The sequence below is a fragment of the Streptomyces sp. NA04227 genome (assembly GCF_013364195.1).
Classification (GTDB): Bacteria; Actinomycetota; Actinomycetes; order Streptomycetales; family Streptomycetaceae; genus Streptomyces.
Map to the genome: position 1 here is coordinate 6611752 of NZ_CP054918.1, position 57671 is coordinate 6669422.

Annotated in this window: 46 protein-coding genes (2 of these 46 only partly in view); 14 read left to right on the top strand and 32 right to left on the bottom strand. The window is 71.4% G+C overall.

The window, feature by feature from the left end; genetic code table 11:
- The 7 genes from HUT18_RS28040 to HUT18_RS28070 form a co-directional block, all read right to left on the bottom strand.
- Nucleotides 1-151, bottom strand: the 5' portion of a protein-coding gene (locus tag HUT18_RS28040; RefSeq protein WP_176103314.1) for an enoyl-CoA hydratase/isomerase family protein. It extends 710 nt beyond the left edge of the window; 151 of the gene's 861 nt are visible here — the first part of the coding sequence; its start codon is at nucleotides 149-151; its stop codon lies beyond the left edge, outside the window.
- Nucleotides 141-2144, bottom strand: coding sequence for an acetoacetate--CoA ligase (locus HUT18_RS28045; RefSeq protein ID WP_176103315.1), 2004 nt, complete (start codon nucleotides 2142-2144; stop codon nucleotides 141-143). Before HUT18_RS28045 ends, HUT18_RS28040 begins: the two co-directional genes overlap by 11 nt.
- A complete protein-coding gene (locus HUT18_RS28050; protein ID WP_176103316.1) occupies nucleotides 2138-3436 on the bottom strand; it encodes an amidase in 1299 nt (432 codons plus the stop codon). Before HUT18_RS28050 ends, HUT18_RS28045 begins: the two co-directional genes overlap by 7 nt.
- Nucleotides 3437-3470: 34 nt before the next feature.
- Nucleotides 3471-4694, bottom strand: a complete 1224-nt coding sequence (locus HUT18_RS28055) for a DUF1116 domain-containing protein (protein ID WP_176103317.1) — start codon at nucleotides 4692-4694, stop codon at nucleotides 3471-3473.
- Between the two features lie 120 nt (nucleotides 4695-4814).
- Nucleotides 4815-5747 carry a VOC family protein gene (locus HUT18_RS28060; RefSeq protein WP_176103318.1) on the bottom strand — a complete coding sequence of 311 codons (933 nt, stop codon included), beginning with the start codon at nucleotides 5745-5747 and terminating at the stop codon, nucleotides 4815-4817.
- Nucleotides 5748-5805: 58 nt separating this feature from the next.
- Nucleotides 5806-7251 carry an NAD-dependent succinate-semialdehyde dehydrogenase gene (locus tag HUT18_RS28065; protein WP_176103319.1) on the bottom strand — a complete coding sequence of 482 codons (1446 nt, stop codon included), beginning with the start codon at nucleotides 7249-7251 and terminating at the stop codon, nucleotides 5806-5808.
- 41 nt (nucleotides 7252-7292) lie between these two features.
- Nucleotides 7293-8309, bottom strand: a complete 1017-nt coding sequence (locus tag HUT18_RS28070; protein ID WP_176103320.1) for a dihydrodipicolinate synthase family protein — start codon at nucleotides 8307-8309, stop codon at nucleotides 7293-7295.
- Between the two features lie 394 nt (nucleotides 8310-8703).
- On the opposite strand from HUT18_RS28070, the gene HUT18_RS28075 reads away from it, so the two are divergent.
- From HUT18_RS28075 to HUT18_RS28105, 7 genes are all read left to right on the top strand, one after another.
- A complete protein-coding gene (locus HUT18_RS28075; RefSeq protein WP_176103321.1) occupies nucleotides 8704-10017 on the top strand; it encodes a Rieske 2Fe-2S domain-containing protein in 1314 nt (437 codons plus the stop codon).
- Complete coding sequence (locus tag HUT18_RS28080) at nucleotides 10014-10559, top strand: aromatic-ring-hydroxylating dioxygenase subunit beta (RefSeq protein WP_176103322.1); 546 nt, start codon at nucleotides 10014-10016, stop codon at nucleotides 10557-10559. The genes HUT18_RS28075 and HUT18_RS28080 overlap by 4 nt, the downstream gene beginning before the upstream one ends.
- Nucleotides 10560-10835 (top strand): hypothetical protein, encoded by a 276-nt coding sequence (locus HUT18_RS28085; RefSeq protein WP_217710521.1) that lies wholly within the window; start codon nucleotides 10560-10562, stop codon nucleotides 10833-10835.
- 40 nt (nucleotides 10836-10875) lie between these two features.
- Complete coding sequence (locus HUT18_RS28090; protein WP_176103323.1) at nucleotides 10876-11859, top strand: ornithine cyclodeaminase family protein; 984 nt, start codon at nucleotides 10876-10878, stop codon at nucleotides 11857-11859.
- Nucleotides 11856-12647, top strand: a complete 792-nt coding sequence (locus HUT18_RS28095; protein ID WP_176103324.1) for an SDR family NAD(P)-dependent oxidoreductase — start codon at nucleotides 11856-11858, stop codon at nucleotides 12645-12647. The genes HUT18_RS28090 and HUT18_RS28095 overlap by 4 nt, the downstream gene beginning before the upstream one ends.
- Nucleotides 12648-12713: 66 nt before the next feature.
- A complete protein-coding gene (locus HUT18_RS28100) occupies nucleotides 12714-12908 on the top strand; it encodes a ferredoxin (RefSeq protein WP_176103325.1) in 195 nt (64 codons plus the stop codon).
- Nucleotides 12908-14128 (top strand): NAD(P)/FAD-dependent oxidoreductase, encoded by a 1221-nt coding sequence (locus HUT18_RS28105; RefSeq protein WP_176103326.1) that lies wholly within the window; start codon nucleotides 12908-12910, stop codon nucleotides 14126-14128. Before HUT18_RS28100 ends, HUT18_RS28105 begins: the two co-directional genes overlap by 1 nt.
- 109 nt (nucleotides 14129-14237) lie before the next feature.
- Here the strand turns inward: HUT18_RS28105 and HUT18_RS28110 are convergent, their stop codons facing one another.
- Entirely contained in the window at nucleotides 14238-14975 is a 738-nt protein-coding gene (locus HUT18_RS28110) for an IclR family transcriptional regulator (protein WP_176103327.1), read from the bottom strand.
- A 238-nt stretch (nucleotides 14976-15213) separates the two neighbouring features.
- On the opposite strand from HUT18_RS28110, the gene HUT18_RS28115 reads away from it, so the two are divergent.
- Together HUT18_RS28115 and HUT18_RS28120 are read left to right on the top strand one after the other, a co-directional pair.
- Entirely contained in the window at nucleotides 15214-18129 is a 2916-nt protein-coding gene (locus HUT18_RS28115; RefSeq protein ID WP_176103328.1) for a SpoIIE family protein phosphatase, read from the top strand.
- A 188-nt stretch (nucleotides 18130-18317) separates the two neighbouring features.
- The gene (locus HUT18_RS28120; protein WP_176103329.1) at nucleotides 18318-19019 is read left to right on the top strand and encodes a phosphatase PAP2 family protein; all 702 of its coding nucleotides are present in this window, start codon (nucleotides 18318-18320) and stop codon (nucleotides 19017-19019) included.
- Nucleotides 19020-19112: 93 nt separating this feature from the next.
- Here the strand turns inward: HUT18_RS28120 and HUT18_RS28125 are convergent, their stop codons facing one another.
- The 22 genes from HUT18_RS28125 to HUT18_RS28230 form a co-directional block, all read right to left on the bottom strand.
- Nucleotides 19113-20513 carry a glutamate-1-semialdehyde 2,1-aminomutase gene (locus HUT18_RS28125; protein WP_176103330.1) on the bottom strand — a complete coding sequence of 467 codons (1401 nt, stop codon included), beginning with the start codon at nucleotides 20511-20513 and terminating at the stop codon, nucleotides 19113-19115.
- A gap of 7 nt (nucleotides 20514-20520) precedes the next feature.
- The gene (gene rfbC, locus HUT18_RS28130; RefSeq protein WP_176103331.1) at nucleotides 20521-21132 is read right to left on the bottom strand and encodes a dTDP-4-dehydrorhamnose 3,5-epimerase; all 612 of its coding nucleotides are present in this window, start codon (nucleotides 21130-21132) and stop codon (nucleotides 20521-20523) included.
- Nucleotides 21129-22385 (bottom strand): polysaccharide pyruvyl transferase family protein, encoded by a 1257-nt coding sequence (locus HUT18_RS28135; protein WP_176103332.1) that lies wholly within the window; start codon nucleotides 22383-22385, stop codon nucleotides 21129-21131. Before HUT18_RS28135 ends, rfbC begins: the two co-directional genes overlap by 4 nt.
- On the bottom strand, nucleotides 22382-23329 hold the full coding sequence (locus HUT18_RS28140) for a glycosyltransferase family 2 protein (protein WP_176103333.1): 948 nt from the start codon (nucleotides 23327-23329) through the stop codon (nucleotides 22382-22384). The genes HUT18_RS28135 and HUT18_RS28140 overlap by 4 nt, the downstream gene beginning before the upstream one ends.
- The gene (locus HUT18_RS28145; RefSeq protein ID WP_176103334.1) at nucleotides 23326-24636 is read right to left on the bottom strand and encodes a hypothetical protein; all 1311 of its coding nucleotides are present in this window, start codon (nucleotides 24634-24636) and stop codon (nucleotides 23326-23328) included. The genes HUT18_RS28140 and HUT18_RS28145 overlap by 4 nt, the downstream gene beginning before the upstream one ends.
- A gap of 5 nt (nucleotides 24637-24641) precedes the next feature.
- Nucleotides 24642-25916: a DUF4910 domain-containing protein gene (locus tag HUT18_RS28150; protein ID WP_176103335.1), complete on the bottom strand. Its 1275-nt coding sequence runs from the start codon at nucleotides 25914-25916 to the stop codon at nucleotides 24642-24644.
- On the bottom strand, nucleotides 25913-26968 hold the full coding sequence (locus HUT18_RS28155; RefSeq protein ID WP_176103336.1) for an NAD(P)-dependent oxidoreductase: 1056 nt from the start codon (nucleotides 26966-26968) through the stop codon (nucleotides 25913-25915). Before HUT18_RS28155 ends, HUT18_RS28150 begins: the two co-directional genes overlap by 4 nt.
- 3 nt (nucleotides 26969-26971) lie before the next feature.
- The gene (locus HUT18_RS28160) at nucleotides 26972-27619 is read right to left on the bottom strand and encodes a PIG-L deacetylase family protein (RefSeq protein WP_176103337.1); all 648 of its coding nucleotides are present in this window, start codon (nucleotides 27617-27619) and stop codon (nucleotides 26972-26974) included.
- On the bottom strand, nucleotides 27613-28443 hold the full coding sequence (locus HUT18_RS28165; protein ID WP_176103338.1) for a glucose-1-phosphate cytidylyltransferase: 831 nt from the start codon (nucleotides 28441-28443) through the stop codon (nucleotides 27613-27615). The genes HUT18_RS28160 and HUT18_RS28165 overlap by 7 nt, the downstream gene beginning before the upstream one ends.
- Nucleotides 28440-29675: a class I SAM-dependent methyltransferase gene (locus HUT18_RS28170; RefSeq protein WP_176103339.1), complete on the bottom strand. Its 1236-nt coding sequence runs from the start codon at nucleotides 29673-29675 to the stop codon at nucleotides 28440-28442. Before HUT18_RS28170 ends, HUT18_RS28165 begins: the two co-directional genes overlap by 4 nt.
- Complete coding sequence (locus tag HUT18_RS28175) at nucleotides 29672-30949, bottom strand: glycosyltransferase family 4 protein (protein ID WP_176103340.1); 1278 nt, start codon at nucleotides 30947-30949, stop codon at nucleotides 29672-29674. The genes HUT18_RS28170 and HUT18_RS28175 overlap by 4 nt, the downstream gene beginning before the upstream one ends.
- 8 nt (nucleotides 30950-30957) lie before the next feature.
- Nucleotides 30958-32259: an O-antigen ligase domain-containing protein gene (locus tag HUT18_RS28180; protein ID WP_176103341.1), complete on the bottom strand. Its 1302-nt coding sequence runs from the start codon at nucleotides 32257-32259 to the stop codon at nucleotides 30958-30960.
- A gap of 1 nt (nucleotide 32260) precedes the next feature.
- Entirely contained in the window at nucleotides 32261-33781 is a 1521-nt protein-coding gene (locus HUT18_RS28185) for a right-handed parallel beta-helix repeat-containing protein (protein WP_176103342.1), read from the bottom strand.
- Nucleotides 33775-35766, bottom strand: coding sequence for an alginate lyase family protein (locus HUT18_RS28190; protein ID WP_176103343.1), 1992 nt, complete (start codon nucleotides 35764-35766; stop codon nucleotides 33775-33777). Before HUT18_RS28190 ends, HUT18_RS28185 begins: the two co-directional genes overlap by 7 nt.
- The gene (locus HUT18_RS28195; protein ID WP_176103344.1) at nucleotides 35763-37952 is read right to left on the bottom strand and encodes a bi-domain-containing oxidoreductase; all 2190 of its coding nucleotides are present in this window, start codon (nucleotides 37950-37952) and stop codon (nucleotides 35763-35765) included. Before HUT18_RS28195 ends, HUT18_RS28190 begins: the two co-directional genes overlap by 4 nt.
- A gap of 29 nt (nucleotides 37953-37981) precedes the next feature.
- Nucleotides 37982-39916, bottom strand: coding sequence for an asparagine synthase (glutamine-hydrolyzing) (asnB, locus tag HUT18_RS28200; RefSeq protein WP_176103345.1), 1935 nt, complete (start codon nucleotides 39914-39916; stop codon nucleotides 37982-37984).
- 2 nt (nucleotides 39917-39918) lie between these two features.
- Nucleotides 39919-41442 (bottom strand): Wzz/FepE/Etk N-terminal domain-containing protein, encoded by a 1524-nt coding sequence (locus HUT18_RS28205; RefSeq protein ID WP_176103346.1) that lies wholly within the window; start codon nucleotides 41440-41442, stop codon nucleotides 39919-39921.
- Nucleotides 41439-42821 carry a Wzz/FepE/Etk N-terminal domain-containing protein gene (locus tag HUT18_RS28210; protein ID WP_176103347.1) on the bottom strand — a complete coding sequence of 461 codons (1383 nt, stop codon included), beginning with the start codon at nucleotides 42819-42821 and terminating at the stop codon, nucleotides 41439-41441. The genes HUT18_RS28205 and HUT18_RS28210 overlap by 4 nt, the downstream gene beginning before the upstream one ends.
- Complete coding sequence (locus tag HUT18_RS28215; RefSeq protein WP_176103348.1) at nucleotides 42818-44083, bottom strand: glycosyltransferase family 4 protein; 1266 nt, start codon at nucleotides 44081-44083, stop codon at nucleotides 42818-42820. Before HUT18_RS28215 ends, HUT18_RS28210 begins: the two co-directional genes overlap by 4 nt.
- Entirely contained in the window at nucleotides 44073-45389 is a 1317-nt protein-coding gene (locus HUT18_RS28220) for a nucleotide sugar dehydrogenase (RefSeq protein ID WP_176103349.1), read from the bottom strand. The genes HUT18_RS28215 and HUT18_RS28220 overlap by 11 nt, the downstream gene beginning before the upstream one ends.
- Nucleotides 45390-45471: 82 nt before the next feature.
- Nucleotides 45472-46992 carry a sugar transferase gene (locus HUT18_RS28225; protein ID WP_176103350.1) on the bottom strand — a complete coding sequence of 507 codons (1521 nt, stop codon included), beginning with the start codon at nucleotides 46990-46992 and terminating at the stop codon, nucleotides 45472-45474.
- A gap of 584 nt (nucleotides 46993-47576) precedes the next feature.
- On the bottom strand, nucleotides 47577-47726 hold the full coding sequence (locus HUT18_RS28230) for a hypothetical protein (RefSeq protein ID WP_176103351.1): 150 nt from the start codon (nucleotides 47724-47726) through the stop codon (nucleotides 47577-47579).
- A 212-nt stretch (nucleotides 47727-47938) separates the two neighbouring features.
- On the opposite strand from HUT18_RS28230, the gene HUT18_RS28235 reads away from it, so the two are divergent.
- Together HUT18_RS28235 and HUT18_RS28240 are read left to right on the top strand one after the other, a co-directional pair.
- Nucleotides 47939-48658, top strand: a complete 720-nt coding sequence (locus HUT18_RS28235; protein ID WP_176103352.1) for a DUF4232 domain-containing protein — start codon at nucleotides 47939-47941, stop codon at nucleotides 48656-48658.
- 161 nt (nucleotides 48659-48819) lie between these two features.
- Nucleotides 48820-49578, top strand: coding sequence for a polysaccharide deacetylase family protein (locus HUT18_RS28240; RefSeq protein ID WP_176103353.1), 759 nt, complete (start codon nucleotides 48820-48822; stop codon nucleotides 49576-49578).
- A 62-nt stretch (nucleotides 49579-49640) separates the two neighbouring features.
- Here the strand turns inward: HUT18_RS28240 and HUT18_RS28245 are convergent, their stop codons facing one another.
- Nucleotides 49641-50375 (bottom strand): DUF4328 domain-containing protein, encoded by a 735-nt coding sequence (locus HUT18_RS28245; protein ID WP_176103354.1) that lies wholly within the window; start codon nucleotides 50373-50375, stop codon nucleotides 49641-49643.
- A 634-nt stretch (nucleotides 50376-51009) separates the two neighbouring features.
- On the opposite strand from HUT18_RS28245, the gene HUT18_RS28250 reads away from it, so the two are divergent.
- The gene (locus HUT18_RS28250) at nucleotides 51010-51864 is read left to right on the top strand and encodes a BTAD domain-containing putative transcriptional regulator (RefSeq protein ID WP_176103355.1); all 855 of its coding nucleotides are present in this window, start codon (nucleotides 51010-51012) and stop codon (nucleotides 51862-51864) included.
- 46 nt (nucleotides 51865-51910) lie between these two features.
- On the opposite strand, the gene HUT18_RS28255 is transcribed toward HUT18_RS28250, so the two are convergent.
- Nucleotides 51911-53428, bottom strand: a complete 1518-nt coding sequence (locus HUT18_RS28255) for a class I adenylate-forming enzyme family protein (protein ID WP_176103356.1) — start codon at nucleotides 53426-53428, stop codon at nucleotides 51911-51913.
- 429 nt (nucleotides 53429-53857) lie between these two features.
- Here HUT18_RS28255 and HUT18_RS28260 point away from each other — a divergent pair, with 429 nt between their 5' ends.
- Nucleotides 53858-54925, top strand: coding sequence for a 4-aminobenzoate N-oxygenase (locus tag HUT18_RS28260; RefSeq protein ID WP_176103357.1), 1068 nt, complete (start codon nucleotides 53858-53860; stop codon nucleotides 54923-54925).
- 168 nt (nucleotides 54926-55093) lie between these two features.
- Nucleotides 55094-57671: the 5' portion of a type I polyketide synthase gene (locus tag HUT18_RS28265; protein ID WP_176103358.1), read on the top strand. It continues 3431 nt past the right edge of the window; 2578 of the gene's 6009 nt are visible here — the first part of the coding sequence; the start codon lies at nucleotides 55094-55096; the stop codon falls past the right edge of the window.

Consider the following 57671-nt stretch of genomic DNA (forward strand, 5'->3'; position numbering starts at 1 on the left):
CATCCAACTCCGCGAAGACACGGCTCAGTTCGCCGAGGGTGTGGGCGTCGAGTGCGTTGCGCCGGGCGGGACGGTCCAGGGTCACGAGAGCGATGCCCGGTTCCGCCTCCTCGACGCGGACGGCCGGGCTCGCACCCGGCTCAGCGGGCACGTGCGTCCGCCCGCTGCCGCGCGAGCCGCCGGAAGGGTTCCAGCGCCTGCGGGTTGACCACGGCATCGCGGTCCACGACGCGCTCCAGCTCGGCGCCCATCAGGAGCCGTTTCATCGGGACCTCCAGGGGCTTGCCGGAGCGGGTGCGGGGCACCTCGTCGATGCGGTGGACGGCGTCCGGGACGTGGCGCGGGGAGCAGTCCGTGCGCAGCCGGGCGGCCAGCGCACGTTCGAGTTCCCCGTCGAGTTCGTGACCGGCGGCCAGGACGACGAACAGTTCGAGGCGTGAGGAGGCGTCGGGTTCGACGATGTCCAGGGCCAGGGCGTCGACCACCGCGTCCAGGGTGAGGACGGAGCGGTAGATCTCGCTGGTGCCCATCCGGATGCCGCCCCGGTTGATCGTCGAGTCCGAACGGCCGTAGATCACCACCCCTCCTTGCGGGGTGATCTCGATCCAGTCCCCGTGGCGCCACACCGGCGGTTCGACGCGGTAGTGGCCGAAGTAGGCGTCGCGGTAGCGGCTGCCGTCGGTGTCGCCCCAGAACTTCACCGGCATCGAGGGCATCGGCGCCGTGAGCACCAGTTCCCCCACCTCGCCGGTCAGCGGCCGTCCCTCGTCGTCCCAGGCGGCGATGGGCGCACCGAGCGAGCGGCGCTGCAACTCGCCCTGTACGACCGGCAGCGTGGGCACGCCGCCGATGAAGGAGGTGCACACATCGGTGCCACCACTGGACGAGAACAGCCAGAGGTCCGGGCCGAGTTCGTCGTACACCCAGTCGAAGACCTCCGGTGTGAGCGGCGAGCCCGTCGAGCCGACCGCGCGCAGGCGCCCGAGGTCCCTGCCCTCGCGCGGCCGCACCCCGTCGGCGCGGCACGCGGTGAGGAAGCCCGCGCTGGTGCCGAAGCAGGTGGTCCGTGTCGCCTCCACCACGTCCCACATCGCCGCGGTGTCCGGGTGGCGCGGGCTGCCGTCGTAGAGCACGACCGCCGCGTCGGTGAGCAGGCCGCCGACGAGGAAGTTCCACATCATCCAGCCCGTACTGGTGAACCACAGGATGCGGTCGTCACGCCGCGCGTCGACGTGGAAGTGCAGCTTCTTCAGGTGTTCGAGGACGATCCCGCCGTGCCCGTGCACGATCGGCTTGGGCGCCCCGGTGGTGCCGGAGGAGTAGAGGATCCACAGCGGGTGGTCGAAGGGGACCCGTGCGAACTCCAGAGGTGCCCGGTCGGCGCAGAAGTCGTCCCAGATGACCGCGTTCGTCAGTGCGGTGAGTGGCCTGCCGGGGCGCAACCGGTCGGCCACGACGACCTTGGTGAGCGTCGGGAGGCCGGCCACGATCTCGCGTACCTGGTCCAGGCGGTCGAACTCGCGCCCGGCGTAACGGTATCCGTCCACGGTGATCAGCACGGAGGGTTCGATCTGCCGGAAGCGGTCCAGCGCGCTCGCCGCCCCCGTCTCGGGGGCGATCACCGACCAGACGGCGCCGAGGCTCGTCGTGGCGAGGAGTGCGACCACCGCCTCCGGTGTGTTGGGGAGGTAGGCCGCGACCCGGTCGCCGGGGCCCACCCCGGCGGCCACGAGTCCGGCGCGGGCGCGCGTCACGCGGTCGGTGAGCTCCGCCCAGGTGACCTCCACCGGTGCCTGCGACTCGGAGGCGTGTACGAGCGCCACCCGCTCGGGGTCGCGTCCGACGAGTATCCGCTCGGCGTAGTTGAGCGCCACGTCGGGAAACCAGCGGGCGCCGGGCATGGTGCCGGTGAGCACCGTGGTGGGATCCCCGTCGGCCCGTACCTCGAAGTAGTCCCAGACCGCCCTCCAGAACCCTTCGGTGTTCTCGACCGACCAGCGCCAGAGTTCGTCGTAGCCGTCGAAGGCGAGCCCCCGTTCGTGGGCCAACCAGTCCTGGAAACGGGTGAGTTCGCCGGCGGCGATCCACTGTTCGGAAGGCGTCCACAGCACCGGCCGGGTGCTGTCGGCGGGGGCGTTCAGCATGCGAGTGCCCTCCACAGTTGCTCGGCGTGGTCCATGAGCTGGTGGTCCTTTCCGTGAGGCGCGATCAACTGAAGCGCGACGGGCGGGCTTTCGGGCCAGAGCGGTACGGAGATCGCCGGCCAGCCGTAGGCCCCGGCGGCGCGGGTGAAACGCGAGGCGTCGACGACCGCGGCGGGCTCGGTGGTGGGCGGCGGCGGGACCGGTGCGGTGGGGAGTACGACGACGTCGACCCCGGCGTACGCGGCCGCCGTGCGCTGAGCCGCCAACGCCACTGCCTCCCGGGCCTGCTCGACGGCGCCGCTTTCCATACGCGTACCGGTGCCGAGCGCGGACCGCACGTCCGGCTCGTCGGGCTCGACGCGGCCCGCCCACTGCGCGGCGAGCTCGTGGACGAGGACGCGGCCCATCCCTCGCGGACGCAGCTCGAACCCGACCTCGGCGACGCTGTGCCCGAGGTCCGCGATGCGTTCGAGGGCGGCCCGGAACGCGTCGGCGACCCGGGGATCCATGGGGCCGTCGGCCTCCAGGCCGGACGGAACCCCGATCCGCAGGTGCGCCGCGGTGTGCTCCCGTCCGCTCCCCCCGAGAACCCCGGGAACCCCGGGAACCCCGAGCACTTCGGCCGCCAGCCCGCAGTCGCGGACCGATGTGGCGAACACCCCGGCGCAGTCCATCGACGGGGCCAGTGGCGCGCAGCCGTCGAGTGCCACGCTGCCGTGCGAGAACTTCATGCCCACCACCTGGCACCAGGCGGCGGGCACCCGCACCGATCCGGCGGTGTCGCCGCCGATCGCCAGCGGGACGATCCCGGCCGCGACGGCGGCCGCCGAACCACCGGAGGAGCCTCCGGGCAGCGCGCCGGGCACGGCGGGGTTGGGGCACGGCGGTCTTCTTGGGGCCTGTCCTGTCATGCTCCAGGCCAACTGGTCCATCGCCGTCTTGCCGATGACGACGGCGTCGGCCGCGCGCAGTCGCGCGACCACCGCCGAGTCCGCGTCGGCCACTCGAACCGGCGTACGCAGTCCCACCGTTGTCGCCAGTCCGGCAACGTCGAAACTGTCCTTCACCGCGACAGGTACACCGGCCAGCGGCCCCAGCGGTTCGCCGCGCGCCGCACGCCGGTCGATGTCGCGCGCGCTCTCCAGCGCCGCCCGGTCGACCTCCCAGAACACGCCGTCGGCGTCGAGCGCGGCGGCAAGCGAGGCTCGGCACAGCTCCTGCGCCGACCGTGTCCCGGCCCGTACCGCCGCGGCCAGCGCCGTGGCGTCGTGCCCGGCTGCGTCCTGTCTCATCGGCCACCCCGAGGGTGCGCGGCGGGCGTCGCGGTCACCGGCCGTCCTCCGCGAGAGCGTCCCGTGCCGCGAGGAACGGCCGCATCGGCAGCCGGGTCAGGCCCGCGCCGACCTGGCCGATGCCCGGATCCCGGTGTGCGAAGCCGTTGTTGAGCACCGGGGCGATACCGGTCCGGCACACCAGATGGACGTCGATGCCCACCGGCGTACCGGCGAATCCGTCGGCGGGCAGGAGGAACCGCTCGCTGGTGCCGCGGCAGATCTGCCGCATCGCGCCGACGAGGGCGACGGCCTCCTCGTGGGTGCCGCCGATGAAGGAGCTGATGGCGGGCGCCGCGGTCAGTGCGAAGGCGCCGAGTCCGATGGTCTCCGTCATGAAGGAGTCGCCCATCGCGGGGCAGGCGTCCTCGGCGGTGAAGCCGGAGAACAGCTTGGGTTGTCCCAAGGGCGCGGGCGCGGTGATCCAGCCGTCGACGCCGGTCACCCGCAGGCCCATCCGACGGCCGTTCGCGCAGACGGCGGTGACCAGTCCGGGAGCGCCGCCCGCGGCGTGCGCGGCGTCGCCGATCACCTTCCCGGCCGCCATGGAGAAGGACAGGAAGCTGTGGGGGTTGCCGGAGAGGAACTCCAGGACGGCGGCGGCGGTTTCGGTGTCGGGGGCGACCCGTACGACGGCCGGGGCGAGCCTGGCCACCAGCGCCGCCGTACTGGCGACGTTGCGGTTGTGGCACTCGTCGCCGCGGCGCAGGCCCTCCGCCTGGGCCGCGGCGACATCGATCCCGTCCACGGCGGCCAGGGCGTCGTCGAGCACGGGGGCGAGCACCTCGCCCATCCACCGCAGGCGGTCAAGGACCCGGGGGCCACTCGCGCCGAAGCGCAGTGCTTCGCCGAGGCCCTCGTTGAGCGGGGCGAACGCCGTTTTGCCGTCGGCTCCTTCGACCTCGACGACGGGCATCCGGGGCGAGACGACCCCGGCCATGGCGCCCACCGCGCCCGCGGAGTGACAGGGCGCCAGGGTCACCTCACCGGAGTCGAGCAGTTCCGCCGCCTCCCGCAGGTCCCCGGCCTCGCCTTCCAGGACCAGTGCTCCGAGGACGGCACCGCGCATCGGGCCGACGAGGTCGTCCTGCCCCAGCGGGGGTCCCGCGTGCAGAAAGCGCCGGGGGCCGACGGCGTCGGTCACATCGCCCGCGCGCCGTACTCTCCTCGCCACGGCCGGAGCCGTGGCGAGTCGTGTCCAGCCGTCCATGTCACTCATACCTGCTGATACCTGCCTGTCTCTGGTGGCGGAACCTCTCGGCCCGGCCGAGGGGTCCGTGGGTTCGCCCGGCCCCGGGAGTACGTCACCGGGGCCGGACGGGACATGGGCAACGCGCCGTCAGACGCGCGGCGGTGTCCACAGGACGGGGTCGCTCGCGGGCGTCAGTTTCGCGAGTACCAGCTCGTCGAAGGCGTTGGCGGTACCCCACTGGTCCTGCTCTTCGGGGGTGGTGCCCCAGACCTTGGGCGTCCAGCCGTGCTCCTCGTCGATCTGGATCAGCTCCGTCGTGATCTCCATGACGAAGCCGCTCGACGGTTCCTGGTAGTACGAGTAGGTGTTGTCGCCGGCGCCGTGCCGCCCCGGGCCCCACAGCGGCTCGAGACCCGCCCGCTTCAGCCGTCCCGTGCCGCGCATGAACTCGTCGACTCCGTTGAGCTCGAAGGAGACGTGGTTGAGACTGGTGTGCCTGGACTGGGCGAACGCCACGATGTGGTGCCAGCCTCCGGTGCGCATGAAGCAGAAGAAGTTCTGCAGCCAGTCCGAGATCTTGAAGCCGAGGACCTCGCCGTACCAGGAGACCGCCCGGTTCACGTCGTTGGTGTTGAAGACGACGTGGCTGATGTACTTGGGCCTCGACTCGCCGCGCTCGACCGGGCGGTGGGCGCGCTGCTCGACCTCGGTGGCGAGTTCGATCGCCCGGCCGTCGCAGTCGAAGAAGGCGCACGAGTAGCCGCCGCCGAACTCCGGGCGTTCACCCGGCTCGCGGATGATCTTGGTACCGCTGCGGACCACGCGTTCGAACAACAGGTCCACGCCTGCCCGGTCCTGGACGTCGAAGGTGGTGAGTTCGATGCCGGCGACGTCGTTCTGGCGCAGCTTGACGATGTAGTTGCTCGGGCATCCGGACCCGAAATAGCTCCTGCCCTGCTCCTCGGTGACCAGGTCCAGTTGCCACAGGTCGCGGTAGAAGGCGCGCGCGACCGGCAGGTCCTCGACGGCTATCGCCACCGAGCGCACACTCGTGATCGGATGAGGGGTGGGAATGGACATGTGACTCTCGCTTTCTTGCCGGCCGGTCCTGCTGGTCGGTCCGCGCTCGCGGACGCGGTCACCAGGAGGTGGCGATGTACTTCGACTCCATGAACTCGAGCATTCCTTCGGCGCCGCCCTCGCGGCCGAGCCCGCTCTGTTTGACCCCGCCGAACGGCGCCGCCGGGTCGGAGAGCAGTCCGCGGTTGACGGCGACCATGCCGGCCTCCAGTTCGCCGGCGATGCGCAGACCGCGGCGGAGGTCGGAGGTGTACACGTACGCCGCGAGTCCGAGGTGGGTGTCGTTGGCGGCCCGGACCGCCTCCTCGTCCGTGTCGAAGGCGATGATGCTGGCGACCGGACCGAAGATCTCCTCGCGGACAATGTCCGCCCGCGGCGGGACGTCGACCAGGACGGTGGGCGTGTAGAACGCCCCCTTGCGCTCCGGCCGTTCGCCGCCGGTGAGGACCTTCGCCCCGGCCGCGACCGCCGAGTCCACCAGAGCGGCGACCTTGTCCACGGCACGGTCGTTGATCAGCGGCCCGCACTCGCTGGCCGGGTCGGTGCCCGGACCGACGGCCAGCGCGGCGAACCGGGCGGCCAGGCGCCGGGAGATCTCCCCGACGAGGGAGCGGTGCACGTAGATGCGGTTGGCGGCGGTGCACGCCTGTCCGCCGTTGCGCATCTTCGCGATCATCAGCCCCTCGACGACCTCGTCCGGTACGGCGTCGTCGAGGACGAGGAAGGGCGCGTTGCCGCCCAGTTCCATGCTGGACTTGAGGACCGTGTCCGCGGCCTCGCGCAGCAGGACGCGTCCGACCTCGGTCGAGCCGGTGAACGACAGCGCCCGTACCCGCGGGTCGTGGAGCATCGCGCGCACCACCTCGCCGGAACGGCTGGTGGTGACGACGTTGATGACGCCGTCCGGCACGCCCGCCTCCTTGCACAGGCGGGCGATGAGGTAGCTGGTGAGCGGGGTCTCGGCGGCGGGCTTGAGGACCACCGGGCAGCCGGCGGCCAGCGCCGGGGCGATCTTCCGGGTGGCCATGGCCGCGGGGAAGTTCCACGGGGTGACCAGCACGGCGACGCCGATGGGCTGGTAGGCGACCATGATGTTGTTGGCCCCGCCCGGCGAGCTGCCGAGCTGGCCCACCGCCCGTACGGCTTCCTCGGCGTACCAGCGGAAGAACTCCGCGGCGTAGGCGACCTCGCCCTGGGCGTCGGCGAGGGTCTTGCCGTTCTCCGCCGAGATGAGCGTGGCGATCTCGTTCTTCCGCTCCGTCATCAACTCCCAGCAGCGGCGCAGGATTTCGGCCCGCTCGCGAGGGCTGGTGGCCCGCCAGGGGCCGAATGCCTCCGCGGCCGCGCCGACCGCGGCCAGACCGTCCCCGACGGTCCCGTCCGGGACTCGGTGGAGCAGTTCGCCGGACGAGGGGTCGAGCACCTCGATGGTGTCGCGGCGGCGGTCCGGGGGTGCGGCGCCGATGATGAGGTCGGAGTACAGCAGTGGGGTGGACGTCGTCATCGAAGGTCCTTCGTTCGCTACGTCGAGTGGGATGCCGGGGGTCACGCCGGGTTGCGGCCGACGAAGAACTCGCTGTCGGGGGAGTCCGTGACGTCCAGGCCGGCGGCCACGGCCGCGGCTCGCAACTGAGCCATCTGCCCGTCGTTGAGACGTGACAGCGGCGCACGCATGGGGCCGCCGTTGAAGCCGTTCAGCCAGCCCTGGTACTTCCACAGATAGCGGTGGACCATGGCGGTGCCGGCGACGGCCTGTCCCACGACGGCGGAGTCGGCCTCGCGCACCGGGTGGATCTTCCAGTAGATCTCCATGGCGTCGTCGAACTTGCCCTCGCGCATGAGGGTGAAGTAGCGGGCGACCCAGGGGCCGTACGCCTCGTAGTTCGACGTCCCCATCCACTGCATCCCGTACATCGAGTGCCACGCCGGGGAGTTGGACTCGATCGGGTCCATCACGATGACCTCGTCGCGGTACTTGTGGAAGATCTCCGCGATGCCGCCGACGCCCGGTCCGCCGACCTCCGTCTTCACGGCGACCACGTTGGGGATCTCCTCGATCATCCGGCCGATCAGCCCGGGCGAGAAGTGACTGGGGTGCAGCCGGCGGAAGTTCCACAGGTGCATCGCGAAGACGATGACCCCGAGGTTCGTGCTGTCGGCGACGGCCTTGGTGTACTCGAAGACCTCCTGCTCGGTCGCCGGGTAGAAGGTCAGCGGGTACGACAGGAGCACATAGGTCGCGCCGAGCCGCTCCGACTCCCGCACCAGGCGGATGTTGTCCTCGAGGGTGGGCAGCGCGGCGTGGACCACGGTCTGCAGCTGGTCCCCGGCCTCGTCGACCGCGATCTCGGTGACCTGGAGCAGCTCGTCGAAGGTGGTCCCGCACTCGGAGACGATGAGCGCGCTGGACATGCCCATCTTCTTCTCGAGGTCGATGTCGTGCCGGACGGCACGCTCGTTGATCCGGCTCAGGTCGCCGGTGAAGGTCGGCAGCAGGCAGCCGCAGATGCCCTTCATGTTCGCCTTGGCCCAGGCGCGGGCCTCGAGACGCGAATAGCTCATGGGTGGGTGCTCCGTTCTACGGGACTGGGCGCGGACGCGAATCCGGTCGACGCGCAATATCCAGATAGTGGATACCGTAACCACTTAGTGGATGTGCGGAAGCTAGCAGCCGACTGCGGGCCGGTCAATGGCTCGCTCGCGGTTGCTGGGGGACGGGATGCGGCGACCTCGCCCGCGCGATCCGTGTGCGCCCCGGGAGTCCCGCTGGGCGCCGAAAATCCGGGCCGAATCGGATCTTTCCGAGGAACTCTCGGAGCGTTGACACCCGATAGTCGCGGCTGTACCTTCACCGCACCCACTAAGTGGATGTCGTATCCACTATATGGACACGCCCCCCGCTGTGCTGGACGACAGGAGGCTGCGGATGATCAGGGCAGAAGAAAACGAGACCCGGGTGAGCCGGCAATCGTATTGGGGTGACGACGAGTTCCGGCTGGAGCAGGAACGCATCTTCCGGCGCTGCTGGCTCTTCGTCGCCCACGAGAGCGAGATCGCCGCCCCCGGCGACTACGTGACGCGCAACCTCGGCGGTGAGGACGTCATCGTCACCCGCGACGAGAGCGGGCAGATCCGGGCCTTCCTCAACTCGTGCACCCACCGGGGAACCCAGCTCTGCCGGGCCGACCTCGGCAACTCCTCGCACTTCCGGTGCAGTTACCACGGCTGGACGTTCTCCAACTCCGGTGACCTCAAGGGTGTTCCGGAGCGCAAGCAGGTCTTCGGCGCCTCCTTCGACAAGTCGGCGTTCGGCCTGGTGCGGGTACCGCATGTCGAGAGCTTCCACGGGCTCGTGTTCGCGAGCTGGGACCCCGATGCGCCGCCCCTGACCGAGGAACTCGGCCCCGCCGCCTGGTACTTGCGGGGAATCCTCGACAAGGCGGGCGATCTGGTGGCCGTCGGCCCGCCGGCCCGGGCCCGGGTCCGGACCAACTGGAAGCTCGGCTCGGAGAACTTCGCCGGCGACGGATACCACCTCGCCACCACCCACAAGAGCCCCATCGACCTGGGCGCCTACCTCAACACCGACGCCTTCCCCCAGCTCGACGGGGTGTCGATGGCGGGCATGCGCGGCCGGTGCGTCGTCGCGGGCAACGGCCACACCTTCCGGGTGCAGCACTACGACCTGCCGGGCGACCGGCCGATGTTCTTCGGCTACCCGCCCGAGAAGTGGCAGGACATGGCGCGGAACCTGGACGCCGGGCAGGTCGACCTGATGTCACGCCTGTCGGTCTTCCACGGCAACATCTTCCCGAACCTCTCGTTCATCGACGCCGCCGCGCTCACCTCCGGTGACGACACCCCGGCCGTGTCGTACGTCCAGTTCCGCGTCTGGCAGCCGCTCGACGCGATGCACAGCGAGCTCATGCTCTGGGCCCTTGTGCCCTCCTGGTACGACGAGGAACAGCGCGCCCATTCCCAGCGGGCGAACCTGCGCATGGTCGGGCTGGCCGGGATCTTCGACACGGACGACCTGCAGAACTGGACGAGCGTCGCGGACATGAGCCGCGGAGCGGTCGCCAGGGGTACCGACTTCGTCTACGAGGGCGGCCTCTCGGCGGCCAAGGAGGCCGGGACGTCCTGGCCCGGGGACGTCTACGACATCGACCACTCCGAGACCAATCAGCGCGAACTGTACCGACGCTGGGCCGAGTTGATGAACGACGAGTCGTTCGTCGCCACCGGCGCGGGACGGAGGGCCGCACGATGAACGCACGTACGGACAGGCTTCTTGGCACCGCCGTGGACTTGGCGACGAGGGACGCGCTGCGCCACTTCTACGACGTGGAGGCGCGGCTGCTCGACGCCTACGACTACCCGAACTGGCTCCCCCTGCTCGAGGAGGAGTTCGTGTACCGGGTGCCCGTCACCGTCACCCGCGACGACCCCTCGCTGGCGCCGACCGTCCCCGGAGCGGACCTGGTGCACGAGTCGCGGGACTCGCTGGCCTCGCTGTGGGCCCGCCGCTTCGAACCGGACCACATCGACTTCGCCTGGGGGGAGGTGCCGCTGCACCGCATCCGCCGCTTCGTCACCAACGTCGTGGCCGAACCCGGCACGCGGGAGGGCGAGTACGTCGTCCACAGCAATGTGCTGATCAGCGTCGTGCATCAGTCGGACCCCGCTGTCCTCGCTCCCGCGGGGCGCCGGGACGTGGTGCGGCGCCGCCGGGACGGCTGGGGCCTGGTGAGCCGTACCGCCGTCCTCGACGAGAGCGTGATCCGGCTGCCGCATCTGCGGATGGTGATCTGAGTGCGGGGCGACGCCGAGCCCGCGGGTGGCGGTCCACCCGCCCAAGAGGACGTCGTCGAGGACGAGTTCACCGTGGTGAACGAGTTCACGGCGGTGCGGATCAGCAAGATCAGCACCCGCAACGGCCACCGCGTCGAGATCCGGTCGCTGCGGCTCGGGCACCACGTCCGCCTCGATCCGCTCGCCCTCGAAAGCATCAGCTGGCAGACACCGGACGTGTTCTCCCGGTTCCTCGACCAGCCCTTCGGCCCCGAGCCGGGCCCCAGTTCCCCGTAATCGGACCGCGGCACCGCCGCGCAGCAGAAAGTTGTCGAACATGCTTCTCCTGACGGACGAACAGGTCCGCGCCTCCCTCCGGATGGACCGGCTCGTCGCCGCGCTGCGCGACGGGTACCGCGTCGAGGCCGAGGGCGCCGTGCAACTGCCCGACCGCATCAACCTGGACACCCAGCCGGGGTTCTTCCGCCTCATGCCCGGGATCGTCGGCGGCGCCGGCGTCATGGGCTTCAAGGTGTTCAACCAGGTCGCCGCAGGCGGCGTGCAGTACCTCATCGGCCTGTACGACGAGGCCACGGGCGAGTTGCAGGCCCAGTTGGACGGTGCCTACCTCACCGCCGCACGGACCGGTGCCGCAACCGGCGTCGCGGCGGGACTGCTCGGCCCGGACGGCCCGGTCGAGGTCGGCCTGATCGGCTCGGGCCTGGAGGCCGAGACCAACCTCGAAGGGGTCTGTGCCGCTCTCGACGTCGCGAAAGTCTCGGTGTTCAGCCCGAATGCCGAGCGCCGTGGGCAGTTCGCGGACCGCATGGCCGAGCGCCTCGGGATCGCGGTCGAGCCGGTGGACGCGGCCGAGAAGGCCGCCTCGGCGCCGGTGGTGGTCGTCGCCACGAACACGGGGATGGGCACCGGACGGGTGGCCCTGCGCGGTGACTGGCTCAGCCCCGGCGCGACCGTCCTGTCGATCGGATCCACCATGCCCGCCCTGCGCGAGATCGACGTCGAGGTGATCACCCGCGCCGCCCTGGTCGTGAGCGACGCTCCTGCCCAGGCCCGCGGCGAGTCCGGTGACCTGATCGCCGCGGACGAGGCCGGTGTGCTCGACGGCAAGCTGAGGTCGCTCGCGGACCTCGCCACGGGCGGGGCGCCCCGCCAGAGTCAGGAGGACATCGCGGTCTACAAGTCCGTGGGCACCGCGCTGCAGGATCTCGTCGCCGCCCGCGTGGTGTACGAGAGCGCTCTCGCGGGCGGTGTCGGGAAGTCGATCGATCTGCTGCGCGTCAAGAAGCCGGCCGGATCATGAGCCCCGCCGCACCGGAGCGCAAAGCGGCGTTCGTCACGGGCGCGGGCAGCGGTATCGGGGCAGCGGCCGCCCGGGCGCTCGGCCGGGCAGGCTACGCGGTGGCGGTGTGCGACTTGTCCGCAACCGCCGCGCAGGAGACCGCCGAAGCCTTGCGCGCCTCGGGCGTGAGGACCGCCGTGTATACCGTCGACGTCACGAACGGGGTGGCCGTCGCGGACGCGGTCCGTGCCGCGGGGGACGAACTCGGTCCCCTGGAGGCTGTCGTGCACGCCGCGGGCATCTTCGACCAGAACCGGCCGTTCGCCGAACTCACCGCCGCCACCTGGGATCTGGTGCTCCGGGTCAACGTCCTGGGGACCGCCAACGTGCTGCGCGCGGTGCTTCCCGCCATGACCGAACGCCGCCACGGCAGCGTGATCACGGTGGCCTCCTCGGCGGGGCTCGTCCCGCGCGGTGGCGGCGCCGCGTACATCGCGTCGAAGCACGCCGTGGTGGGCCTGACCCTGAAGGTGGCCGCCGAGGTCGCCGACCGTGGGGTGCGGGTCAACGCCGTCGCCCCGGGCTGGATCCCGACCCGGCTCTTCGAGACCAGTGCGGCCGCGCTGCGTGCCGACGCCCCGTCCACGGACGTCCCGGACGAGCCGGTGCCGGTCGGCGGCGTGATCCCGATGCGGCGGCCCGGCACGGCCGACGAGGTCGCCGACGGGATCGTCTTCCTGGCCGGTGACAGCTCCCGGTACATCACCGGCACTGTGCTGCCCGTCGACGGCGGCTATCTCGTCGGCTGACCGGGCCGGTTCCCCTCCCCGTCGCAGCCGGTTGTCCGGCGCATTTCGAAACTCAGAGGTAAAGCCATGAAAGTGATCGCCCATCTCGACAAGTGCCGCGGGTACGGCAGTTGCATGCTCGAGGCCCCCGCCGTGTTCGACCTGGACGAGGACGAGAACCGTGTCGTCGTACTGAACGGCGAACCGGGGGACGAGCTGCGTGCCAGGACCGAACGCGCCGTGAGGTCCTGTCCCGCCCGTGCACTCGAGGTGACCGGCTGATGGCCGGGCCCGAGCACGTGGTGGTGGTTGGTGCCTCGCTCGGCGGGATGTCCCTCGTGCAGGAGCTGCGCCGGCTCGGTCACGACGGCCGGGTGACGGTGATCGGGGCGGAGAAGGTCCGCGCCCACTACGACCGCACCCAGCTCTCGAAGGACCTGCTCACCGGCCGCGCCGAACCCGAGTCGCTGTATCTGCTCTCCGAGGCCGAAGTGGCCGCGCTCTCGGCCGACCTGCGCACGGGGCGCCGGGCCACCGGGCTGCGCGTCGGCACCGGCAGGGCGTGCGTAACCGTCGACGACGGCTCTGCCGTGGAGGCGGACGTCGTGGTGATCGCGACGGGATCCTCCGCCCGACGGCCCCCTTTCCCCGCCGACCTGCGGGGTGTCCATGTCCTGCGCACGATGGAGGACGGCCTCGCCCTGCGCGGCGAACTGGCGGCCGCCGACAGTGTCGTGGTCCTGGGCGCCGGTTTCATCGGCTGCGAGGTCGCGGCCGCCGCTCGCGCGCTCGAACGCAGGGTGACCGTGGTCGACGTACAACCGGTGCCGATGTACACGGCCCTGGGTCCCGTGCTCGGAGATCACTTCGCCCGCCTGCACCAGGCACACGGCACCAGGTTCGAACTCGGCACCGCTGTCGACGGGTTGGTCGGACAGGAGCGCGTCACCGGTGTCCGGCTGGCCGACGGCCGGGTCCTCGACGCGGATCTGGTGGTCGTCGGATTCGGCGGTGTCCCCGAGACCGAGTGGCTGCAAGGGTCGGGCGTCGAGGTGGACAACGGAGTGGTCTGCGACGACGCGGGCCGTACCTCAGTCCCCGGGGTCCTCGCCCTCGGCGACGCCGCCCGGTGGCACTCGACCCGGCACGGCCGCGCCGTACGGTCGGAGCACTGGAACCACGTCAGCCTGCAGGCCACCGTCGTGGCGGAGAACATCGTCGCGGGAGCCGCCGCGGCCGACGCCCCGTCACGGCTCGACGCGGTGCCCTCCTTCTGGACCGACCAGTTCGGCTCCCGGATGCAGATGGTGGGCGCACCGGCCAGCGAGGACAGCGTCCACATCGTCGCCGGAACACCGGGCGAGTCCGGTCTGGTCGCGGTCTACACCCGCGACGGCCGCACCACGGCCGCGGTGGCCGTGGACGCACCTCGCGCTCTGATACGGCATCAGGCACTCGTCGCGGACGGTGCCCCCTGGCCCGGTGAGCCCGCGGATCGCTGACCGAGTGCTCCTCGTACCGGTCACCAGGGGAGGGCGGGCGCGCCTTTGGTCCTCCGCCCTCCCGGACGCGGCACACAGCGGGGTCCCTCGCATCGGCTCCCGGCGGCGCCTACCGAGGGCCGATCTGCCCCCGCCACCCGAGCATCTGGGACAGCGACCTGGCCAGCCCGAGCACGACCTCCCGGACCTCCGCGGGGTCGTGCCGGCCCTCCCGTCCGTCGACCACGACGGAAGCCGAAGCCACCACGGCGCCCTCGGCGTCGCGCACGGGCGCGGCGATCGCGGCCGTCGGCGACGTGAGGTCGTGTTCGGTGGCCACGAGACCGGCGCTCCGTGTCTGTTCGAGGACGGTGCGCAGCGCGTCGGCGTCCTCGATGGCGCTCTCGCCCTCAACGGTCGTGAAGTGGCCCAGATAGGCGTCGATGAAGTCGTCCGGGGCGAAGGCCAGCAGCACGAGCCCCCTGGCGCCCACATGCAGGGGGTACGGGCGATAGGTGTTGGCGTAGGAGAGGCTCGGAATCGGAGTGCGCGGCTCGACGCTGGCGATCGCGATGGACGCGTAGGCGTCACGCTCGGCGAGCTGCACAAACCCGCTCACCCGGTCGGAGGCGGTCCGCATCAGCGGCTCACCCGTATGGAAAAGGGGGTGTTCACTCAGATATGAGGATCCGATGGCGAACAGGCGACGGCCGACGTAATGCAGCCCCGTCGCCTCGTCCCGGCGCACGAATCCGTGCTCGCGGAGATAGGCCAGCGTCCGGTGAGCGGTCGCCCATTTCGTGGAGGTACGTTCGGCGAGTTCCTTCGCCCGCATCGGCTTCTCGGCCAGATATTCGAGCATCTGCATGGCCCGATGCATGCTTTGCATCGAGCTCGACGTGGATGCGCGAGCCGAGTCACCGCTTTCGAACATCCCCGGAATTTACCACGGCCGGTATCACGGTTGATCATCGGATCTCCGTACGAGGAACGCCTTCCGCCGGGCCGCCGTCGCACCGCTCGACACCTGCTCACGGGCCCGACATCTCCCGGTGCCCTTTTCGTGCGCTCCGCGCCGATCACACCGGAAAAAGTAGAGTTGCCCTATGAACAAGCGGCTGGCCCTGCTCGCCACCGTCGACCCGGACGTCACGGAGAGCGAGGCGTTCCGGCTGGCACTCCAGCAGGCGGTGACCGAGCTGGGCGGCTGGGGCGGGACCGTGCATCTGCGGGGCCACAGGACCGCGCTGCGGCTGGTCTCGACGACCGGGCTCCCGGCGGAGGTCACCAGGCCCTGGGAGATCATCGATCCGGAGGGACCGGCCGCCCCGGCCCGCGCCGTACGTCGCGGCACCGGCGTGTGGGTGCCCGCCGGATCCGCCGAACCCTGGCCCGGTACGGGACTGGCCGCCGTACCGCTGCTGAGCGGCGGACAGGCGGTCGGCGCCCTCACCGTACTGACCGGCGAGGGCGCCGAGCCCACCCCCGAGCACTGGGACTTCCTGCGGGCCACCGCCACCTGGGCGCAGGAGCGGATGACCGGGGCCCCGCCGCCCGCCGGGCCCCGACCCGCGGGTCCCCGCGGCAGTCGGCTGAGGGAAGCCCTCAACGAGGTCAGGGTCGGTGCCTGGGAATGGGACATCCGCACCCGCGAGCTGTCTCTGGACGAAGCCGCCGCCGCCCTGTTCGGATTCGAGACCCCGAGCACCGTCCCGCCGGTCGAGAGCTGGCTGAGGGTCGTCCACCCCGACGACCTGCCCTCGACCCTGGCGGTCCTGGAGAAGGCCATCACGGACGGCAGCCTCTACGAGGTCGAGTACCGGGCCAGGCGTCCGGACGGCGGCTACGGCTGGACGCGGTCACGCGCCAAAGTGGTGCCCGACCGCAGCGGCGAACCGGTCCGCATGGTCGGCACGGTCTGGGACACCACGGAGTCCCGTTCCGTCCGGGACACGCTCAGCCGCGCCCTGCGGCACATGAGCGACGGCTTTCTGGCAGTGGACGACGACTGGCAGATCGTCTTCGTCAACCGGGAGGCCGAACGCACCCTCGGCTCCCCGGAGGAGGAACTGACCGGCCGCACCCTGTGGGAACTGCGCGCCGTGCGGCGCGTACCGGACCTGGAGAGACGCTGCCGGGAAGCCGTGGCCGACTGCGCCCCGGCCGGCTTCGACATCCTGCTGCCCGACACCGGACGCTGGTACCACCTGCGGCTGGTCCCCGTACCCGACGGCACGACTGTCTATCTCACCGACGTCACGGAGCAGCGGCAGCGCGAGGCCGAGCAGCAGGCGGCGGAGCGGGCCGTGGCCGAACGAGCCGCCCGTATCGCCGAGTTGACAACGGCTCTCGCCGAGGCGACCACCTCGCGCGACGTGGTGGACGCGGTGGCGCGCCGGGTGCTGCCGCCGTTCGGCGCCGCGGGCCTGATCGTGCAGACCGTTGAGGGCGACCGGGTCCACAACCTCGGTGCCGTCGGCCACTCACAGGAATTCCTGGACCGGCTGGACGGCCGTCCGGTCGCGCCCGGCACACCCACGGCGGACGCGATTCTCGCGGACACCCCCGTATTTCTCTCCTCACCCGAGGAGTTCGTGGCCCGGTACCCCGACATGGCCCGTTACCCCGACGTGGCCGGCCGGCCCGGCGAGCGGGGCGGACAGGCGTGGGCCTTCCTGCCGCTGACCGCCTCGGGCCGCCCGTTCGGCATGTGTGTGATCGGTTTCGACGGGCCTCGCCGACTGTCGGGTGAGGAGCGGACCCTGCTCACCGCGATCAGCGGCCTGGTCGCACAGGCCCTGGAGCGGGCCCGGCTGTACGACGCCGAGCACACCCGCGCCCAGGAACTGCAACGAGGCCTGCTCCCACGCGAGTTGCCCGTGCTGCCCGCCTGCACCGCCGCCGCGCGCTACCTCCCCGCCGGGCGGGGCATGGAGGTCGGCGGGGACTGGTACGACGTCATCCCGTTGTCCGCGGGGCGCGTCGCGCTCGTCATCGGCGACGTGATGGGCCACGGACTGTCCGAGGCGGCGACCATGGGACGTCTGCGCACCGCCGTCCGCACCCTCGCCGACCTCGAACTGCCCCCGGACGAGATCATGGCCCACCTGAACGACGTCGTCGGCGGCCTCGGCGAGGACTCGTTCGCCACCTGCCTGTACGCGCTCTACGACCCCACCAGCCGGTCCTGCTCGTTCACCAGCGCCGGGCATCCGCCGCCGGCGGTCCTCCACCCGGACGGCAGCCTGCGGTTCCTGCCCAACACCCCGAACCCGCCGCTGGGCGCCGCGGACCCGCCGTTCGAAACGGCGGAACTGCCACTGCCCGACGAGAGCCTGCTCGTCTTTTACACCGACGGCCTGGTCGAGTCCGCCCGGCGCGACATCGACGCCGGCCTGGCCGAACTCGGCAGCCTCCTGCGGACGTCCGGCGCGGAACAGGCCCAGAACCTGGACCCGCTCTGCGACACCCTCACCACGGGACTGCTTCCCGCCGGGCAGCACGCCACGGAGGACGATGCCGCCCTCCTCGTCGTCCGCGTACACGCGCTGCCCGCCGAAGAGATGGCCTCCTGGTCGCTTCCCGCCGAGCCGCAGGCAGCGGGCCAGGCCCGCCGACACGTCCGCGAGCAGCTTGCCGCCTGGGATCTGGACGACCTGGTGATGACCACGGAGCTGTTGGCCAGCGAACTGATCGGCAACGTCCTGCGCCACGCGAAGGGCGCCCCACGACTGCGGCTGCTGCGCAGTGGCGGCCTGGTCTGCGAGGTGTACGACAGCAGCGTGACCATGCCCCACATCCGCCGCGCGGCGGACACCGACGAGGGCGGCCGCGGATTGCAACTCGTCGCCGCACTGTCCCGCAAATGGGGCACCCGCTACACCGGCAACGGCAAGTGCATCTGGACCGAGCAGGCGCTGCCGGGTACGGCTGACGGCGGGTCGGGGGTGGATCAACTCGCTGCGGGGGCATGGGAGTTCGATGGGGACCTTGACTCTTTGCCGTTTGGGGACGAGGGCTGAAGGGCAGGGCGGCGCCGGAGCTGCCGGCGGTCATGTGTATCCGTTGCGCACTGGACGCCCGCGCGCGGAGTGCTGACCCGCGCACCACAAGGCGGTTTGCCGCGACCGCGTTGTTGGGCAGTGTTGCCGCGCGCAGCCCGTCCATCCGATGTCGTGGGGCGCGGTCGGAAACAGGAAGGCGCTGATTCATGGCTGCCCACCGGTCCGCGGTGCTGCCCCCGTCGCTGCGCGCGTGGCTCGGGCCGGTCGCGGTCCTCGCCGCGCTGGTGGTCGTCGTGTTCGGGGTCCTGTACGCCGGGCACAGCCGGCCCGGCAGGGTGGACGTGTGGATCCAGTCGGCGGTGGGCGATGTGCGGTCGCCGTGGCGGGATATCGCTCTGGCCACGGACTTCTGGGGGGAGCCCGTCGGGGCGGCGGCGCTGGTCGTGGGCGCCGTGACGGGGTGCCTGCTGTTGCGGCGTCCTCGCGCGGCGGTGCTCGTCGTTGTCGGCGCCGGTATGGCCGTGGGGACGACGAGGCTGCTCAAGCCCCTGGTGGGACGGACCATCCATGGCGGGAACCTGTCCTACCCGAGCGGGCACACCGCCTTCTTCACGGCGCTGGCGTTTGTGGTGGCCCTGCTCGCGGCCGATCGCCTCGGCCTGGGCAGGGCGGTCGGCACCTCAGTTGTGCTCGCCGCGGCGCTGGTTGCCGGCGCCGCCATGGGCTGGGCGCAGGTCGCCCTGGGCGCGCACTACCCGACCGACGTCCTCGGCGGCTGGTGCACCGCGCTGGCGGTGACACCGGCGGCGGCGTGGCTGGTCGACCGCACAGCTGACCGGATGGCCGACCGGACAGCCGACCGGCGGGACGATCGGGTGGCCGACGCCGTTCGGCGGGAGCGCCACTGACGTCACATCAGGTCACGTCACATCAGGTCACGCCGCGTCACGTCACGTCGGATCGCTTCACGCCGCATCACGTCCCGATCGGACCACTTCGCCTCACGCCGAGCGGCGGAATACCGGCTTCACCGGTCGCCCGCCCAGCCAGGGCGTGGGGTCGGCGGCCTCAAGTGCCTTCCGGTACACCGCACATGCCTGGGCCACTACGTCGACGGTGCGGTCGATGTCGGCGTCGTCGAGTGCGCTGCTCACCACGAACGACGGGGCGAGCACTCCGCCCGCGAGGAGTCGGCGCAGGAACAGGGTGCGGTACTGCTGCGACGGCTGACGGTTCTCGTCGAGGGTGGCGAAGACCAGGTTGCTGGCGCGGCCCCGGAGGACGAGGTGGTCGCCGACGCCCATGCCGGCCGCCACGTCGCGCACACCGGCGGCCAACCTTTCGCCGAGGGCGTGCAGCCGCGCGGTGATGCCCTCCTCGACGTAGGTGGTCTGCACGGCCATGGCGGCTGCCAGGGCGTGCGTTTCCGCGCCGTGTGTGGTGGACAGCAGGAACACCCGGTCCCCGGAGTGACGCAGCCCGCCCCGCTCCATCAGTTCGCGGCGCCCGGCCAGCGCGGAGACGGCGAATCCGTTGCCCAGCGCCTTGCCGAACGTGGAGAGGTCGGGGACGACGCCGTACAGGCCCTGGGCGCCCGCCTCGGACCAGCGGAAGCCGGTGATCATCTCGTCGAAGATCAGTACGCAGCCGTGCCGGTCTGCCAGTTCGCGCAGTCCGGCGAGGTAGCCAGGCGTGGGGTCCTCCCTGCACACGGGGGTCCCTGCGCCCGAACGGAGTGGGGAGTGGGGGAGGAGTTGAGAGCCAGGGGCAGGGGTGGTGTGGGTGGTGGGTTCCAGGATCAGACAGGCGATCTCGCCCTGGTAGCGGGTGAGCAGTTCCTCCGTGGCGGCCAGGTCCCCGTAAGGGAACGTCACGGTGAGCTCGTTGGTCGCCGCCGGAACCCCGGCGGACATCGGCGTGGTGCCGATGAACCAGTCGTCGACGGAGAAGAACGGATGGTCGGCGCAGACGGCCACTCGCGGGCGCCCGGTGGCGGCGCGGGCGAGGCGCACCGCGGCGGTGGTGGTGTCGGAGCCGTTCTTCGCGAACTTCACCATCTCGGCGGTCGGCACGGTGGCGAGGAAGCGCTCCGCGGCCTCGACCTCCACGATGGACGGCCGGACGAAGTTGCTGCCGCGGTCTAGTTCCCGGCGTACCGCCTCGATTACGCGTGGGTGGGCGTGGCCGAGGCTGACCGACCGCAGGCCGGAGCCGTACTCGAGGTAGCGGTTGCCGTCGATGTCCCACACATGGGCACCACGGCCGTGGCTGATGACCGGGGCCAGGTTCTCGGGGTACTGGTCGTCGCCCTTGGCGTAGGTGTGCGCGCCACCGGGGACCAGCGCGTGCAGCCGCTCGGTGGCCTGCCGCGACCGAGGCAGGGCGAACTCTTCGTTGTCCACGCCGACTTCAGCTCTCTTTCCGCTTCGGAGTCTCGACCTGTTTCTTGGGGGTCTCGACCTGCTTCTTCGGAGTCTCGACCTGCTTCAGGGCCTCGACGAGTCCCGGTGCCTCCCGGTCGCGGCTGGAGATCGATGTGACCGGCAGCGGCCAGGGGATGGCGAGTTCAGGGTCGTCGAAGGCGATCGTCACGTCCTCGGACGGGTCGTGCGGGCGGTCGATGCGGTACGAGACGTCGGCGGTTTCGGTCAGCGCCTGGAAGCCGTGCGCGCACCCCGCCGGGATGTACAGGGTTGCCTGGGTCTCGCCGGACAACTCGAAGGAGGCCCGGTTGCGGTAGGTCGGCGAGTCCGTCCGCAGGTCCACGAAGACGTCGAAGATCCTCCCGTACGAGCACCGCACGAGCTTGGCCTCACCGGCTCCGGAGCGCAGGTGCAGGCCGCGCAGCACGCCCCGGACCGAGCGGGACACGCTGTCCTGGGTGAAGGCGCCCGGGTCGAGGCCCACCGAGCGGACCACGTCGGCGTCGAAGGTGCGGCAGAAGAAGCCGCGCTCGTCGGTGTACGGCGTCGGCTCGAACAGGTACGCGCCGTCTATCTCCGGGACTTCGGTCGCCTTCATGGAGCCTCCCGCAGGGTGTGGGTGTGGGTATGGGTGGGGGCGTGGGTGTGGTCGGGGGCCGGGAACAGGGCTGCGGTCAAGGCGGTGAACTGCTGCTCGAGGCGCCGGGCGACGGTCAGGTTTCGCTCGGTGAGGGTTCGCCGTACCTCCGCCGATCGCTGCTCCAGCGCCCGGAACTGTTCGAGCAGTCGCTCGGCGTCGACCTCGCGAGCCGGGTGGCAGTACGCCGCAAGGCCCATCCGCGCCATGAGCGCGTCGCTCTTGGCCGCATAGCTGAGTGCGAGCGTCGGTGTGCCGACCTTCAGCGCGCAGATCAGGTTGTGGTAGCGGGTCGCCACCACGGTGTCGGCGGCCGCCATCTCCCTCATCAGGTCGGCCAGCGAGGCCACTTCGGCGGCGGTGACCAGTGGCGAATCCACCGCGTCGAGGATCGCGCCGACCACCGGCCGGTCGACCTCGTCGCCGGTGAGCAGCCGGACCGGCCTGCCGTCCTCGACCAGCGCGCGGACGAAGCGCGTCGTTCCGTCGAGGTAGCGGCGGTGGATCTCCTCGGCCCGGGCGCGGTCGTCGTTGCCGCCGTGGAAGGCCATGATGCCGACGCAGACCGGGCCGGGCGGGCCTTGCGGCTCGCTCCTCGGCGGCGTCGGCAGGGCGAAGGCGAGGTCCGGGTAGACCTCGTCGCGCGCGGTGTCCACGCCCATCGCCCGCATCGCGCCCCGGGATTGGGCGTCGCGGTACGACCGGTAGGTGGCGAGCCGCGCCGACCAGCGCACCAGGGCTCGGGTCGGCCGGTCGCCGATCTCGGAGGCGCCTACGCCGACCAACGCGACCCGGGTGCCGAACAGTCGGCCGGACGCGCAGAGCAGGAACAGGGAGTACGGGAAGCCCCACGGCCGCAGTGGCAGTGTGGCCTCCAGGACGCCCATGCCCGGCACGATCACCACGTCGTGTTGGCGTACCCAGGCCGCGGTGCGGGCGGCGTCGACGAGTTTGCCCAGGGCCTTGGCCGCGATGGCGCCCGCGCGCGAGGCGGTCCGGTACTCCCCGCGGTACCAGTGCAGTCGCGTCGCGGGGATCCGGTACCGGGTCGCGACGACTTCGGGTCCGCCGCACAGCGCGTCCACGACCGCGTTCGGGTGCTCGGCGCGCAGGTAGCCGAGCACGGCCTCCAGCGAGCCGTCGTTGCCGAGGTTGCCGGAGCCGAGCAGGCCGAACACCCCGACGCGCACCGGAGTTTCGTACGCGGAGGTCACGCCTGCCTGCCTTCACGGCCGGCGACGAGGGCGTCGACGGAGACGGTGAGCAGGGCCGGGTCGACCGGGGTGCGGTCCTCGACCCGCTCGCCGGCGCCGGGCCGGGCCCGGCTCGCCATCCATGCGGCGAGGTGGCAGTAGCACGCGCGCCGGTCGGCCGAGGACAACGGCGCCCGCCGGATCGCCGCGACGAAGCCCCATACGTACTCGGCGAGGAGCCTGGGCGTGGGGTGCAGCGTGCCTGCTCGGCGCGGGTCCAGGTTGACGCACCTGGAGCGCTTGGAAGGGTTGGCGCGTTCGGCGCGGGTGGGGTGGTCGCGGCGGAAGTACAGGAGTTCCGGTACCTGGTGGAAGGGGCCGTGCAGACCGATCTCGGTGACGAACGTGCGGTCCGCGTGGTGGTAGCTGTCGTGCGGCTTCACCCGGCGCAGCACCTCGGCCCGCATCACGCCGTAGAAGTCGTCGCCGCCTGGCTCGAACAGCATGCTGCGGAAGCGCTCCGGCGGGTGCGGTGAATTGGTGGCGAGCCCGTACTCGTAGGGGACCTTGACCTGGCCCTCGCCGTCGATGACCGCCTGGTCGGCGTGCGCGAGGACGACGTCCGGCCGTTCGTCCAGCGCCTCGACGCAGCGCCGCAGCAGGTCCCGGGCGTACAGGTCGTCGTGCGAGGCCCACTTGAACAACTCGCCGTGGCATTGGGTGAATACGTAGTTGTGGTTCGGTGCGGCGCCGATGTTCCGGGGCAGCCTGAGGTAGCGGATGCGCGAGTCCCGCGCGGCGTAGCGGCGGCAGATGTCCTCGGTGCCGTCGGTCGAGGCGTTGTCGGAGACGACCAGCTCGAAGTCCTCGTAGGTCTGGCCGAGCAGGGCGTCGAGCGACTCGGCCAGGTACTCCTCGCCGTTGTAGACGGGCAGGCCGATGCTCAGCCGGGGCAGGGCGGTCATGTCGTCCTCACTTCGGGGATCGGAGGGTGGTCGTGCTCGCGCAGGGCGGACCGCAGTTGCAGCCACCACACGGCTGAGGCGCTCAACGTGGCGGCGGCGACGCCCCAGGCCGAGCCGACCGTGCCGGCCACGGTCGCGCCGCCGAGTCCGCCGCCGACGTAGCAGAGGGAGGCGAACAGCTGGCAGCGCAGGCTGCGCCGGGCCGCGGCCAGGGCGCGCAGCCCGACCGCGGCGCCGACGCCGAGGCTCGCGCCCGCGACGCCGAGCGTGGCCGGCACGATGAGTTGCGAGGCGGAGTGCCAGACATCGCCGAGTACGAGTTCGCCGGCCCGGCCGGGCACGAGGAGCAGCGCAGCGCCCCAGAGCAGTGCGGCGGCGGCCTGTCCGCCGCCGAGCAGGAGGCAGAACGTGCGCAGTCGGTGCGGGGCCCGTCGTAGTACCCGCGCCGCTTCCGCGACGGTGACCAGCGAGAGCCCCATCAGCACGGCGAGGAACGGGCCGAGCAGGAGTTCGGCGCCTCGGACCGCGCCCACGGCGCCGAATCCGACGATCGCGCCGAGGCCGTAGGCCCGCAACTGGCCGGCGCCGCTGACGCCGACGTTCTCGACCAGGTACCGGTAGCCGAGGTCGCGCTGGTCGCGAAGCCACCGGCGCGCGCCGGTCGGTTGGGGCCGGATGCCGGACTGGAGGCAGCCGTATCCCGCGGCCACCGTGGCGGCCGCGCCCCAGGCGAGCACGAAAGCGGCCACGGTGCCCGCGCGGGCGGCCAGCACCATGGCCGGGACGAGCGCGATGCCCCCCAGGAGGTCGTTGGCGAACGCCTTGCGCCCGGTGCCGGCGGCGAAGAACGAGAACCGCCAGGCGTCTTGCAGCAGCAGTCCCGGCAGCACGACGCCGAGGCAGGCGAAAGCGGGCCCCACGCGGCCACCGAGTGCCGACCCCGCCACCAGACAGACCGCGCAGACGGCGACGGCGACGCCGAGCGCGGTACCCGACGAACTGGCCGCCGCCGAGCGCCAGTTGGCGTCCGGTACGCCGCTGAAGCGCACCACGAGCGGGTCGGTGGCCAGGCCGCGGGAGACCCCGAGGACCACGCCGTAGGTCACCCAGGCCAGGCTGAACACACCGAACGCGGCCAGCCCCAGCGAGCGGGCCACGTAGATTCCCACCGCGAAGTTGGTCATGCTGCAGACCGCCTGGTCGGCCAGCCCCCAGGACAGCCGGCCGACCATGGCGCGCTTGGCGGTGCGCCGGGCGGGCCCGGCCCGGTCCGCCGGTGTCGTCGGCTTCTCCCGCTCGGTGGTCATCGACCTCACGCCTTGATCAGCCCGGCGCCGTGCAGGGCGTCGGCCGCGGCGGCGACGGTGTCGAACGGCAGGCCGGACCGCTCGGCGACGTCCAGCAGACCGTGCTCGCCGTCGGAGAGGCTGAGCACCCAGAGCATGGCCAGCTGGGCCTGCTTCGCGTCGCTGCGACCGCCGAGCGAGTCGTACAACCCCCTTCGGCCGAGCTGGGGTTCGCCGTACGGGCTGAGATTGAGGTAGCGGCGATTGCGGTCCAGGACGGTGAACGCCTCGCGGCAGACGGCGAGTGTGTCCGCCATCGCCCGCGGGGACACGAAGTCCGGGTTGTCCGCCGAGGTGTGGTACTCGGGGTAGCCGGCGTACGGGGTGCGGCTGAGCGAGCCCACGCCGAGATCGAACCCGGGGGAGCAGAACTGCCGCTCGTCGTAGCCGTAGGGAGTGAACTCGGCAACGTGGTGCGGGCGTTCGGAGGCGGCGAGGACGTGCCGCATGACGCGGTCGATCTCCGCGTCGCCGCGCCTGCTCTGCTTGTACGTCAGTTGGCCCGAGTCTCCGGCGCAGGCCAGCACCAGCCCGTGCTTGACATGCTCGATCCGCTCCGCGTGGCGGGCGAGCCAGGTGATCGCTCCGATGGTGCCGGGTGCGAACAGGAACCGGTAGGTGTACCAAGGTGTTTGCTCCGCCAGCGCCCGGGCCAGGAAGGTCGCCACCGCGATACCGGCCAGGTTGTCGTTGGCCAGTGACGGGTGGCAGACGTGGCAGGAGACGAGCACCTCGTCGGGGACCTGCCCGGGGACCACGTGCTCGGCGTAGGTGAGGTGGCCGTCGGCGAGGGTGGAGTCGATGCATACCTCGTAGTCGCCGTCCGGCAGCGCGTCCAGGGTCTCCTGGGCCAGGCAGAAACCCCATCGCGGCTGGTAGTAGCTGGTGCGGTAGGGCACCCAGGACGGATGGTCCGGCAGGGTGTGCAGGTGCGCGCGCAGTTCGGCCAGCGGCATGGTCCGCGCCACGGGCACGCTGTAGCCGAGCACGTGCAGGCTGGACGCGGCGAAGTCGACGACCCGGTTGCCTGCGGAGTCGGCGATGTAGGCGTCACGGATGTTCCACTCCTGCGGCACCGTCCAGTCGAGCACCTGTGTCCCGGTCGGCACCTCGTGCGTCCGCAGCGGGATGTACTCGCCGACGATGTCGAGACTGGCGCGCACACCGTCGCCGGTGATGCTCCGGCACAGCGGGTACAGCCGCTCCACCAGTGCGTGCATCTGTTCGCCGGTCGTGGTCATCGGCGCCACCGCAGGGTGCCGTCGACGGCGTCGGCGTCGGACGCCGCGCGCAGCACGGCGAGGCGGGTGAAACGTCGCTCGAAGTCCTCCCGCGTCAGTCCGTGTTTCCGGTAGGCGTCGGCGAGTTCGAGCGCGCCCTGTTTCACCGTCCACTCGCAGTCGAAGCCGGGCAGCGCGGCGCGCAGTCGGGAGAAGTCCACCCGGTAGGACCGCGGATCGGCACCGGTCTCCCCGGTGATCACCACGCGCGAGCCGGGCACCGCCTCGGCGACCTGCTCGGCGATCTCGGCGACCGTGACGTTGTTGATCTCGCTGCCGATGTTGAACGCCCGGTCGTGCACCGCTTCCCGCGGCGCGGTCAGCACCGCCGTGAAGGCCCGTGCGATGTCGGCGGCGTGCACCAGCGGGCGCCAGGGGGTGCCGTCGGAGAGCACCAGGACCTCGCCGGACAGGAGCGCGTGGCCCACCAGGTTGTTCAGCACGATGTCGGCGCGCAGCCGGGGCGAGTAGCCGAAGGCGGTGGCGTTGCGCATGTACACCGGGCTGAAGTCGCCGTCGGCCAGCGCCCGCAGGTCGTCCTCCACCCGCACCTTGGACTCCGCGTACGGCGTCACCGGGCGCAGCGGGGCGTCCTCGGTCACCAGGCCGTCCCCGCCGGCGGCGCCGTAGACCGAGCAGGTCGACGCGTACACGAAGCGCCGCACTCCCGCGTCCCGGGCGAGGCGGGCCAGCCGCACGGAGGCGTGGTGGTTGATGTCGTAGGTGAGGTCCGGTGCGAGGGCTCCCAGCGGGTCGTTGGACAGGGCGGCCAGGTGGATCACGGCGTCCACACCGGCCACGTGGTCGGGCGTGACGTCGCGCAGGTCCACGTCGTGTCCGGGCGGGTCCGCGGGCATGGGGTATCCCCTGCTCGAAGAGCTTGGGGAAAGGCCGAGGACGCAGTCGGCGAACAGGCCCGAGTCGAGGCCGACGACTTCGTGCCCGGCGGCCGCGAGGACCGGGGCCATCACGGTGCCCAGGTAGCCCTGGTGTCCGGTGAGCAGCACGCGCAAGGTTCAGTCCCCCAGGTCGAGTGTGAGTTTGGTGGCGGCGAACGCCTCGGCGTAGCGCGCGTGGCATTCGATGCCGCGGATGCGCGCGAGGCCCAGGAAGGCCTCCCGGTCGTACCAGGGCCGGTGCCGTTGCGAGGGGTAGTGCTCCTGCAGCAGCCGCACCTTCTGTTCGGCGACCTCCGGCGACAGCGGCTGGTAGGCCGCGAGTCGGGTGAGATCGCCGTCCCATTTGACGATCTCGTAGCCGAGGACGAGGTGGTCGCGGAAGGCGGTCGTGATCAGCTTCGCCAGGCCGCGGTGATCCTGGTGCGCGTCGTCGGTACGCGGGGCAAGCACGACATCCGGCTCGCTCCGCTCGCGCAGCTCCTCGACCGCGGCCTTGGCCTCGTCCCAGTACGCGGGCAGCCGTCCGTCCGGCAGCTTGAGCACGGTCAGCCGCAGGTCGGCGCCCGGGCAGAAGGCGGTGAGCGCGGCCTCTTCCTCCTGCTCCCGTTCGCTGCCACCGCCGGAGAGCACCAGTGCGTCGATACGGATACCCGGCCGCGCGAGGCACATCGTCAGCAGCGTGCCACCGGCACCGATGGCGATGTCGTCGCAGTGCGCGCCCACCGCGACGATCCGGTCCAGGTGCCCGGCCCCGAGCCTCAGCACGCTCTCGCTCCGGCGCCGTCCCGGCCGACGCTCGCGCCGATCCCTGCGCCGTCGCGTTCCCACACGGCCCACGGGCGGTCGCCCCGGGCATAGGCGGCATCCAGCGCGGCCCGCTCCTTCACGGTGTCGGTGGGCTTCCAGAAGCCGCGGTGCTGGTGCGCCACCAACCGTCCGCGCTTGGCCAGTTGGGCGCAGCCGTCGGCCACCAGGTCGCCGTTCTCCGGTATGTGGTCGAAGATCTCCTGGCGGAGCACGAAGTAGCCGCCGTTCTCCCACAGCGGCAGTTCGCTCACCGCGGTGATGCCGCCCACCAGGCCGTCCTCGCCCAGGTCCACACAGTGGAACGAGGACTGCGGCGGCACCACCGTCATCGACGCACCGGCGTCACGCCGGGCGAACCGGTCGATCATCTCCGGCAGCGGGGCATCGGTGAGCACGTCGGCGTAGTTGGCGAGGAACATCTCGTCGCCGTCCAGGTGGTGCCGCACCCGGCGCAGCCGCTCCCCGATCGGTGACTCGATGCCGGTCTGCGCGAACGTGATCGTCCAGTCGGCGATGTCGGTGGACAGCAACTCGGTGCGCCCGCCCCGCAGTACGAAGTCGTTGGACGCCGTCTCCTCGTAGTTGAGGAAGAAGTCCTTGATGTGGTGGGCGCCGTAGCCGAGGCACAGGATGAAGTCGGTGTGCCCGAAGTAGGCGTAGTAGCGCATGACGTGCCAGATCAGCGGCCGGGGGCCGACCATCGCCATCGGTTTGGGCATGTCGTCGAAGGCTCCGTTGCGCATGCGCAGCCCGTAACCGCCGCAGAACAGTACGACCTTCATCGCGTGACCTCGACAATGCTCAGTTCGGGAATGGGAAAGACCAGGCGGCCGCCCCAGGCGTGGACGAAGGACAGTTGCTCGACCAGTTCGTCCCGCAGGTTCCACGGGAGGACGAGGACGTAGTCCGGTTTGTCGGCGGCTATCCGCTCGGGCGGCAGGACCGGGATCCGGGTGCCGGGGGTGAACCTGCCGTGCTTGTAGGGGTTGCGGTCGACCGTGTACGCGAGCAGGTCGGGCCGGATGCCGCAGTGGTTGAGGAGGGTGTTGCCCTTGCCCGGGGCGCCGTAGCCGACGACCGTCTCGCCGCGCTCGGCCGCCTCGACGAGGAACCGCAACAGGTCCCGGCGCACCTTGGCCACCCGGGCGGAGAACTCGGCGTAACCGGACAGTTCTTGCAGTCCGGCGGCCTTCTCGCGGGCCAGTACATCGGCCACGCTCCGGGAGGGCTCGCCCGCCGCCTCGGCCGGGCGGGCCCACAGCCGGATGGAGCCGCCGTGCGTGGGCAGCAACTCGACGTCCACCAGCGCGAGTCCGCCGCTCGCGAGCGCCCGGATCGCGGAGGCGACCGTGTAGTACTGGAAGTGCTCGTGGTAGATCGTGTCGTACTGGTTCCGCTCGATCAGGCTCAGCAGGTGCTGCACCTCGATGGAGACCCAGCCGTCGTCGGCGACCAGGGCGCGCAGCCCCTGGGTGAATCCGACGACGTCGGGGATGTGGGCGTACACGTTGTTGGCCACGACCAGGTCCGCGGGGCCGTGTTCGGTTCGGACGGCGGCGCCGGTGGCCGGGTCCAGGAACTCCGTGAGGGTGGGCACTCCCGACTCCCTCGCCGCGGCGCCGACGTTCACCGACGGTTCGATGCCGAGGCAGCGGATCCGACGGTCCACCAGGTGTTTGAGCAGGTAACCGTCGTTGCTCGCGACCTCGACCACGAAGGAGTCGGGGCCCAGTGCGAGGCGCTCCGCGGCGTCGGCGACGAATGTGCGTGCGTGCTCCACCCAGGAGGTCGAGTAGGAGGAGAAGTACGCGTACTGCGTGAACGTCTCCTCCGGCGTGATCAGCGGTGGGATCTGTGCGAGCCAGCAGTCCGTGCAGACCCGCAGGTGCAGCGGGTACGCGGGCTCCGGCTGGTCCAGTTGGTCCGCGGCGAGAAAGCTCTCGCACGGCGGGGTCGCCCCCAGATCGACGACGCTCGCCAGCGCCGCCGAGCCGCAGAGTCGGCATCCTGTCATCTGCTCCCCCCATCTCCGCTCGCGCGGGTGCCCCGTCGCGAGTCGGTGTTCGCGTTTCCTGTCGGCGGCGGGACGTCCCCGCCGCCGGACCGCCCCGCGATCGCGGTGCGGTACCCCTCCACCAGGCGCTCCAGGCCGACGGCCGGGCTGAACCCCTGCTCGTAACGGCGCCGGGCCGCCCGGCCCATCTCTTGGTTGTGCGCCCGATCGGTCGCGATCCGGCGTACGCAGGACGCGAGCGAGGCGGGGTCGCCCGGCCGGTGCAGCAGCCCGGTCACCCCGTCCTCGACGAGTTCGACGAAGGCGCCGTGACCGGCGGCGACGGCCGGGACCCCGGCCGCCATCGCCTCCGCGACCACCAGGCCGAACGTCTCCAGGACCATCGAGGGAGCGACCACGGCGACCGCCCGCGCGAGGGCCTGCCGACACTGCTCCGGGTCCCACAGGCCCACACACCGCACGTCGTCCCGGCCCGCCGCCCACGCGGTGACCTCGCGCTCCAGCGGCCCCGCACCGGCGAGCACGAGCGGCACACCCACACCGCCGCCCGCGGCGATCTCGTCCCACGCGGCCATGAGCAGCCGCACGCCCTTGGCCTCCGCGAGCCGGCCGAGAAAGAGCAGATGCTCGCCGTCGCCCGCCCGGCGGGCGCCCGGGTCGGGCACGAAGTTGTGCTTCACCGCGAGCCGTTCGGGCGGCATGCCGGAGCGCACCAGCAGGTCGCGCTGCGCCGCGGAGATGCAGAAGAACCGCTCCACGCCGGACCACCACCGCCGCCGGTTGACCGACAGGCTGACCGCCAGCGGCACCGTCGCCAGCCGGGAGCCGCGGTAGCAGCCGTGCCGGACAGCGGGGAGCGACGCCGTCGACCCGACGCACTCGGTGCACAGCCGGCCCTCGCGGTGCAGCGTGCCGGGCGGGCAGACCTGGGTGTAGTTGTGCAGCGTGGCGACTGCGGGCACGTCGGCGTCGGCGCAGGCGGCGAGGACCGCGGGCGACAGGAGCGGGAAGACGTTGTGGACGTGCACCACGTCGGGGCGTGAGGTCCGCAGCCGCGCGGCGAGCTCCGCGCGGACCGCCGGGTTCCACGGCACGAGCAGCGGCACCGCGGCCTTGCCGAGCAGGGACCGGGCGGCGATGTCGTCGCTGCGCCGCTCGAACAGGTCGACCTGGTGGCCGGCCGCGCGCAGCAGCGCCACCTCTTCGTCGACCACCCGGTTCTCCCCGCTCGGCTGCGCCGAGGAGTAGCGGTTGTGCACTACGAGGACGTGCATGCGCAAGGTCACCTCCGGGTCCATCGCGGGATACGTCGTCGAGCAACCGCGGCCGTCGACACGGGAGTTGCCGCGTCGGGCGCCGCGAGCAGCGAGGCGGCCAGGGCCAGATGCAGCAAATACGGCGAGGCGTCACCGAGCCCGGCCTCGGTGTACGACGAGATCGCGCAGTAGCTGATCAGGAAGATCGCGCAGGCCCTCGGCAGCGAGGGCGGCCGCAGCAGCGCGACGCCGCCCAGGACGGTGATCATCGCCGCTACGACGGTGACGCCGATCAGACCCTGCTCGTGGTAGACGGCCAGCCAACTGTTGTCGATCGGCAGCCCGTTGAACGATTTGTCGCTGAGACCCGTGCCGAACACCTTCTCCCCGGTGGTCCGGGGAGCCGCGAGGAGGGCGTCCCAGACCTTGGCCCGACCGGTGAGGTCGGTCAGGTCCTGCTGGCTCTGTCCGCGCAGGAACCACGCCCGCAGCGCGGAGCTGAACGCCGCCGCCGCCACCGTGGCGCACAGCACCGTCCAGGCGAAGAACCGGCGGGCGGCCGCGCTGGTCAGGACGAGCGAACCGATCGCCAGTGCCAGCCCGATGAGCAGGCCGAGCGTGGCCGTGCGGGTATGGGTCAGCGCGAGCAGGACGAGTGACGGCACGATGATCACCGCCGCCCCGGCCCCGGTGGTCCGGCGGCCGAGCACGAGCAGCACGGTGAGCCCGGTGATCACCGCGGCGTACTGTCCGATCTGCGGCGGGGTGAGCGGCCACAACGCGCCGACCAGGCGTCCGCCGTAGTACTCGGGCATGGCCGTGCCCGGTGAGACGGCCAGGCCCGCGGCCACCAGGACGAGCACCGCGAAGTACATCCGGATGTGGTGCCGGACGAAGGTCAGGCCGCCGTCCCACCAGCGGCTGAGCAGCCACAGCGTGCCGACGAAGAGAGCGAGCCGGGCGCAGCGGAACAGCGCGCCGTACCCGACCTCCAGGTTCGCGCTGGCGATCACGCTCGGCACCAGGAGCAGCGTGAGCAGGAAGACGAAGGCGCTGGGGCGGACGAGCAGCCGGAGATTGAGCGCGAGCGCCAGGGCGAACGCGGCGGCCAGGGCGCCCATCGTGGCCATCTGGATGAGCGAGCGGGGCAGCGGGACGACGGTCTTCGCTCCGGCGGAGCCGAGCGTGTTGAGGGCCAGCAACGCCCAGACGATCCCGACTGCTTTTGGTGTGCCGACAGGGCGTGTTGGGGCGTCGGGCTGTGCGCCCGCCGCGCCCGCCGTGCCCGGTCCGCCCGGCAGCGCACCGTGCGTCAGGTTCCCGGCCATGTCAACCACCGGCCCGCGGGTCGAAGGTGCTGTCCTCGTCCTGCCGGTAGGGCGTGTTCTGCCACTGCCCGGGGTCGACTTCGCGGCTGACGTCGCCCGCGACGAAGCTCCACGGCCCGCGGTAGGCGTTGTCGTGCCAGCGGTTGTGCTGGTGGTGGGTGATCGCCTCGGCCACCCGCTTGCCCTTGTACGGCGACCAGTTCGGATAGGTGCCGTAGTTGGCGAGGACCGCCATGCGGCTGCAGTCCGCCGCGCACTTGACGACGGACGGGTCCAGGACGAAGCGGTTGTCGTGGATGTCCACCCGCTGGGTCTTCCAGCGGCAGTCGGCGTGGAGCGGTGCGGTGGTGATCGCCGGTCGCGTGCAGCGGCCGGTGTCCTTCACCAGCAACGTGCAGTAGCCGGTGGAGGTGTTGGCGGGGCTGTTGCAGAACCGGTCGGCGTTCTCCCACAGGGTGATGCCGTTCCAGTTGTTCTCCAGCACGTTCCGGTAGATCTCGATCTTGTCCGTGCGGGCTGGGATCCGTGGTTCGCCGCCGGCTTCGGACACGTAGACGGTCGCGTACGGGAAGGTGTCGCCGCGCTCGGCGCTCTTACGGCCCTCGACCCAGTTGTTGTGCCGGATCGTGTTATTCCGGATGACCGCGTTGTAGCTGGTCTCGTACATCAGCGCGGCGCCGTCGTTGGCCTCCAGGACGTTGCTCTCGATGCGGAAGTCATTGTTGTTGTTGTCCGCCCACAACCCGGCTCCGCGGTTGTCGTGCACCCAATTGCCGCGGATGTCGGCGCCGTTGACGGCCCAGAACTTGATGCCCCCGGTGCAGCCGCAGCCGGGCTTTCGCCGCTCCCAGTCGTCGGTGTTGTTGCCGACGATCTCGTTCCCCTCGACCACCAGGCCACGGATCGAGTCGCCGGTCTTGTAGGCGTTCATTCCGTACTGCCCGTTGCCGCGCAGGCAGCTCGCGCGGACCTGCTGGCGGGCACCGGCCATCAGCCCCGCGCCGGAGTTGTGCTGGATCGTCGCGTGCTCGATCACCCAGCCGTCGGCCATGTCGTGGTTGACCACGCCCTCGTTGTTCGGCGCGACGAACCGCTGCACGGTCAGGTGGCGGAGGGTGACGTCGGGGGCGCTGCCGCCGAACGCGTACTGGTTGGTCCTGCGGCCGTCGAGCACCGCGCCGGGCGCGCCGAGGTAGTGGTTCCCCTTCTTCGGTACGACCTGGGCGTAGCGGTCCGGTTCGAGCCTGTGCGTGCCCGGCCGAAGCCAGAACGTGGTGTGCGGGGGGCTGTTGTCGGTCTTCGCGGCCAGGTCACCGACCACGGCGGGGTCGATGGTCACCGCGCCCGCCGGTGCCTGCGCCGGTCCGGCAGCGGGCTCGGCGCACACCCGGGCCACGGACGTGGACGGCCCGGCGGTCGGCTGCGGCCGCGCGCTCGGCGTGCTGTCGCAGCCGGTCGCCGCCGTCAGGACGAGTGCCAGCGGTGCCGTCGGCAGCGCCCAGCGCCGCCACTTGATCAGCACGCGTCCTCCCCGGCCGCGAACCTGAGTACGGTGGTGAACCCCCGCACGCCGTCGGTGAAACCGGTGCCGACCAGCGTGGTGGCGGGTTCCTTGCGCCCGAAGCCGGGGGAGTACCAGCCCAGCGGCGGGGCGCTCTCGCCGCGATGCGCCCGCCAGCGGAGCTGCTCGGGCAGGTCGAGCACCGCGGAGCGGGCCTCGCCGTCCCGGGCCCAGGTGAGCACGGCCCGGTTGCCGACCAGGTCGGCGGTGATCGCGGGGCCGAGGTGGAACGCCAGGTGTACGGCCCGCCGGTCGCCGCGGACCTCGTCGATCACCCGCAACTCCTGCCTCACGGCGGTCAGTTCCACCCGGCGGCGGTGCACGGAGGGCCGGTACCCGTCGTGCTCGGCGCACCAGCGGGCCGTCCCCCCGTGGGCGGTGCCGGAGGTGTCCGCGGCCAGGACGCGGCTGCGGGCCTGACGGGTCCACAGGAAAGGGCCGCCGGAGACGGACTGGTCGCCGCCGTCCAGTCGCAGGGTGTTGTGGCCGAGGGTCGACCGGAAGTACTGCCGCCACTCGGGCTGGCCGTGGTAGCAGAACGTCCCCGGGTCGGCGAGCACGTCGACCCCGTCGTGTCTGACCTCCACGGACAGCGCGTCCGCGTGGGCGTGCGCGGCGATGGACAGGAAGCCGTGCGGACCGCCGTCGCAGCGGCACCAGATCCCCGCCGGGCCGCGCAGGATGGTCATGCCCGCGTCGGCGAAGTGGCCCGGCCGACTTGCCGGGCGGGTCACGGCAGTCGCGGCTCCTTCTGTCGGGTACGGCCGGATGAGCGCGGCGAGCAGCGGGGTGCGCACATCGGTGCCGGTCACTTCCGGCCACCAGGCGAGTCGGCCGAACACGGCGTCCCCGGTCGCGAGGAGCGAGGCCCAGCGGTCGGTGCCCGCGCCGTCCACCACCAGACCGTGTCCGTCGTCCGCGTCCCCCTGGCGCGGCGGCCGTAATCGGTTGTCCACGACGGCCGCGAGCGCGTCGGACATCCGCAGCAGCACCAGCCGGATCGAGTCGGGGACCGGCACACCCGCGGCATCCGCCTCGGCCACCGCGGCCAGGCCGAGTTCGAGCACCAGGCCGTGGTACTCGGTGGCCAGCTCGCGGTTGAGGCCCGAGTCGAAGGTGTTGCCGCGCAGATGCCGCTCCAGCGACCGCAGGGCCTCGGTGCGCCAGCGCGCCGAGGAGGGGAACCAGCCGAACGCGCAGGCCGCGGCGAACTGCCCGGTGGCCTCGGCGATGACGTGGTTGTTCGCCGAAGAGCCCCGGCTGGGGAAGGCGGCCAGCCAGCGCTGGTGGTGCCAGATCTGGTTCACCGCCAGCGGGTTGCCCTCGAACAGCGCGACCGCCCCCGGCCAGCCGTCGAGCAGCCGGCGGATCCACACCCAGGACAGGAGCCGGATGCCCAGCTCGATTCCGCTGACCCAATGCACGCCGCGGAGCGGTGGGTTGGCCGTCCACCACGACCGCAGGTGTGCGGCCACGGTCTCGGCGTACCGCTCGTCGCCGGTGAGCGCGTAGGCGGTGGCGAGCACGGTGAGGTACTGGTGCCGGGACAGCTCCCAGATCTGCTTGATGTCCCCTACCGCTTCCTCGTCGCGGTAGGGCACGTCGAAGGCATAGCCGCCCGGGGCCCGGCGCCCGGTCTTCGGGTCGTACGACCAGTCCGGGTCGGCCAGGTCGTCGCGGACCACCCCGAAGTACTCGGCCCGCCCGGCCATCAGCCGGTCCGCCTCGGCGATGAGCCGTTTCGCGGCGTCCGGAGGTATCGCGGCGATCGCCTCGGCGGGCAGTACCGCGGTGAACCGGGCGACCGTCACGCTCGGGCACTTGGGCCGCGCCGACCGCCAGCGCCGCCTGCGCACCGCGTCGCCCACCCGGCCGCCGACCTCCCGCGGTCCCATCCGGGACAGCCGCCGCAGGTACCAGCCCGGACTCCCCGAGCTCACGGTCATCGCGCCCTCTCCAACGTCACCGGCGCGCCCCCGGCCAGACCGGTCCGCACGGCGAGGGTGGCCGCCGTGGTGGCGACCAGCGACTGAAGCGGCACCGGCATCGGCCCGCCGGTCCGTACGGCCTTGACGAACGCCGCCAGTTCGGCGGACTGACCCTTGTCCCGGGCCCTCGGCAGCCGCGAACTGACCCACCGATTACGGCGGCCGCCGAACACCGTGGCACGGGCGAAGTCGTCGAACCGCAGCACCTTGCCGTCCGCGATCAGGTCCAGCGTCTCCTTGGGAAAGCCGGATGCGCCGGTGGTGACGTAGCTGATGGTGGCGGTGGACCCGTCCGGGTAGCGCAGCACGACCTGGAGGTCCTCGTTGCCGGAGGGGGCGGCCGCGTACACCGAGACCGGATCGGCACCGAGCAGCCAGCTCGCCGTGTCGATGAAGTGTCCGCCCTCACCGGCGAACCGCGAGCCCTCGGTGCCCTGTTGGAGGTACCAGCTGCCGTGCTGCAGTTGGCCCGCGTTGACCAGATAGCGCAGGCTCGCCGGACCGGTCCGGGTGCCGAACCGGTTCCTGGCCTCCTGCAGCAGCGGCGCGAACCGGCGGTTGAAGCCCACTTGCAGCCGGTCGTTGCCGGACTCCTCCACCGCGGCGAGCACACGTGCCAGCTCGTCCTCGGTGAGGGCCAGTGGCTTCTCCACGAACACGGTCTTGCCCGCCAGGAGTGCCCTTCGGGTCAGTTCGGCGTGCGAGCTGTGCCGGGTGACCACGAACACCGCGTCGATGGACGGGTCGCCGAGCACGGCGTCGAGGTCGGTGGTCGCCTCGGCGAAGCCGAACTTCCGCTTCGCGTTGGCCGCGGACAGCGCCGTCGTGGTGACGACCGTCGACAACGCGACACCGTCGCGCTCCGCCAGGTGCGGCAGCAGCATCGACGTCGCGTAGTTCCCCGCGCCGACGAACGCGAGGCGCACCGGCGTCCCGGCAGCCCGGGCCGGGGTGGACACTCTGCCCCTGGGCTGCTTCACCGCGGGCACGGCCACCGCCGGGGCCGCCGCCTGCCCCGCGTGTTCGGGGTAGCGGAACAGCACCGCCACGGCCTTCAAGTCGCCGTCCTTCAGGCGCTGGTACGTCTCGACGGCGTCGTCGAAGTCCGCGATGTGGGAGATCAACGGCTCCACGTCGACGCTGCCGCGGGCCGTGAGATCGAGGAAGCACGCCAGGTTGCGGCGCTCGGTCCAGCGCACGTAGCCGATCGGGTAGTCCCGCCCCTCGAGCTCGTACTCCGGGTCGTAGCGCCCGGGGCCGTAACTGCGCGAGAACCGGACGTCGAGCTCTTTCTCGTAGTACGCGTTCCACGGCAGGTCCAGGCGGCACTTGCCGATGTCGACGACCCGGCCGCGGTCGCGGCAGAGCCGGGCGGCCAGTTCGACGGGCTCGTTGCTGCCGCCGCCCGCGGCCAGATACACCTGGTCCACACCGTGACCGCCGGTGAGTTCGGCGACGGCGGCTTCGACGGCCGTGGACTCGGGAGCGCCGCAGGTCGCGGCGCCCATGCGCTCCGCGAGCTCGCAGCGCACCGGATCGGGGTCGGCCCCGACGACGCGGATCCCCGAGGCGGAAAGGAGCTGCACGACCAACTGCCCGATCAGTCCGAGGCCGATGACCAACGCCACCTCGCCCAGCTGCGGCTCGCCTTGGCGGACCCCCTGCATGGCGATCGACCCGACGGTGCCGAAGGCGGCGTGCCGCGGCGCGAGGCCGTCCGGCACCGGGACGTAGAGGTTCTTCGGCACCCAGTTCAGCTCGGCGTGCAGCGCGTGCTCGTTGCCGGCGCAGGCCACGAGGTCGCCGACCTTCACGTCGTCGATCCCGGTGCCGACCTGCTCGACCACCCCGCACAGCGAATAGCCGAGCGGCGTGTAGGAGTCCAGCTTGCCCATCACCTTGCGGTAGGTGGCGGGCACCCCGTTGGTGGCCACGCTCTGCATGACCTTGGCCACCTGGTCCGGACGTGAGCGGGCCTTGCCCAGCATCGACATGCCGGCTTCGGACACCTTCATGAGCTCGGTCCCGGTGGATATCAGCGAGTAGGCGCTGCGGACGAGCACACCGCCCGGCTTGCACCCCGGCACCGGCACGTCGAGCACCGCCAACTCGCCGCTCTTGTAGTTCTGTACAACCTGTTTCACCCGAAGTCCCCTTGTTTCTCGGCGTGTTCCTAAGCCGTCACGTGAGCGTTCTCGCCGGACCCGGAGGTCGCGCCGCGGTACCAGTACTCGAGGGTCAGCACATGCCACAGATGCTTGGAGAAGTCCCGCTGCCCGGCGGCGTCCTCGGCGACCATGCGCGCCAGCGCGTCGCGGCGCAGGAGCCCGGAGTTCACGAGGACGCCGTCGTTGACCACCTCGCGCACCAGCGGTGCCAGATCCCGGCTCATCCAGGCGCGCAGCGGGGCGCTGAACAGGCCCTTGGGCCGGTACACGATCTCCCGGGGCAGGACCGAGGCGGCCGCCTCCTTGAGGACGGCCTTGCCCTGCCGTCCGACGATCTTGCGGTCGCCGGGCACCGCGAACGCCGCCTTGACCACCTCGACGTCCACGTACGGCACCCGTACCTCGGTCGACGCGGCCATGCTGGAGCGGTCCGTGTACGCGAGGTTCAGGCCCGGCAGGAACATCCGGGCGTCGCCCAGGCACATGCGGTTGACGAAGTCGTCGAGGTCGTTGTCCTCGTAGATGTCCGCATGCTCACTCAGCACGTCCTCGACCGTCCCGGCCAGGTCCGGGTCGACAAGGGCGAGCAGTTCGTTCTGGTCGTACATGGTGTAGCTGCGCCGGAACGCGGTCTCCTCCGGCAACTCGGCGAAGGACAGGAACCGCTTGGCGAAGCGCACCGACCGGTACCCCCTGCGGGCCGTGGCGACCGGCAACCGGTCCACGGCCGCGGACACCCCGCGCCGCAGGGGCCCCGGGACGCGCTGGTAGCGCAGCGCGAGCAGGTTTGCCAGGTGCTTGCGGTACCCGGCGAAGAGCTCGTCGGCGCCCATCCCCGAGAGCATCACCTTGACCCCGGCCTCCCGGGCCGCCGAGCAGATCAGGAACGTGTTGATCGCGGCGGGGTCGCCGATCGGCTCGTCCAGGTGGTACGTCATCCGCGGCAGCAGGTCGAGCACGTTCGGGGCGATCTCGATCTCGTGCAGGTCGACGCCGAACCGCTCGGCCACCTGCCGGGCGTAGCGCAGATCGTCCGGCATCGCCTCGAACTTGGCGTCCTCGGGGCGAAATCCGATCGTGTACGCGGAGATCCCGGGTTGGTGGCGGGCCGCGAGGGCGGTCAGGTAGCTGGAGTCGAGGCCGCCGGAGAGGAAGGTCGCCACGGGTACGTCGGAGAGCAGGTGTCGCCGGGTCGACTCCTCGACGATGGCGGCCAGGTCCGGCCGCTCGCCGCTGCGGGCCCGCTCCCGGCCCTCGGCGGCGACGTCCTTCAGGTGCCAGTAACGGCCGCGCTCCACCCGGCCGTCGGGCCGGAACCTGAGCCAGCTCCCCGGCGGCAGCTTCTCCGCCTCACGGAACGCGCAGCGCGAGTCCGGCACCCAGTAGTAGAGGAGCGAAGCCACCAGCGCCGCCTCGTCCACCCGCAGCGACTCGCCGGTGGCGGCGGCGAGCGCCTTGAGCTCGGAGGCGAACACCAGGCCCCCGCCGCGCCGGAGCAGGAACAGCGGCTTGATGCCCAACTGGTCCCGGGCGAGCACCAGTTCACCGGTTCGCTCGTCGAAGACCGCGAACGCGAACATGCCGCGCAGCCGGGTCAGGCAGTCGGTGCCCCAGCGCCGCCAGGCCTCCAGCAGCACCTCGGTGTCGGAGGTACCGCGAAAGCGCACCCCCGCGGCTGCCAGCTCGGCACGCAGCTCCGGCGCGTTGTACAGCTCGCCGTTGTACGTCAGGGCGAGGCCGCCCGAGACCATGGGCTGGGCGCCGGTCCCGGACAGGTCGACGACAGCCAACCGGCGGTGGCCGAGGTGCACTTCGCCGTCACCGGCGGGGTGGCTGTAGTGGCCCGCCCCGTCGGGGCCGCGGTGGGCGAGGGTCTCGGTGAGCCGGTCGGTCACGATCTTTCCGTCCGGCCATCGGTACGTGCCTGCGATGCCACACATCTCTACCGCGCCTCCTGGTCGCTGTCCGGGACCCGTGCGGCCGGAACCGGCGACCGCTCCGTTCGCAGCAGGCCCCTGCCGTTGTGGCGGGCCGGCCGCGGGGCAGGGCCGCGCAGCGCGGTGTGCGGCCCGTCCCACAGGGTGCCGTCGGTGCGATCACGCGGATCGGGGTCGATCAGCACCACACCGAGCACCGGGATGTCCAGGTCCGCGAGTTGCCGCGCCACGGTGTGCAGCCATGCGGCGCTGCCGTGCCCGGCACGCACGACGAGCACGGCCTGGCCACCGAGGAACCGGAGGTCGGTCCACGCCGTGCCGGGCCCGACCGAGCCGACGCCGAGCCGGCGCACCTCGTGCGGCACGGTCGCGGCGCCCTCGCCGCTGACCACGTCCGGCGCTCCCGGCTGCGGTCGGCGGCCCGCGAGCTGCGGGCCGGGCAGACCGTCGACGACGACCACCGGCCCCTGGGCCGCCAGTTCTTCGGCGACGTCCAGGGCGATCGTGCTCGCGCTGTGCGCACAGCCCAGTTCCAGCAGCGACACCGGCTCCGAGGAGCCGCGCACGGTGCGGGCCAGGGTCGTGGTGAGCCTTGCCCGTGCCGCCCGCGTCCGTGGGAGCTGCCACACCGGACGGCGTGGTACGTGGCGCAGCTCCGCGATGACCGAGGCGCCCAGGTTCGCCGCGACATCCCGGCGCAGCACGGGACGGTCCGCCACCACCGAGCCGACCGCGGCCACCGCGAGTCCGAGGACCAGCCCGAGGACGAGCCCGATCCCGGCGTTGGTGACAGCGGCCTTGGGCAGGGAGTGGCGCACCGCGCGCGGGGCGTCCACGACCTGCGTACCGGCGACGAGCCGGGGCGTACCGACGCGCGCCTCCTCGGCGCGCTGGCCGAAATCGGCGATCCGCGTGGTGAGTTCGGCCCGGCGGGCGAAGAGCGTCTCCGTTCTCGCCGACTCCTTCGGGCCGCTCCCCGCAGGTCCGTCGCCGATCTCCCCGTTGACCTGGACGAGTTCCTCGCGCATGCGGTCACGCTGGTCGAGCAGGGCCTTGGCCTCGGCCTTCGCCCTCTCCCGCATCCGCCTCACATGGTCCGCGACGAACGCGTCGGCCAGCGCCCCGGCCCGAGCCGCCGCCTCCTGGTCGCTGTCGGCCGTCACATCGATCCGCAGCAGGTTGTTGGTCACGCCGGTGCCCCGGTAGTCCGCCATGAAGTCCTCCGGGTTCTCCCGGGACTTCAGGGACCGCAGGGCCTCGCTCGCGATCCGTGTGGTCCGCAGCAGCTCGACATCGGTACGGATCAGCGTTCCGGTGTCGTTCGGCTGGTCCTCCTGATGCGCGACCAGCACCTTGGTCACCGCGGACGGCGACGGCGGCCGCAGAACGGCAACCGCCACGCCCGCCAGCAGGCCGAGCAGCGCCACCAGGCACCACAGACGGCGGCGTCTGCGCACCGCCACCACCAGCGCCTGAAGGTCGATCAGTGGAGCCGCGGCCGACGACTGGGATGTCGTGCTCGTCGTCACCCGGAACCTCCTGTTACCCGGCCGCGCACCGCGAGCACCCGGTCGGCGTTCTCCGGAGCCCGCTCCGGACGGGCCAGGACCGTGCCGGCGACGACTACGCCGACGACCTCGTGCCTGCCGTCCGCACACGCCTCGGCGATACCGGCGAGTTCCCCGGCGGTCCACAGGCCCGCGCTGAGCACGACCAGGACACCGGACTCGGCGTCGCGGTCCGGCACCATCGGCCGGGACACCGACACCTCCACCACCCGCAACATGGGATATCCGCTGCTCGAAGAGCTCAGGGAGGGAACGCTCCCGGCCTCTTCGACGAGCCGCCCGGCGGCCCGGCGGGCGATCTCGTCGCCGTTCGGCACGACGACAAGCAGCCGCCGAGGTGCGCCCAGCTCCTCCCGGAGGCGAGCGCACACCCGCCGGTAGCGGATCCGCCTGCTGGCCTCGTCGCCCGAACTCCGCGGGGTCGGCAGGTCCCACCGGGTGTCGACGCCCAACAGCCGGCGGATCCGGACCCGCGGGCCACCCCCTTCGGGCCGGTTCGCGGACCGTTCACCGGGCACGTCGACAGTGCCGAGGAGTGCCGAGCCCAGGGCCGCTGCCATCTCCGGTTCGGTGCGCGGGCGACGGTTGACCCGGGCGGCGGCGAGATGGCCGACGACCGCGAGCACGAAGAACAACAGCGCCCCGGCGACGACGAGTTGCACCCTCGTCGGCGGCGCCTCGCCCGTCGGCCTGGCCGCAGGGCCCATGACGACCAGGCCCGCCCTGCCGGTCGCCCCCTCGGCCTCATCCAGCTTCTTTACGGCCTCCTGCAGTGTGGTGCGCAGCTTTTCGAGCTCGGTGCGGGCCTGCACGCTCTCCACGCTCCGCCCCGGATCGGTCGCATTGGCCAGGTCGGTGATGCGGCGGTTGGTCTCCGCCACCCGCTTCCGCAGCGCCTCGGGCGCCGTGGCCGCGTCGGAGCCTGCTCCTTCGCCCGCGAGCCGCGCGGCGAAGGTGACGAATTCCCGCGCCACCCGGTCGGAGAGCCGCTGCGCGCGCTCCGGGCTGCCGGCCGTACCCGAGATCTTGATGATGTTCCCGTCGGCGGCCTTGGCGCCCACCCGATCCCGCAACTCTTCGCCGCTGACGCCCTTCCCGAGCGTGGCAGCCGCCCGGTCGAGCACCGACGAACTGGTCGCGATCTCCGTCTGGGTCAGCAGCTCGCGCTCTTCCCACTGCCCCGGCAGCAGTACCGACACCGAGGCCGTGTAACGCGGCGGGAACAGCACCGAGATGCCGTACCCGACGAGCGCGCCCACTACGGCGACGACGGCGAGCAGCCGCAGGCGCCCACGGAGAATCCGCCCGATGGTGACCAGGCGTATCGTGTCCTCGCTCAACCGCGCGGCCTCCACCCTGTGCGAACCCGGCCGCCCGGCGGCACCGGGGTCCGGTCACGGCAGGCCGCGGCGTAGGCGGCGAGCAGCGAGGCCTGCGAGTTCCGCCAGGAAAGCTGCCCGCTGATCCGCTCCTGGCCGATCTTGCCCATCCGGGCGCGCTGCTCCGGATCGTCCATGAGCTGTGCGATGAGCCCGGCGAACTCGGCCTCGTCGTTGGCGGGCGCGTAGACGGCGGCGTCACCGGCGGAGACTCGCGCCTCCCGAAGGTCGAAGGAGACGATCGGCCGGCCCATCGCCATGTACTCAAGGACCTTGTTCATGGTCGACACGTCGTTGAGCGGATTGCGCGGGTCGGGGGAGAGGCACACGTCCGCGGTGGACAGGTAGCGCACCAGGTCGGCGTCCGGAACGCGCCCGGTGAACTGCACCTGCTCGGACAGGCCGAGCCGCCGGGACAGCTCCACCATCGCGTCGAAGGCGTCGCCCGCGCCGACGAACACCGCATGCCAGTCCGTCCGCCCGAGCTCGTCGCGCAGCCTGGCAAGGGCCCGCAAGGCGTAGTCGACGCCGTCCTGAGGGCCCATGACGCCCAGGTAGCACAGCAGATGAGGCTTGCCGCGCTTCAACTCCGGCTCGGGCGGCACCGGTTGGAACCGGTCGACCGCGGGTGCGCTGCGCACCACGAAAACGTCCTGAGGCCGCCGGCCGCCGCGGCGCACCGCGACGTCCCGGTAACTCTCGTTCGTGGCGAGCACGATGTCCGCGGCCCGGTAGGTCAGCCGTTCCAGCGCGCACACGGCGCGGTAGAGCAGGTCCTCGCCGCGGCCGAACCGGGACAGGTACAGCTCGGGTACCAGGTCGTGCTGGTCGAAGACGAACCGCGCGCCGCGCCGCTTCAGCCACAGTGCCGGCAGGAACAGCAGGTCGGGCGGGTTGCAGGCGTGGACCACGTCGACCGGTCCGACCTTGCGGGCCAGCCGGGCCGTGTGCCACAACGCCGTTCCGTACTCCCGCAGATAGCCGGCCGGTCCGCCGGTGGCCGCGCGCAACGGGTAGCGGTGGATCCGCACCCCGTCGATCACCGTCTCCGGCTCCGTGTCCCGCTTCTCGCCCCGGGGACAGATGACGTCCACCGTCCAGCCCGCGTCGCGCAGCGTCGTGCACTCCTGCCACACCCGCCGGTCGAAGGGCACCGACAGGTTCTCCACCAGGATCAGCGCGCGCCGGTCCGGCCGGTCGCCGCTGATTGCGTCACCAAGCAAGGCCCACGTACCCCGGTTCGGCCCGGCGCGCGTCGGCGTCGGGAAGGTGGATGAGGTCGACGATCACCGGGCCGTCGCCATGCGGCAGCGCCGACAGCACGGCTGGGTCCCTGGTCCCGACCAGGCACACCTCGGCGTGCTGGAGCACCTCGTCGACGGAGTCCGCGAGCAGTTCGGCGAGGTGCGGCAGCCGGGTCTCGATGTACTCGCGGTTCGCGCCGATCAGCCGGGAGAGGCTCACGTTCGCGTCGTGGATCCGCAGGTCGTAGCCCTTGCCGAAGAGTGTCTCCGCCAGCGCGACGAGCGGACTCTCGCGAAGGTCGTCGGTGCCGGGCTTGAACGACAGCCCGAACAGGCTCACCCGGCGCTTGCCGGTGCGCTCGACCAGCTCCACCGCGCGTTGCAGATGTGCGGAGTTGGAGGGCAGCACGTGGGCGAGGATGGGCACCGAGACGTCGGCCCGCTGCGCCGCGTGGACCAGGCTGCGCAGGTCCTTGGGCAGGCAGGAGCCACCGAAGGCGAAGCCGGGCCGCAGGTAGGCGGGGCTGATGTTCAGCTTGCGGTCGGCCAGGAACACGTCCATGACCTGGTGCGAGTCCACCCCGAGCGCCCGGTACACCGCACCCAGCTCGTTCGCGAAGCCGATCTTGAGGCCGTGGAACGCGTTGTCCGCGTACTTGATCGCCTCGGCCGTCGGCACCGGCACCCGGAACACCTCGCCGGGCAGGCCGTCGTACAGTGCCGCCACCGCGTCGCCGCTCGCCGCATCGAGCTCGCCGATGACGGTCTTGGGCGGGTCGAAGAAGTCCCGCACACTGGTGCCCTCGCGCAGGAACTCCGGGTTGACCGCGACGCCCAGGTCCACCCCGGCCGTGCCGCCGACGTACTTCTCCAGGATCGGTACCAGCAGGTTCAGGCAGGTGCCCGGGAGCATGGTGCTGCGGAACACGACGGTCTGCCGCCCGCCCCGCTCGGCCAGCGCCGCGCCTATCTGCTCGGTGACCCGCTCCAGATACGTGGTGCACAGGCTGCCGTTGGGCTCCGACGGCGTGCCCACGCAGACCAGTGATATCTCGCTGTCCTTGATCGCCTCGCGGACGTCGGCGGTGGCGCGTAACGCTCCGGTCCGCACCACCTCGGCGATGAGCTCGCCGATCCGTTCCTCGACCACCGGGGCTTTGCCGTCGTTGACCAGGTCGACCTTGACCTGGTTCACGTCCACCCCGATGACCTCGTGCCCCATGCTGGCCAGGCACGCGGCCGATACACAGCCCACGTAGCCGAGCCCGAAAACGCTGACCTTCATGCCCCGTTCCCCTCCCCAGGCAGGCCCTTGTGGCCTGCGATCCGCGCGCCTTCCGGCCGGTTGAGCCGCAGCCCCCCGCGCATCAGTAGGCCCCCTTGCCGTGGAGCACCGCCCGCAGCGTCTTCCACAAGATCACCGCGTCCAGGGCGAGCGACCAGTCCTCCACGTACCGCAGGTCGAGCCGGACCGCCTCCTCCCACGGCAGGTCGCTGCGCCCGCTGATCTGCCACAGGCCCGTGAGCCCCGGCTTGACCAGCAGCCGCCGCCGGATGTCCGGGCCGTACGCGGCGGACTCCTCCGGCAGCGGAGGCCGCGGGCCGACGAGCGACATCGATCCGGTGAGTACGTTGAAGAGCTGCGGGAGTTCGTCGATCGAGTACCGGCGCAGCACCGCGCCCACCCGGGTCACCCGCGGATCCCGGCGGAGCTTGAACAGCAGGCCTGCGCCCTCGTTGCGGTCGGCCAGTGCGGCACGTGCCCGGTCGGCCCCGGCGACCATGGTGCGGAACTTGAGAATGGTGAACTCGCGGCAGTCCTTGCCCACTCTGCGCTGGCGGTAGAACGCCCCGCCCCGGCTGTCCACCAGCACGAGCAGCCCGACGAGCACCATCAGCGGCGCGAACAGCATCAGCAGGATCGCCGCGCCCATCCGGTCGACGACCGCTTTGATCACCCGGCGCGCCCCGGTGAAGGCCGGCATGCTGACCCGCAGCAGCGGGATCCCGAGCACCGCGTCGACGTGCAGCCGCGGGCCGGCCACCTCCATCAGTACGGGGGCCACGACCATCTCGGCATCGCTGCCTTCGAGGTTCCAGGCCAGCCGCTGCAACCGCTCCGGCGACCAGTGCGGGTCCGGTGTGACCGCGACGACACGGTAGCCGTCGCGATGGACATGGCCCGCGACGTCCGTCAGCCGGCCGACGACCGGCACTCCGTCCAGTTGGTCACCGTCGAGTCCGTGACCGTCCGTCGTGCACACCGCGTCCACCCGCCAGCCGAGATGCGGGAACTTGCGGGTCCGAGTGATCAGATCGCACACGGTGGCCGGGCTCCCGGCAGCGAGCACCGGTCTCAGACACCGTCCTTCGTTGCGCTGTTTGTGCAGCCCGAGGCGGAGCAGATACCGCGCGGTCATGGTGACGAGCGCGATCGCGGGGATCGCGACGAATATCCAGAGCTTGATGTTGCGCGAGGTGAGGGCGATCCCGCCGAGCGCCAGGACGACGGTCGCCGTGAACAGCGCGCGTCCGAGCCGACGGAACTCCTCGGCGCCCTGGCCGAGTACGGCCGGAGCCCACGACCGGCCCACCGCGAGCGCTCCCAGCACGAGCAGTTCGGTACCGAAGGCGAGAATGCCCCACTTCTCGTGCCAGTTGGCCGCGTCCCGCGCCCCGAAGAAGTTGCCGATCGCCGCCACCACCAAGGCGGTGGCCAAGGTGTCGCTGGCGATCACGGCACGGCGGTACCGCTGCTCCCAGTCGTTCACCGGCCGGTTGATTGCCCCCTTCGCCGGACGCCCGCGCGTCGACGGAAAGGGGCCCACTAATTCCCCCTGGCGTACAGACCCCCCGGTCCCCAGTGGTTCGACGTGCTCGCCCAGCACTGTTCCTCCCCCCAGGAGGCGGTCCCCGCCGCCCCCTGCACGCCCTCTCCCCTCGGGAGGCCCATCGCCCCCCGCGCCGCGCTGTTCTCCTACGGGAGGCCCCACCTCCCGGTACACGACATCCCGGCTACTTCGGCGCAACTTGAACAACCCGCCCAGGCCACAGCGGACCTGTATGTCCCGCCGGAGTTCCTGGGATGCACGGGAACCCGTCGAACCTCGGGTGCTCCCCACACCCGAAGCCCCTCTCGGGCTCCCCGAATTGATCACCCCGACGTCTGGCGCCGGGGACGCGACTGCAGGCCTTCCGTAATGCCGTACTTAAAGATCATTTATCACTGGCCTCGTGGCCGAGCGGTTGAAGCAGGGTCAATCTAGACCAACGGGGCCGGTGTGTGGAGGGGATGTGTGTAAATTGTGCCCGAGCTTTGAGATGGGGCCCAACTGGCGCTGCTTACAGGTGACTTGATGTCGTTGCGTGCTTCAGAGGTGCACGACTTTGAGCGGGTGGGTGTTCGGGTGTGGCGTGCTCGAGGAGAGGGGGCAACCGTCAAGGGTGAGTGCGGTGCGGAGGAGCGGAGTCGTCACCGGCGGCGAGGCGGCGGCGCCACAACCCCGCGCCCGTCCTGTGCGACGCCGACGCCGACGCCGACGCCGACGCCGACGCCGACGTCGAGGTCGCCGCCGACGGGGTCTTCGAGGGCGATCGCGCGGGCCGCCGCGGACGACTTCAAGGTCCTTCAGCTGGAGCTGGGCGGTGGGTACGCCCGGTGGGGGCGTCCTGGTGAATCGGCAACTCGTCCCGAAGGGTTCCGCCTGACTGGCCGTTACCACTTCCGGACATTTACGGCTGAACTCCCGGTCGCAGCAGTGCCTCTTACGGGCCGTAAGACGCACTCCAGACAAATCGGCACCGGGGTGAGCGACCGGTGCCGGAGAGGGAACCATGAACGTCAAGTTGGCCCTGGCCCGCCGCTGTGCCGCCGCCTCGCTTGCGGTTGTCGCGCTCGGCTCCGTTGTCACCGCCTATGGCTCGTCGGACGGGTCGTCCCCGGTGGACGGCGCGCACTCCGACACGGTCAAGTCCGTTGCCGCCAAGTCCGCCTCGCAGCAGGGTGGTTCGGGAGGAGCCGTGGCCCGGGACCTCGTCCCGGCCGGTGCGGAGGTCTCCCGGGACGGCGTATCGAGCAAGGCCGCCAACGCCTCCTCGTCCGTTGCCGGGAGCCGTCGCTGCCACACCGGTGAACTCCGCTACGAATGGGACTCGGCGCACGGCGGCCGCCCGGACATGGACGCCACCTACCAGCAGATCGCCCTCATCCGCCTGACGAACAGCGGCGGGCACACCTGCACCCTGCACGGCTACCCGGGGATCCGCCTGATCGGAAAGGGCGGCGAGGCCTGGGACCTGCCCCGCGCCAAGGACAAGCCCAGCACCCTGACCCTGCGCCCCGGCGACGACACCGCCGTGGTCACCTTCAACCTGCTGCCGATCCCCGCCAACACCACCGACACCAGGCCGCTGACCCCGCGCAAGGTCCTGATCACCCCGCCGGACGAGACCACGCACGTCACCCTCGACTGGCCCTACGGCGGCGCCATCTGGCACCAGGCGGGCAAGCCCACCCACCCCGAGACCTTCGTCAACCCCATCGGCGTGGGCTGACCCGCCGCACCGCGCCCGGGGCCGACGCGGGGCGAGCCGGTGCCCAAGTCCCCTGTCACGGAAGTCCGGTGGAATTGTCCCTGCCGCGTAACAGCCGGATCCCGCGGCCGTAGTCCGTCGTCCTGCCGAGTGCACCCCCGTCAAGCAGGAGGCAAAGGGACATGGCAAAGCGCAGCAGGCGTGCCGGGCACGGCCGCGTACTCGCCGGAGGGGTCGTGGTGGCGGCGGTCGCCGCCGCCACCACGATCTGGACCGCCCATGCGGGCCTCTCGGACAGCGCGGAGGAGCGCCCTGCCGCCCCGAAGCGCCCCGCGGCCGTCTCGCCCGCCATCGCCCACGCCTCGGACGCGGGACCTCGGGGTGTCAACATCACCATCGACGACGGCCCCGACCCCCGGTGGACTCCCGAGGTGCTCGAGGTCCTCGCCGAGCACAAGGTCAAGGCCACCTTCTGTGTGGTGGGCCCGCAGGCCGAGGCGCACCCCGACCTGGTCAAGGCGATAGTCGCCGCCGGGCACCGGTTGTGCGACCACAGTGTCGAGCACGACACCACCATGGACACCAAGTCGAAGAGCTACCAGGCCCAGCAGATCGTCGACGCCGAGAAGTCCATCACCCGCGCCTCCGGCGGTGTCCGGCCCCTCTACTACCGTGCCCCGGGCGGCGCCTTCACTCCTTACAGCCGCCAGCTCGCCGCCTCGCACGGCATGCGCCCGCTGGGCTGGAACGTGGACACCAAGGACTTCGAACGCCCCGGCGCCGATGCCATCGTCAAGACCGTCAAGGAGCAGATCGCGGGCGGCCCGACTCTCCTCTTCCATGACGCGGGCGGCGACCGCTCGCAGACGGTCGAGGCCCTGCGCGAAATCCTGCCCTGGCTCAAGGATCAGGGGTACGTCTTCGGATTTCCGGAGCGGTGAGGGGCGAGGGGGAGCGCGAACCGACGTGACGGCCGAAGCGCTCCGTCCCCGCCGCGCAGCCGCTACACGGCGGGCGGCTGTGGCGCGAAGGGCGCCAACACCGGGCCCCGTAGCGCCTTTTGGTGCTGCATGTGCGTGAGGCGGCGTACGAAGAGGAGCGCGACGATCGCCGCCACTATGTTGAGGGTGTCGGTGAACAGCACCGAGCCGAGGGCGTTCTGCACCTCGTCGGCCGATTCGGCGCGCGCGTACTGACGGCTGGCCGTCCACCCCGCGGACGAGGCGATCAGCCACAGTGCCCACCACCAGTTGAGCAGTGCGGCACCGTGGTGGTTCTCGTCCGAGCTGGCGTGCCATATGTCCAGGGCGATCCGGCGCGGGTACCAGAGGTTGAGTACGGGGCAGAACCAGCCGCCGATCGTCCAGCCGCGCTTCTTCACGTGGTACTCGGGAGCAAGGACCTCGGCGTTGACCCGCATCCGGAAGAACCACACCAGGAACATCACAGCGGTCGCGAGCAGTGCCACGACCTGGGCGACCCCGGCCATTTCGTGCCAGGTGTCGGCCCGGTCGACCTCCTCGTCGGTCACGGACGCGAAGCCGGGTGAGTCCAGCCGGTTCACGACGTCGAGGGACTGCCAGCCCGCCCAGACCGCGAACAGGTCGGTGGCGATGACGACGGCCAGCAGTACCGAGACGGCTTGCGAAAGCCCGACGGGTGAGCGGAGCGCCGTCGACGGAACGGGCTGGAAGTACGGTCCGGACGGCGGCGGAGGCGCGACGGGCAAGTCGGACATGCGGAAACCCCCCACAGGTTTTGGGCACGGTGATCGGCCGCGCATTGCTGCGCTTCTCCCCAGAGCGGCACCTGCGCAGCCGGAACTTATGTGATCAAGGTCGACCCCGTCCACTGACAATCCACTCGGGTGCGTGGCGAATCCGGCCGGGCGGTGGCCGTGCCGCGACCCGCGTGGGGGTCCAAGTCCCTGATCTGCGCGTGGCGTTCGCCGTCCCCGGCCCTCGCCACGCCTTTCGGGCCGTATCGGATTGCGGTATTTGCAGAATCGTTAATTGGTAACGTGGCCTGCGGAGTTCGTTCGGGAAAGTGTTTCGCCGTTTTGAATTGTGTGATCGGTTCTCCGGTCCGATTCGGAAGTGTGCGCGAAAATCATCGGCATGTGCGAGGTCGCGACATGGTTTTCCGTCATGGGACCTGGGGTAAAGTGACGGCGGCATCGCGCGGTTAGGCGCCATCAGGGCACGTCGTCGGGGAGGCGGGCCAAGGGGAGTGCGTCATTGAGTAGGGCGCGGGCATAGTCCAAACATTTCTCCCTCTCATCGCTCCGGCACGCATCGGGAAATCCGTATGCGGCGCAGTCGTTCCGGGTCCGCGGTGAGAGCATCAATTGTGAGCAATAGCAGGTGAGAGCGGTGGCCACGGAGAATCCGTATTTCCAGGACGGCGTGCTGTCGGTAAAGACAGCCGCGCAGTCGTCCGGTGAGCTGTCGTTCCACGTACTCGGGCCATTGCGGGTGCGGTCGTCCAAGGGGCCGTTGCCCTTGGGTCCGGCACGCCAACGTGCCGTGCTGTCCGCCCTGTTGCTGGCACCCGGGCAGATGGTGAGCGCGGAGCGGCTGGCCGACGCGGTCTGGCCCGCGGGGCCGCCCAGCAATGTGCTCGCCAGCCTGCACAGTTACGTCTCCCGGCTGCGCCGTCAGCTCGAACCGGACTGCCCGCCCCGGGGACGCGACCGGATTCTCCGGCGCGAACTGCACGGCTATGTCCTGGCTGTTGAGCAGGAGCGAGTCGACATCTGTCGGTTCGAGCGCCTGCTGCGCGACGGGCGGCAGCATCTGCGCGAGGGCCGTTTCGCGGAGGCGGGCCGGTTACTCGCCGCCTCCCTGTCGCTGTGGCGAGGCGCGCCCTACGCGGAACTCGGCGACTACGAACCGGCCGTACGCGAGGCGGCGCGCCTGGAGGAACTGCGCCTGATGACCTCGGAGGCCCTCTGGGAGGCCGAGCTGTCCCTCGGCCGGGACAACGGCACCGCGGTGGCCGAACTGGCGGCCCTGTGCGCGAAATACCCCAACCGGGAACGGCTGGGCTGGCTGCTGATGGTCGCCTTGTGCGAGGCGGGCCGCCAGGCCGAGGCGGTGCGGGTCTACCACCGCATCCGCCGGGTGCTGGCCCAGGAACTGGGCGTGGATCCGGGCCGGGAACTCCGTGTTCTGTTCACCCGGATCCTTCGCGACGAGGACGTCGGGCGGATGTGCTTGCAGCACTGAGCCTGGGCCCGGCCGGGCACCGAATCGGCGGCGCGGGGCCGCGACGTCAGTGGATGCGCCGTTCCTGGCCGGTCCAGTAGGGCTCCCGCAGCCTGTTCTTCCGGACCTTGCCGTTGCTGGTGCGGGGCAGGGCGCCGGTGAAGTCCACGGAGGTGGGCGCCTTGTACCGGGCCAGCCGTTCCTTGCAGTAGGCGATGAGTTCTTCGCCGGAGACCGGGGCGTCCGCGGCGGGCACGACCACGGCCTTGACGGTTTCGCCCCACTTCTCGTCGGGGACTCCGATGACGGCCGCCTCGGCGACCGACGGGTGGCCGAGCAGGCAGGCCTCGACCTCCACCGAGGACACGCTCTCGCCGCCGGTGACGATGACGTCCTTCAACCGGTCGACCAGGACGAGTCGTCCCTCGTCGTCGAACGAGCCCACATCGCCGGTGCGGAACCAACCCTCGTCCAGGGCCGATGCGTTGGCCTCGGCGTCCTGCCAGTAGCCGTCGAGCACCATATTGGAGCGCGCGAGGACCTCTCCGCGCGCCCCGGTGCGCAACCGTACGCCCAGGGCGGGCGCCCCCGCCTTCGTCAGACCGCCGCTGCCCGGGGCGCCCGGTGGACGCTGGTTGAAGGTGAGCAGCGTCGTCTCCGTCAGGCCGTACACCTGGTGGAACGTCCAGCCCAGTTCGTCCTCCACCCGGGAGACGAGACGTTCGCTCACCGGCGCGCCCGCGCACACCACGCGCATGCTGCCTCGGCCCGGGATCTCACCCGGCCAGTGTTGTGCCGCCCGCAGTACGGCATCCCAAACGGCCGGAGCGCCGAACGCGAGGGTCACACCGTGTTCCTGGACCCGCCGCAGGATCTCGACGCCGTCGATCCGGCGCAGCAGCACTTGCTTGGCGCCGAGCCCGGCGAGGAGGAACGGCACTCCCCAGCCGTTGCAGTGGAAGGTGGGCAGCGTGTGCAGATAGACGTCCCGCTCCCAGATCCGGGCGTGCACTCCGAACGTCATCGCGTTGAGCCAGATCCCGCGGTGGGTCAGGGCGACGCCCTTCGGGCGGGCGGACGTTCCCGAGGTGTAGTTCAGGGTCGCGACCGCGTTCTCGTCGGGCCGCGACCAGGGAAGCGGAGCGACGTCGTACCGCATGACCTGGGTCTCCGTCTGCTCGCCGAGCACGAACCGCTTGGGCCCCTCGACCGAGCCGAGCACGGCCTCCACCTCCGGATCGACGAAGACGACCGAGGCGTCGCACTGCCGCAGGATGTACCCGATCTCCTCCGGAGTGAGGCGGTAGTTCACCGGAACGCAGATACGCCCGCTCACCGGGATCGCGTACAGCAGTTCCAGCAGGCGGGCCGAGTTGGGGCTGACAACGGCGACCCGCTCGCCCGTACCGACCCCCAGCGCGTCCAGCCCCGCCTGCCAGGCCCGTACGCGCCGCAGGAGTTCGCCGTACGTGGTCGTCGGTACCGGACCGGACGGCTGGTCCGGCTCGTCGACGAGCGCGAGGCGACCGGCGGCGGCCGTCTCGGCGCGGTCGAGGAAGTCGGCCATGGTGAGCGGTACGAGCATGATGCGTCCTCACGGTGGAGTCTCACGGCGGATTGCCCGGGACGGGTGCGGATTGCCCGGGACGGGTTGGGACGGGACGGGGCGGGGCGGGGCGGAGGAACGTGCGGGTGGGCCAGGGAGAGAGGGAGGAGCGGCAGGAACGCGGTGAGCGAGGTGAGCGCGGTGATCCCAAAAGGATTGGGGTAAGTGGCAGTTGAGGGGCGGATCGGTCCGCCCACGTCCCGATGGCCGAGGCCCGTCACGGGTGTACGTATGCGCGCGGCGGTCGTCCGTGGCGCCGCCCCCGCCGCCGTGGCCCGCGTTCATCCTGGCATCCCCGATCGGTATCCAGAAGGCTCCCTCGGCAGCGCCCAAGTCGCGTTCAAGAGACCGCCAAGAGCGGCCGGTGACGATCAACGGCACTGCGAAGTCACGAGGCCGGGAGGGCTGATGCGCGAGGAGTCGGGCGTGGTGACCACCTGGGCGGCCAGGGGGTGGGCCGAGGAGGACGGTGTCGGCAGCGCGACGCTGCGCCGCCTGGTGACGGCCTGGCCACGGCGGGCCGCGGTGACGACGCGCTCCGACGCTCTCGACGAGGTGGGTGCGTACGACCCCCAACTGCCGGACTATCCGCTGCGGATGGTGCCCTTCGCGGAGCACCCCCGGTTCCTCGCGGCGACTCCGGAACAGCGCGGGCGGGTCCTGACAGGCCTGTGGATCGGCTACAACGAGCGGGTCATCGCCACCGAACACCTCATCGCCGAGCCCGCCTTCGACCTCGTCATGCGCGGTGTCTTCCCCGGCAGCGACCACCCGTTGGTGCGGCAGGGAGTGCAACAGTCCCTCGTGGACGAGAGCTTCCACACGTACATGCACATGCTCGCCATCTCCCGTACCCGCGAACTGCGCGGTGTGCGCAGCCGCCCCGAGCAGCCCCGGCTCGTCACGCACCGGCGGCTGCTCGAGACGCTCGCTCGGATGCCGGAGGAGTGGGAGCGCGATGTCGCCGTACTGGTGTGGGGGGCGGTGGCCGAGACCTGTATCAACTCCCTTCTTGCCCTGCTCGCCAGGGACGACTCGATCCAGCCCCTGCACTCCCTGATCACCACACTGCACCTGCGTGACGAGACGGCGCACGGCTCGCTCGTCATCGAGGTCGTACGGGAGTTGTACGCCCGGATGAACGCCGGGCAGCGCCGTGTCCTGATGCGCTGTCTGCCGCTCGCCCTGGAGGCGTTCGCCGAGCAGGACCTCTCCACGCTGCGGCTCGAACTGGTCACCGCGGGCATCGAGGGCGCCGACGAGATCGTGGGCGACCTGCGGGCGACCTCCTCGGGACGACGGCTGGTCCGTGACTTCTCCGGCGCCCAGCGGATGATCGAGCAGCTCGAACTCGGGGACGCCGTCGACTTCGAGTTCCCCGAGCCTCCCGCCTGGTCGCCCGGCGTGGGAGCCACCGACGAGGCCCAGGGACCGCGCACCGCACTGCCGTCACGGCGCAGAGAGGCGGTCCGGTGATGGCCCTGCCCCGCCGTCCCGACAGGCAGGTCGACGAACGGAGTCGGCCGGTTTCCGTGTGCCGCCACCGCGGACACCGGTCAGTGGCGCCCGTGCGCGAGGCGGGGCCCGCCGTAGCGCGATCTCACCGGGGCTCGGCCACCGTGCCCCGCCAGGAAGGAAGCGAAGATGGAGTGGAATGACGGACGCGACCGGCCCCTGCGGCAGCGCCTCGTGGCCGCACGGGCGGCGGAGCGGCGTCGTCTGCTTCTCGACCTGATCCGGACTCAGGCCGCCGCCGCCCTGGACCGCGAGGGCCATCTGGCGCTCGACCCCGGCCGGGCGTTCGGCGCCCAAGGGCTCCGGGGGCGGGCCGCGGCACGGCTGCGGGAACGGCTGAGCGGGGCGACGGGCGCCACCCTGCCCACCACCGTCCTGTTCGACTACCCGACTCCGCACGCCCTGGCCGGCCACCTGTGTTCCCTCCTGCTCGGCGAACAGGCTTCACCCGGTTCCGGGGCGGGAGTCGACCCGTCCGCCGAGCGGCGGGCCGCGACGGACGAGCCGATCGCGATCGTGGGCATGGGCTGCCGACTGCCCGGCGGGGTGACCTCGCCGGAGGACCTCTGGCGCCTGGTGCGCTCGGAGACGGACGCGATCTCCGAATTCCCGACCGACCGCGGCTGGGACGTCGCGTACGACCCGGACCCCGACAAGGTCGGCACCACGTGCACCCGGCACGCCGGATTCCTCTACGACGCCCCCGACTTCGACGCCGGGTTCTTCGCGATCAGCCCGGGCGAGGCCGTCACCATCGACCCGCAGCACCGGCTGCTCCTGGAGACGTCCTGGGAGGCCGTCGAACGGGCCAGGATCGACCCGACCTCGCTGCACGGCACCCGGACCGGCGCTTTCGTCGGCATCATGTACAGCGAGTACGGCGCCCGTATCCGGCAGGTCCCGCCGAGCGCCGAGGGCTATCGCGTCGTGGGCAGCATGCCCAGTGTGGCCTCGGGGCGGCTCGCCTACTCCCTCGGTCTGGAAGGACCGGCGGTCACCGTGGACACCGCCTGTTCCTCGTCTCTGGTGTCCCTGCACCTCGCCGCGCAGTCCTTGCGCCAGGGCGAGTGCACGCTCGCCCTCGCCGGTGGTGTCACGGTGATGGCCACGCCCTGGGGCTACATCGAGTTCAGCCGGCAGCGCGGCCTGGCACCGGACGGGCGGTGCCGGTCGTTCTCGGCCGACGCGAAGGGCAGCAGCTGGTCCGAGGGCGTGGCCGTACTGGTCCTGGAACGGCTGTCGGACGCGCGGCGCAACGGTCACCGCGTGCTGGCGGTGGTACGAGGATCAGCGGTCAACCAGGACGGCGCCTCGAACGGCCTGACGGCTCCGAACGGCCCGGCCCAGCAGCGGGTGATCCGGCAGTCGCTGGCGTATGCGAGCCTGTCCACCGCGGACGTGGACTGCGTCGACGCCCACGGCGCCGGAACCCAGCTCGGCGACCCGATCGAGGCGCAGGCACTCCTCGCCACCTACGGCCAGGACCGGCCCGCCGACCGGCCGTTGTGGCTGGGCTCGTTGAAGTCCAACGTCGGCCACACCCAAGCCGCGGCCGGGGCTGCGGGCGTGATCAAGATGGTGATGGCGATGCGCCATGCCGAGTTGCCGCGAAGCCTGCACATCGCGGAGCCGACACCGCACGTCGACTGGTCCTCCGGTGCCGTGCGGCTCCTCACCCAGGCCACCCCCTGGCCGCAGGTCGACCGTCCGCGCCGAACGGCCGTCTCCTCCTTCGGAGTTGGCGGGACGAACGCCCACGTCATCCTTGAGGAGGCGCCGCCGGAGAGCGACGGCCCCGGGCAGGGCCCGACAGGGGACGGAGCCGCGGACGTCACAGACCCAACGAGCACGACGAATGTCGCAGTCGCAGCGGCAGCCACAGCAGCCACCTCGAACGCCACGGACGCCGCGGAGAGCGAAGGCCGCGCACTGCCGTGGCTGGTCTCGGGCGTCGGTGAAGCGGGCCTGCGGGCCCAGGCGCGGCGGGTGGCGGAGTTCCTGCAGTCGGACGCGCAGGCGCCGGACGTGGACTTGGCGTACTCGCTGGTGAGTTCGCGGGCGGCTCTGAGGGACCGGGCCGTCGTGGTGGCCGCGGACCGGGCCTCGGCCGGCGAACGCCTCGCCGCGCTCGCGGACGGCGACCAGGGCCCGCACACGGCGCTGGGCTCGGCGACGGCACGGGACCGCGTCACGTTCGTGTTCCCCGGACAGGGGTCCCAGTGGCCGGGTATGGCCGCCGAACTGATGCGTACCTCAAGGGTGTTCCGGGAGTCGATCGAGGCCTGCGCCGAAAGTCTGTCCCCGCACGTCGACTGGTCGCTCACGAAGGTGCTGCGCGGCGAGTCCGGCACACCGACCCTGGACCGTGTGGACGTCGTGCAGCCCGCGCTGTTCGCCGTGATGGTCTCCCTCGCCGCGCTGTGGCGGTCGTTCGGTGTGGAACCGGCCGCGGTCGTCGGGCACTCGCAGGGCGAGATCGCGGCGGCCCACGTCGCGGGCGCCCTCTGTCTGGACGACGCGGCCCGCGTCGTGGCCCTGCGGAGCCGGGCCCTGCGGGTCCTGGCCGGGCGGGGCGGGATGGTCTCGGTCGCCTGCCCCGAGGACCGGGTGCGCCGGAGCCTCGCGCGGTGGGACGGTGCTGTGTCCGTCGCCGCGGTCAACGGGCCGCGGTCCGTGGTCATTTCGGGGGAACCGGCGGCCCTGGACG

Coding starts and splice junctions, on each gene's coding strand:
- HUT18_RS28045 (WP_176103315.1), bottom strand. CDS start 2,144: ATGCTGAACGCCCCCGCCGACAGCACCCGGCCGGTGCTGTGGACGCCT.
- HUT18_RS28050 (WP_176103316.1), bottom strand. CDS start 3,436: ATGAGACAGGACGCAGCCGGGCACGACGCCACGGCGCTGGCCGCGGCG.
- HUT18_RS28055 (WP_176103317.1), bottom strand. CDS start 4,694: ATGAGTGACATGGACGGCTGGACACGACTCGCCACGGCTCCGGCCGTG.
- HUT18_RS28060 (WP_176103318.1), bottom strand. CDS start 5,747: ATGTCCATTCCCACCCCTCATCCGATCACGAGTGTGCGCTCGGTGGCG.
- HUT18_RS28065 (WP_176103319.1), bottom strand. CDS start 7,251: ATGACGACGTCCACCCCACTGCTGTACTCCGACCTCATCATCGGCGCC.
- HUT18_RS28070 (WP_176103320.1), bottom strand. CDS start 8,309: ATGAGCTATTCGCGTCTCGAGGCCCGCGCCTGGGCCAAGGCGAACATG.
- HUT18_RS28080 (WP_176103322.1), top strand. CDS start 10,014: ATGAACGCACGTACGGACAGGCTTCTTGGCACCGCCGTGGACTTGGCG.
- HUT18_RS28090 (WP_176103323.1), top strand. CDS start 10,876: ATGCTTCTCCTGACGGACGAACAGGTCCGCGCCTCCCTCCGGATGGAC.
- HUT18_RS28095 (WP_176103324.1), top strand. CDS start 11,856: ATGAGCCCCGCCGCACCGGAGCGCAAAGCGGCGTTCGTCACGGGCGCG.
- HUT18_RS28100 (WP_176103325.1), top strand. CDS start 12,714: ATGAAAGTGATCGCCCATCTCGACAAGTGCCGCGGGTACGGCAGTTGC.
- HUT18_RS28105 (WP_176103326.1), top strand. CDS start 12,908: ATGGCCGGGCCCGAGCACGTGGTGGTGGTTGGTGCCTCGCTCGGCGGG.
- HUT18_RS28110 (WP_176103327.1), bottom strand. CDS start 14,975: ATGCAGATGCTCGAATATCTGGCCGAGAAGCCGATGCGGGCGAAGGAA.
- HUT18_RS28115 (WP_176103328.1), top strand. CDS start 15,214: ATGAACAAGCGGCTGGCCCTGCTCGCCACCGTCGACCCGGACGTCACG.
- HUT18_RS28120 (WP_176103329.1), top strand. CDS start 18,318: ATGGCTGCCCACCGGTCCGCGGTGCTGCCCCCGTCGCTGCGCGCGTGG.
- rfbC (WP_176103331.1), bottom strand. CDS start 21,132: ATGAAGGCGACCGAAGTCCCGGAGATAGACGGCGCGTACCTGTTCGAG.
- HUT18_RS28140 (WP_176103333.1), bottom strand. CDS start 23,329: ATGACCGCCCTGCCCCGGCTGAGCATCGGCCTGCCCGTCTACAACGGC.
- HUT18_RS28145 (WP_176103334.1), bottom strand. CDS start 24,636: ATGACCACCGAGCGGGAGAAGCCGACGACACCGGCGGACCGGGCCGGG.
- HUT18_RS28150 (WP_176103335.1), bottom strand. CDS start 25,916: ATGACCACGACCGGCGAACAGATGCACGCACTGGTGGAGCGGCTGTAC.
- HUT18_RS28165 (WP_176103338.1), bottom strand. CDS start 28,443: ATGAAGGTCGTACTGTTCTGCGGCGGTTACGGGCTGCGCATGCGCAAC.
- HUT18_RS28170 (WP_176103339.1), bottom strand. CDS start 29,675: ATGACAGGATGCCGACTCTGCGGCTCGGCGGCGCTGGCGAGCGTCGTC.
- HUT18_RS28175 (WP_176103340.1), bottom strand. CDS start 30,949: ATGCACGTCCTCGTAGTGCACAACCGCTACTCCTCGGCGCAGCCGAGC.
- HUT18_RS28180 (WP_176103341.1), bottom strand. CDS start 32,259: ATGGCCGGGAACCTGACGCACGGTGCGCTGCCGGGCGGACCGGGCACG.
- HUT18_RS28190 (WP_176103343.1), bottom strand. CDS start 35,766: ATGACCGTGAGCTCGGGGAGTCCGGGCTGGTACCTGCGGCGGCTGTCC.
- asnB (WP_176103345.1), bottom strand. CDS start 39,916: ATGTGTGGCATCGCAGGCACGTACCGATGGCCGGACGGAAAGATCGTG.
- HUT18_RS28220 (WP_176103349.1), bottom strand. CDS start 45,389: ATGAAGGTCAGCGTTTTCGGGCTCGGCTACGTGGGCTGTGTATCGGCC.
- HUT18_RS28235 (WP_176103352.1), top strand. CDS start 47,939: ATGAACGTCAAGTTGGCCCTGGCCCGCCGCTGTGCCGCCGCCTCGCTT.
- HUT18_RS28240 (WP_176103353.1), top strand. CDS start 48,820: ATGGCAAAGCGCAGCAGGCGTGCCGGGCACGGCCGCGTACTCGCCGGA.
- HUT18_RS28245 (WP_176103354.1), bottom strand. CDS start 50,375: ATGTCCGACTTGCCCGTCGCGCCTCCGCCGCCGTCCGGACCGTACTTC.
- HUT18_RS28255 (WP_176103356.1), bottom strand. CDS start 53,428: ATGCTCGTACCGCTCACCATGGCCGACTTCCTCGACCGCGCCGAGACG.
- HUT18_RS28260 (WP_176103357.1), top strand. CDS start 53,858: ATGCGCGAGGAGTCGGGCGTGGTGACCACCTGGGCGGCCAGGGGGTGG.